This window comes from Streptomyces sp. NPDC046909 (assembly GCF_040644695.1).
Taxonomy (GTDB): domain Bacteria; phylum Actinomycetota; class Actinomycetes; order Streptomycetales; family Streptomycetaceae; genus Streptomyces.
The window spans coordinates 1-57,671 of the sequence record NZ_JBEYXC010000018.1 but is presented as its reverse complement, the minus strand read 5'-3'; the positions used below and the strand labels follow the sequence as shown (position 1 = coordinate 57,671).

Genomic DNA, 57,671 nt, shown 5'->3' with positions numbered 1-57,671 from the left:
TCGAGGCCTGCCACAGTGTCGCCGGCGACGAGAACTACATCCTCAAGGTCCGGGTGGCCACGCCGCACGAGCTGGAGGAGTTGCTGGCCCGGTTGCGGTCGTTGGCGGGGGTGTCGACGCGGACGACGGTTGTTCTGTCGACGCCTTACGAGGCCCGCCCACCGAGGATCTGAGGGGCGTTTCGTCGGCGGGTGCGGGTGTTTTGTGGCTGGTCGCGCAGTTCCCCGCGCCCCTAGGGGGTTGAAGGCGGCCCCTGTGCAAAGGGCCCGGCGCGAGGGGCGAGACTGGTGCCCATGAGTGAGCGCAGCGCCGAACCGAAAACCGTGCTTCTTCGCCGAGGCGAGGTTCACAGCCCCGCCGATCCCTTCGCCACCGCGATGGTCGTCGAGCGCGGGCAGGTCGCGTGGGTCGGTTCCGAAGGTGCCGCCGACGCCTTCGCGGACGGGGTCGACGAGGTCGTCGATCTCGATGGTGCTCTGGTCACGCCCGCGTTCACCGACGCCCATGTGCACACCACCGCCACCGGGCTGGCCCTGACCGGCCTCGACCTGTCCGACGCGCCGTCCCTGGAGGCGGCGCTCGCGCTCGTGCGGGACTTCGCCGCCGCCCGTCCGGACGACCGGGTCCTGCTCGGGCACGGCTGGGACGCGGCGCGCTGGCCCGGCGGGGAGGCGCCCACGCGCGCGGAGCTGGACGCGGCCACCGGGGGCCGTCCGCTCTATCTGTCCCGCATCGACGTGCACTCGGCGGTCGTGACCACCGCGCTGCTCGACATGACCTCTCTGGGGCGCCTGGACGGGCCGCTGACCGCCGACGCCCATCACGCCGTACGCGCGACCGCCCTGGCCGCCATCACGCCCGCTCAGCGCGTCGAGGCCCAGCGCACCGCCCTCGCCCGAGCCGCCTCCCTCGGGATCGGCTCGGTCCACGAGTGCGCGGGGCCGGAGATCTCCTCCGAGGACGACTTCACCGGCCTGCTGCGGCTCGCCGCCGAGGAGGCCGGACCTCGGGTCGTCGGGTACTGGGCGGAGCAGGATGTCGAGAAGGCGCGTGAGCTGGGCGCCCTGGGGGCGGCCGGTGACCTGTTCGTCGACGGTGCTCTCGGCTCGCACACCGCCTGTCTGCACCAGCCGTACTCGGACGCCGGGCACAGCGGCCTCGCCTACCTGGACACGGCCGCGGTGGCCGCGCATGTGGTCGCCTGCACCGAGGCGGGGCTCCAAGCCGGCTTCCACGCGATCGGCGACGCCGCCGTGACCTCCGTGGTGGAGGGGATGCGCGCCGCCGCCGAGAAGGTCGGCCTGGCCCGGATCCGCGCCGCCCGGCACCGCGTCGAGCATGCCGAGATGCTCACTGCCGAGACCGTCGCCGCCTTCGCCGACCTCGGGCTGACCGCCTCCGTGCAGCCCGCCTTCGACGCGCTGTGGGGCGGCGAGGAGGGCATGTACGCCCAGCGGCTGGGCGCCGAGCGGGCCCGCGCCCTGAACCCCTTCGCGGCGCTCCTGAAGGCCGGGGTGCCGCTCGCCTTCGGCTCCGACAGTCCGGTCACCCCGCTCGACCCGTGGGGCACCGTCCGCGCCGCCGCCTTCCACCGCACGCCCGAGCACCGCGTCTCCGTGCGCGCCGCGTTCACGGCCCACACGCGGGGCGGCTGGCGGGCGATCGGGCGGGACGACGCGGGCGTGCTGGTGCCGGGCGCGCCCGCCGACTACGCCGTGTGGCGCACCGACGAACTCGTCGTCCAGGCCCCCGACGACCGGGTCGCCCGCTGGTCCACCGACCCCCGCTCCGGCACCCCGGGACTGCCCGACCTGTCCCCGGGCGCGGAGCTGCCGGTCTGCCTGCGGACCGTGGTGGGCGGACGGACGGTGTTCGTACGGCCGGGCGAGTGATCTCCCGGGGTGGCGCGGCTCCGATCTGGCGCCGCGGCCCTGTCTCGCGACCTGCGCATCCTCCGCGCTGACCAGGGGATTGAGCGGATATCCGCAGGTCAAACGGCTGTTGACAGCCGACGGCAGGGGGCCGGTAGGTTCGGCCCAGTCCACCACCTGACGCCCGACCGGGGGACGTCCGTCAACTCGAGGCCGCGCCGCTGGGTCAGGGACGGTGTGCCGCACCGGGGCACCGCCACTGGGAGCCAGGCTCAGCGCCCGCGCCGCCGCGAGGGAACGTTCCGGCCGGTCGGGGAGGTGTGACCCGGGTGGGGCCCGGGCGCTCAGTAGACAACGGCTTTCGGTCGACCCGCAGCCAGCGGGTCCCAGGTCGGCCCGAAGGGTGCCGGGCCCCCATCCGCAGTACGCACAGCTGCCGAAAAGGGTGTTCTTACCCCGCTCTTGTTAAAACGACACCACCATACGAACGTCCTGTCACGTCGGTGCAGGCGGCGCCCACTATGGTGGACGCCTGCGTACGGACTGAAGGGGCAGCAGTGAACGACGGCGACGGGACCCTCGCGGCACACAGCCAGGGGAGGCAGTTCGGCCCGCTCGGCACGGCCTTGGTGATCATCCCGACCTACAACGAGTCGGAGAACATCAAGTCCATCGTCGGCCGGGTGCGCAAGGCCGTCCCCGACGCGCACGTCCTCGTCGCCGACGACAACAGCCCCGACGGCACCGGGAAGCTCGCCGACGAACTCGCCGCCGGCGACGACCAGGTCCAGGTCCTGCACCGCAAGGGCAAGGAGGGCCTCGGTGCCGCCTACCTCGCGGGCTTCGCCTGGGGCCTGGAGCACGGCTACGGCGTCCTGATCGAGATGGACGCCGACGGCTCCCACCAACCCGAGGAACTGCCCCGGCTGCTCACCGCCCTCAAGGGGGCCGACCTGGTCCTCGGCTCCCGCTGGGTGCCCGGCGGCCGGGTCGTGAACTGGCCCAAGTCCCGCGAGTTCATCTCCCGCGGCGGCAGCCTCTACTCGCGCGTCCTGCTCGACGTCCCCATCCGCGACGTCACCGGCGGCTACCGCGCCTTCCGCCGCGAGACCCTGGAAGGGCTCGGGCTCACCGAGGTCGCCTCCCAGGGCTACTGCTTCCAGGTCGACCTGGCCCGCCGCGCGATCAAGGCCGGCTACCACGTCGTCGAGGTCCCCATCACCTTCGTCGAGCGCGAGCACGGCGACTCCAAGATGAGCCGCGACATCCTCGTGGAGGCCCTGTGGCGGGTCACCACCTGGGGCGTCGGCGAGCGCGTCGGCAAGGTGCTCGGCCGCGGCACGAAGACCTGACAGCGGTCGTACGGCCGCACAGGCACCGCTGATCGTCTCCTTATCCCGACCTGAGCCGTGCCCAGGCACACTGGACGCATGACGACTGGCGCTCCGACCCCGACCTACCCCGCCCGGCCCCCGCGCTCCCGGCTGCGGACCTTCCTGCCGCTGGGGATCGCGGCGTGGCTGGTGCTGGAGATCTGGCTGCTGACCGTGGTGGCGGGTGCCACGAGCGGATTCGTGGTGTTCCTGCTGCTGCTCGCCGGGATCGTGCTCGGCGCGGTGGTCATCAAGCGAGCCGGCCGACGGGCCTTCCAGAACCTGAACCAGACACTTCAGCGCGGCACGGCCCCGGCCAGTGGCAGTGGCAGTGGTGGTGGCAACGGCCTGCTGATGCTGGGCGGCCTGCTCCTCATGCTCCCCGGCCTGATCTCGGACGCGGTGGGCCTGCTCCTGCTGATCCCGCCGGTCCAGAAGGCCATCGGCCGCCGCGCGGAGCGCACCTTCGAGCGCAAGCTCCGCGAGGCCGCCCCCGGCACCCTGGGCGACGCCTTCCAGCAGGCCCGTATGCACCGCCCGGACGGCAAGGTCGTCCAGGGCGAGGTCATCCGGGACGAGCCCGGGGACACGCCCCAGGAGCCGCGTCCTCCGCTGATGGGCTGAGTTCCGCTCGGCCCGCGCCGAACGCACGAGACCGCGGGCGCCGTACCTGAAGTACGGCGCCCGCGGTCTCGTTCTCGTGTTGTGTTCCGCCCAACCCGTGGAGGGGTTACGCAGACTTGCGGCTGTCCCGCGGGTGGATCGCGATGTTCATCGCCCCCGAGCGCAGAACGGCCAGGCGCTCCTCGAGGACCTCTTCGAGTTCCTCGCGGGTGCGCCGTTCCATCAGCATGTCCCAATGCGTACGCGCGGGCTTGGCCTTCTTTTCCTCAGGGCCGTCGCCGTCAACGAGGAGTGCCTGGGCCCCGCAGACCTTGCACTCCCACTCCGGCGGGATCTCCGCCTCGACCGAGAAGGGCATCTCAAAGCGATGTCCCTTCTCGCATGCGTACTCCACGGCCTGGCGCGGGGCCAGGTCGATGCCGCGGTCCGTCTCGTAGCTGGTCACCACGAGGCGCGTGCCGCGAAGAGCTCGCTCACTCATGAATCGTGCCTCCCGGGCTTGTCGCCCACAGGACAGGTGTCGCTGTCGTCGTCATCCGGTCAACGTCCGGTCGGCGGTAAAGATTCCCGTTCCGGGTCATGCGTCGCCGTCGTAGCCGCCCCTTGTTGTACCCACCGGCGCCCGGTTTGTCACATCTGCTAGCAGATGTCACCCAGCGTTTCGGCATCTTTGACGCGCAGTAACGGTACGCCAGGCAGGCCAAACGCGTACACTACCGCCCTTTCGCGTCGAACGCTAAATCTTCTGCGGAACGGGATTCCCCGCGTCGCCGATCGCCCGCCGCACCGGCACCCGGGCGAGCAGCACGAACCCCAGCACGAAGAAGGCGACCAGCGAGATGATCGCGTCCCGATAACTTCCGGTCAGCTGGTAGGTGATCCCGAACAGAAGCGGGCCCAGCCAGCTCATACCGCGGTCGCTCATCTCGTACGCCGAGAAGTACTCGGCCTCCTTGCCGGGCGGGACGAGATGGGAGAACAGGGAGCGAGACAAGGCCTGGCTGCCGCCGAGGACCAGGCCGATCCCGGCGGCGAGCACGAAGAACCAGACCGGTGCCCCGGCCGGCAGGAAGTATCCGGCCGCCAGCGTCAGCGTCCACGCCACCAGCGAACCGAGGATCGTGCGCTTCGCGCCGTACACGCGGGCCAGTCGGCCCATGCCCAGGGCGCCCGCCACCGCGAGCACCTGGACCAGCAGGACGGCGCCGATGAGGGTCGACTGGCCGAGGCCGAGTTCCTCGGAGCCGTAGACGGAGGCCTGGGAGATCACGGTCTGGATGCCGTCGTTGTAGACGAGGTACGCCAGGAGGAAGGAGAGCGTGAGCGGGTGGCGGCGCATGTCCCGGATCGTCGCCGCGAGCTGCCGGAAGCCGGGCGCGGTCGCTTCCTTCTGCGGCGTCCGGCGGTCGTGCAGCCTTCGGAGCGGTACGAGGGTGAAGGCGCCCCACCACAGCCCCGCCGACGCCAGACAGATCCTGACGGCCATGCCCTCCGAGAGGCCGAAGGAGTCATGGGCGGTGTAGAGGACGAGGTTCACCACCAGCACCAGTGAGCCCGCCGCATAGCCGAAGGCCCAGCCCCGGGAGGAGACCGCGTCGCGTTCCTCCGGCCCGGCGATCTGCGGCAGATACGAGTTGTAGAGCATCATCCCGACGGACATCGCCGCGTTGGCCACGATCAGCAGGGCGCCGCCGAGCAGATAGCGATGGCCGTCGAGGAAGAACAGGCCCGTCGTCGCCATGGCCCCCGTGTAGGCGGCCGCCGCCAGGAGCGGCTTCTTGCGGCCGCTGCGGTCGGCCGCCGCGCCCACCAGGGGCATCACCAGCACGGCCGCGATCACGGACAGGGACACCGAGTAGGCGAAGAAGGAACCGGCCCGCACCGGGATGCCCAGGGGATGGACATAGCCGTCCGCGTCGGCGGCGTCCTCGGCGACCGAGGTCAGATAGGGGCCGAGGAACACGGTGAGCACGCTCGTCGAATAGACCGAGCACGCCCAGTCGTAGAAGTACCAGCCGCGCTGCTCGCGCCGTCGCTCGGTGGCCTCCGCCACCATGGTGTCCGCGCCCATCCCGCCCCTTGCCGATCCCGCGCGCGGAGGGCGGCCCAGGGGTGCGGAAGGTCGGTCAGACCCAGACGCCCCGGTCCTCCATGACCTTGCGCAACGTGTCGATGTGATCGGTCATGATGCCATCGACTCCTAGGTCCAGGAGCCGGTGCATGCGCTCGGGTTCGTTGATCGTCCACACGTGCACCTGGAGCCCGTGCGCGTGGGCGGTGCGCACGAAGCGGTGGTCGACGACCTGGATGCCGTTCTGAGCCTCGGGCACCTGGGCGGCGACCGCCGAGCGGCGCAGCGCGGCGGGGACGCCCCAGGAGCGCAGCCGCAGATTGAGGACGCCTCGGGTGCCGTACGAGGTGGCCAGGCGGGGTCCCGCCAGCCGCTGGGCGCGGACGACCCGGGCCTCGGAGAAGGAGCCGACGCAGATCCGGTCCCAGGTGTTCGTGCGCTCGATCAGCTCCAGGAGCGGATGGAGGGCCGGCTCGGCCTTGATGTCGACGTTCCACCGGGCCTCGGGAAACGTCTCCAGGAGCTCCTCGAAGAGCGGCACCGGCTCCTTGCCCGCCACGCGCGCGTGCCTCACGTCGGACCAGGGCAGGTCGGAGATCCGGCCCGCCCCGTCGGTGACCCGGTCCAGGGTGGTGTCGTGGAAGGCGACCAGCTTCCCGTCGGCCGTCGCGTGGACGTCGGTCTCCAGGTACCGATAGCCCGTCTCGATCGCCTGCCGGAACTGGAGAAGGGTGTTCTCCAGACCGTCGGCCGCCCCGCCCCGGTGGGCGAACGCGATCGGGCCGGGGTGATCGAGGTAGGGATGGCGTATCCGGGTGCTCACCGAGGCAGTATGGCCCGTCGGGGTTGCCCGGTGGCAACGACCGTGCTGCCGTCCGATGCCGACGGGACGTCGAACACCCGCAGGAAGAGCTGGGCGAGCGGGCCGATGGACAGCGCGTAGAGGAGCGTGCCGACGCCGATGGTGCCGCCGAGCGCGAAGCCCGTCACGACGACCGCGATCTCGACGGCCGTCCGCATCAGCCGGATCGAACGCCCCGTGCGCTTGTGCAGCCCGGTCATCAGACCGTCGCGTGGCCCCGGTCCGAAGCGGGCGGCGATGTAGAGGCCGGTGGCCACACCGTTGAGCACGATGCCGGCCAGCATGAGGGGGATCTGCACGGCCAACGTGCGCGCCTCGGGAACCGCGGCCAACGTGCCGTCCATTGCGATGCCGACCACGAAGACATTGGAGACGGTCCCGAGCCCCGGCCGCTGGCGCAGCGGAATCCACAGCAGGAGCACCGCCGCGCCCACGATGATCGACACGACGCCGATCGTCAGGCCAGTCAGCTCGGCGAGGCCCTGGTGCAGCACGTTCCAGGGCTCCAGGCCCAGGCCCGCCTCGACGAGCAGTGCGGAACTCGCTCCGTACAGCGCGAGACCGACGTACAGCTGGATCAGCCGGCGCCCGAGCCGGCTCTTTGCGGACAAGTGATGCCCCCTGTGGTCGTGGTGGCCTGGTGCATGACACCCTGTGGCGTGGGTGGAGACATCATCCATGGCCAATTCGGGGAAGGTGGACTGATTTACATGGCGCAGTGGACCTCGGCGGTGGGAGCGGCGCAGCTCGCCCGGCTGCTCAACTCCCAGCAGGACCGTCCGGCGGGCCCCGGCACGCGCCGCCCGCCCGCCTACCGGGCGCTCGCCGACGGCGTACGCCTCCTGGTCCTCGAAGGCCGTGTCCCGGTGGCCGCCCGGCTCCCCGCCGAACGCGAACTGGCCCTGTCCCTGTCCGTCAGCCGTACGACGGTGGCGGCGGCCTACGAGGCCCTGCGCGCCGAGGGTTTCCTGGAGTCGCGGCGCGGCGCCGGCAGCTGGACCGCGGTCCCGGCCGGCAACCCCCTCCCGGCCCGTGGCCTGGAGCCGCTGCCCCCCGAGGCGCTCGGCTCCATGATCGACCTGGGCTGCGCAGCCCTCCCCGCTCCCGAGCCATGGCTGACCCGTGCCGTCCAGGGCGCCCTGGAGGAGCTGCCGCCGTACGCCCACACCCACGGCGACTACCCGGCCGGGCTGCCCGCGCTGCGCTCGATGATCGCCGAGCGGTACACCGCGCGCGGGATCCCGACCATGCCCGAGCAGATCATGGTGACGACCGGCGCGATGGGCGCCATCGACGCCATCTGCCATCTCTTCGGGGGCCGCGGCGAACGCATCGCCGTCGAGTCACCGTCGTACGCCAACATCCTCCAGCTCATGCGCGAGGCGGGCGCCCGGCTCGTGCCCGTCGCGATGGCCGAGGGGCTCAGCGGCTGGGACATGGACCGCTGGCGGCAGGTACTGCGGGACGCGGCGCCGCGCATCGCCTATATCGTCGCCGACTTCCACAACCCGACCGGTGCGCTCGCCGACGACGACCAGCGGCGGCAGTTGGTGGACGCGGCGCGGTCGGCGGGGACGGTGCTGGTCGCCGACGAGACGATGAGCGAGCTGTGGCTCGACGAGGGTGTCGAGATGCCGCGCCCGGTGTGCGGCTTCGACCCCGCCGGCTCCACGGTGATCACCGTCGGTTCCGCCAGCAAGGCGTTCTGGGCGGGCATGCGGATCGGCTGGGTCCGCGCCGCACCGGACGTCATCCGCAGCCTGGTCGCCGCACGGGCCTACGCCGATCTGGGCACGCCTGTGGTGGAACAGCTGGCGGTGAACTGGCTCTTCAGCACGGGCGGTTGGGAGCAGGCGGTGGACGTGCGGCGCGGACAGGCACGGGAGAACCGGGACGCCTTGGTCGCCGCGGTGCGGCGGGAGCTGCCGACGTGGGAGTTCGAGGTGCCCCGGGGCGGACTGACGTTGTGGGTACGGGCCGGGGGCTTGTCCGGGTCGCGCCTGGCGGAGGTGGGGGAGCGGGTCGGCGTGCGGGTGCCGTCGGGGCCCAGGTTCGGGGTCGACGGGGCCTTCGAGGGATACGTGCGGCTGCCATTCACAGTGGGGGGAGCGGTGGCAGAGGAGGCGGCGGTGCGACTGGCCACGGCGGCCCAGCTGGTGGAGAGCGGAGCGTCGGGGGGAGGGGAGTCGCCGCGCACCTTTGTGGCATGACGGTGACTGGATTCGCCTAAGGGGCGTGGGGAACTGCGCGATCAGCCCCCACGCACCCGCACTCGCATGACTGCCTACGGCGCTTCGGCGACTACGGCTTCGACAGGAACCGTTTCCGCGTCGGCTGGGGTGCTCCGCGGCGGTAGCAGAGCCAGCACCGCCTGCCGATCCGCATCACTCGTCGCGTCATCGTACGGATCGGGCGTGGACGGGACCTGAAGACGATGTACCGGCCCGGTGCCCAGGCGGGCGTAACCCCGGCCCGGCGCGGCATCGGAGATCAAAGTCGTCCGCGGAGGAGCCCCCAGAACCGCCTCCAGCTGCCCGGCCGTAGCCGGTCCCAGCACGACACGCGCGCGCGTGTGCTGCCGTACGGCATCGCTCAACGCGTCCGCGCAGTCGAACTGATCGGCCACCACCACCGTGACGTTCGCCGCACGCCCGTGCCGCAGCGGGACCTGGAGCAGGGACTGCGGGTCACGGTGGCCGTCGGCGGCGGCCAGGTGGGTGAACGCGCTCGGGCGGTCGAGGAGGATCCAGAGCGGGCGCTTGGTGTCGTCGGGGGGCTGGTGGCCGGCCTGGCGGGCCCGGTTCATGGCGATCAGGCGCCGTTCGGTCTCCGTGGCGGCCCACTCCAGGCTGGCCAGCGCGCCGGTGAGCCCGCACTCGACCGCGAGGACCCCGTCGCGGCCGGTGAGGCACGCGTACTCGCCGGTGCCGCCGCCCTCGACGATGACGACATCGCCGTACAGGAGGGCCTGGAGGGCGATGGAGCGCAGGAGGGTCGAGGTGCCGCTGCCCGGCTGGCCCATGACCAGCAGGTGGGGTTCGGTGGAGCGGATGCCGGTGCGCCAGACGACCGGGGGTACGTCGCGCTGCTCCTCGCCGTAGGTGAGCGGGAGGGTGCGCTGGACCTCGGTGGGGTCGGTGAAGCCGAGGACCGTCTCGCCGGGGGAGGTGACGAAGCGCTGGGCGGCGATGTCGGTGGGCAGCGGCGGCAGGACGGTGACGGAGAGCTGGTTGCCCTCCTCGTCCCAGGCGAAGCGGTACTCGCGGCCGCGGCCCGACTTGGCGTGCAGCAGCTGCTCGATACGCGCGCGTGAGTCGGCCTCGCCGTCCGTGAAGTACGCGGGGTAGCGGATCAGCAGCTGGGTGATGCGGCCCGTCCCGTCGAACTCGTACTCGGGGAACGCCTTCTCCCATTCGCCGCCGTGGGCGTAGAGGGGAGCCGGGTCCTCGGCGGCCGAGAAGTACGGCACGAGGGCCTCGTAGAGGGATCGCAGTCGCTGGGTCTGCGATTCGTCGGGGCCTTCCGGGGCCGGCGGGGTGCGGTCCCGGCCCTGCCAGGCTGCCGCCGCCATCAGGGTGATGACGGCGAGCAGCGGACCGTACGGCACGAGTGCCACGACCAGGACCACTGACGCCACCAGGAAAAGCAGCGGCCCGCGCTTGTCCTTGGGGGTGTCGGCCCACTTGCGCCGCCCGGCCGAGGCCAGCCGGCGCAGACCGCGTGTGATCGTGATCAGCGGGTGGAGGACGTCGGTGGCGCTGTCGGCCGCCGTCCGGGCCAGCTCCCGGCTCCGGGCGATCTGCGCGCTGCCTGTGCTCAGGATGCGGGGGAGGGGGCGCCGGGCCACTGCTGTCTCCTGATGGTGCGTACGGACGGGAGGGACGCCGCGTGGGGCGGCGTCAGAACTTGATTCCGCCGAGGAGGCTCGCGAGGCTCTCGCCGCCGGCTCTGATGCTCGGGGCGATGGCCGTGCTCGCCAGGTAGAACCCGAAGAGGGCGGCGACGAAGGCGTGGGACGCCTTGAGGCCGTCCTTGCGGAAGAAGAGGAAGACGATGATGCCGAGCAGGACCACGCCTGAGATGGACAGGATCATTTGGGATCTCCTGGTTCGCGGGGACAGTCACCATGAGTACTTCCAGGCTCACAGGATGTATCCATACGATAAAAGGTGCAACCGGGTGAATTTCGGAGGATTTCGCCCAGGTGGCTGAGTCGATTGAGGCCGGATGAGCAGGGGACTTGCGTCCGACCGGGTCAGTGGTGATCTTTACCTCCGGCACTTCGGGTCATGTGCCGCGCGAGCCAGTACCCTGGCGATTCACCTGAACGGATGTAGGAGAGGTGGTCCGGCCGATGACTGAAGCCCCCGACCCCGAGGTCGTGGAGCTGGCGACCAAGATCTTCGATCTGGCCCGGCAGGGGCAGACCGAGGCGCTCGTGGCGTACGTCGACGCGGGTGTTCCGGCCAACCTCACCAACGACCGCGGTGACTCGCTCGTGATGCTCGCCGCGTACCACGGCCACGCCGACGCGGTGCGCGCGCTGCTCGCCCGGGGCGCCGAGGCGGACCGGGTCAACGACCGAGGCCAGACCCCGCTCGCGGGGGCGGTCTTCAAGGGCGAGACGGATGTCATCAAGGCGCTTCTGGAGAGCGGTGCCGATCCGGCCGCGGGGACCCCGTCGGCGGTCGACACGGCTCGGATGTTCGCCAAGACGGAACTGCTCGAATTGTTCGGCGCACACTGAGTCGAACACTCTGACCAGCTAAAACACAGATAACGGGGGAGGCGGTACAGGGCCGCCGAAATTTCGGTCGCGGCAGATGTAAGTGCCGAGTCATCATGACGTCGTGATTCACGGACGCGATGGCTGGGCAGGTGTTGCCGCACCGCGCGGGCCGTGATGCGGTCCGCATGGGCCACCGACGAGAGGCAGAGGAAAATGGTCTACAGCAAGCAGGAAACGGCGGGCGCCCCGACGTGTTGTCACGCGGCCAGGTAATGCAAGATCCCGGTTGCGTCGACGCTTGATGTGAGGCTGTTTCCCATGTTCGAACCGGTCATAGCGCCCAGCGGTACGCTGCTCGGCCTCCTGCAGAGGGGTCGCGGCGACGGCACACTGCACGCGCTCACCGCCCCGCGCGCCGAAGCGCTCGCGGCCCTGAACCACTGTGTGCTGCGGGATCCCCGCCACGACTGGCAGGTGGAGAACCGCTCCCTCTACTACGCCCGTCTCTACCTCGACCTGAACGGCGAGCTGGACGAGATCGAGGCCCACCTCTTCGACGTCGAGGACCACTTCGACGACGAGGAGTCACGCACCGGGCTCGCCCTGGCGGTCCTCGGGCACCTCGCCTCCTACGGCAGGCGGGACGCGCTCGAACTGCTGCGCAGGTACGCCGCCTCGGGCACCAACTGGGCCTGGGCCCTGGACGAGCTGGCCCTCAGGGACGACGACGCCGGGCTGCGCGCCCTGGCCGCGCCCGTGCTGGCCCGCTTCGCCACCGACGCCGAGGGCGAGGCCGAACTGGCCGCCACCGTGCGCGACGCCTTCGAACCACGGCCCTGGCGGCTGTGGGCCGAGGATCCGCGCGAATCCATCGCCACACGCGTGCGTGCCGCTCAGGAGGCCGGCTGTTTCGACCGCTGGCAACGCCAGATGCGACCTACCGGGCCCCGTCCGGGGTGGAGCGTGCGGGCGGTCTTCGAGTGGGCCGAGCAGGGCGTCGAACGCGGCGCCGCGCTCCATGTGCCCGCCGCCCGCTGCCTCATGGCCGTCGCCGGACCCGAGGACCGGGCCGAGATCGTCGCCGCCGCCAAGGACGGCACCGAGGGCGCCCGCTGCACGGCGTTGCGCTACCTCGCCGACGGCAATGATCCCGACGCCCTCGATCTGATCGAGGCGGCTGTGATCACCGGATCGACGCCGGTCGTGGAGGCCGCCGTCGACGCCTTCGAACGTATGCGCAGTATCGCCGCCGTGGACCGCGCCCGCGGCTGGGTCCACCGGCCCGACCCGCTGGGTGCCGCCGCCGGACGGATGCTCGCCTGCCGCGGAGGAGCCGAGGACAAGGACCTCGTCCTCGCCGCCCTGCGCGAGGCCGTACGGGGCGAGGGGCCGGACGCACCGACCCTGTGGACCCTCGTCGACGGCACCGGACGGCTCGGCATCGCCTGCGCCGCCCCCGTGCTCCGCCACATCTACCGGGAGACGGCCTCGTCCCATCTCCGCGGCCGGGCCGCCCGCGCCCTCGCCGCCACCGACCCCTCCTACCCCACCGGCTTCGCCGTCGAATGCCTCTGGGACTGCGAGGAGACCACCCGCGAGATCGCCGCCCGGCACGCCGAGACCGGCGACGCCCGGGTCGTGGAGCAACTCCGACGCCTCGCCGCCGATCCGGCCGAGGAAGCGGAAGTCCAGACAGCCGTCCGCAGCCGCATCGGACCGGATGCGACCACCATGTGAAGGCATGCCCCCAGGGTGAACTCGGGGTGACCCGCGGGTCAGGCGCGCATGGACACGGCCTGACCTGCGCGGGTGCGGGGTGGAACGCTCATGGGACGTTCCCTCTGCGGAAAGATCCACTTTGACGCGAGCACGTCCAGCACGGCGACAACACCCCTATGCGTGTCGTCATCGTGACCGAATCCTTTCCCCCCGATGTGAACGGCGTGGCCCACTGCGCGCTCCAGACCGCCCGGCACCTCGTAGATCGCGGTCACTCTCCGCTCGTCGTCGCGCCGGCCACCGCGGCCGGTACCGGGCCGGGGGCCGACTCCCTCGCGCCGTGCCCTGTCGTCCGAGTCCCCTCTCTACCGCTTCCGGGCTACCCCGAGGTCCGGGTCGCCCTCCCCAGCCGGCGTGTCGCTGCGGCCATCACCGAACACCGCGCCGACATCGTCCACCTGGCCAGCCCCTTCGTCCTCGGCGTCCGCGGCATGGCCGCCGCCGCCCGGCTCGGCATCCCCGCCGTGGCCGTCTACCAGACCGACCTCGCGGGCTACGCCCGTACCTATGTGCACGCGGGCGAGGCGGCCGCGTGGCGCCGGATCCGCTCCGTCCACGCCGCCGCCGACCTCACCCTCGCCCCGTCCAGCGCCGCCCTGCACGACCTGGAGTCCCACGGCGTCCCGCGCGTGAAGCTGTGGGCGCGCGGCGTGGACACGGCCCGCTTCCGCCCCGCGCTGCGCGACGAGGCGCTCCGCCGTGAACTCGCCCCGAACGGCGAGCTGATCGTCGGCTACGTCGGACGCCTCGCCCCCGAGAAGCAGGTCGAACTCCTCGCCGGAGCGTGCGGCCTGGAGGGCGTCCGCGTCGTGGTGGTCGGCGACGGACCGAGCCGGCCCCAGCTGGCGGAGTCCCTGCCGGGCGCGGTCTTCCTGGGCCGCCGTACCGGCGACGAACTCGCCCGGATCTTCGCCTCCTTGGACGTCTTCGCGCACACCGGCCCCTTCGAGACGTTCTGCCAGACCGTGCAGGAGGCCATGGCCAGCGGGGTGCCCGTCGTCGCGCCCGCCGCCGGCGGCCCGCTGGACCTGGTCGCCCACGGGCACACCGGCTTGCTGGTCCCGCCGCGCGACGCGGCCGCCGTACGGGACGCCGTCTGGGCCCTGGCCGCCGACCCCGCACTGCGGAGCGCGTACGGCACCGCCGCGCGCGTGATGGTCGAGGGCCGCACCTGGGCGGCCGTCGGCGACCAGCTGATCGGCCACTACGCGAGCGTGCTCGCCGGGCGGCGGACGGCGGTGGCGGTGTGAGCGGGCTGCGGGTAGGGGGCGGGGGCGATGTGTCGCCGTTGCGCGTTGAGGGCGGTGAAGCCGTGAGGCCGTCGCGGACGGAGGGCGGTGAAGCCGCGACCCCGTCGCGGAAGCAGGGCGGTGGAGGCGCGACCCCGTTGCGCATAGTCCGGCTGGCGAACTTCGTCGCGCCCGCTTCAGGCGGCCTGCGCACGGCGCTGCGCGAGCTGGGCAAGGGCTTCAAGGCGGCCGGGCACGAACCGGTGCTCGTCGTCCCGGGCGAGCGCGTGACGGATGTCGAGACCGAGCAGGGCCGCGTGATCACCCTGCCCGGCCCGCTCCTGCCCGGCACCGGCGGGTACCGCGTGCTCGCCGACAAACGGCGGGTGGCCCGGCTCCTGGAACAGCTGGCCCCCGACCGGCTGGAGGTCTCCGACCGTACGACGCTCAGGTGGACCGGCAGGTGGGCGCGGCGGGCCCGGGTGCCGGCCGTGATGGTGTCCCACGAGACGGCCGACGGTGTGCTGCGCACCTGGGGCGTCCCGGAGGGCGCCGCTCGCAGAGCCGCCGACGCCCTCAACGTCCGTACGGCACACACGTACGCGCGCGTGGTGTGCACCACCGAGTTCGCCGAGCGCGAGTTCGTGCGGATCGGGGCGCGCAACGTCGTACGGGCGCCGCTGGGCGTCGATCTGGTCGAGCGGCACCCCGCGCTGGCCGACCCGGGTTTGCGTGCCCGGTACGCGCGCGTGGACGAGACGCTGCTCGTCACGTGCACCCGGCTCTCCGTGGAGAAGCGGCCCGGTACGGCGGTGGACGCCCTGGAGGAGCTCGTACGGCGGGGGCGGCGGGCGGTGCTGGTGGTGGCCGGGGACGGTCCGCTGCGGGCCCGGCTGGAGCAGCGGGCGCGCGGACTGCCCGTCGTCTTCCTCGGACATGTCTCCGACCGCGGGCTGCTCGGGGCGCTCCAGGCCTCCGCCGACGTGTGCCTGGCCCCGGGGCCTGCTGAAACGTTCGGGCTGGCCGCGCTGGAGGCGATGGCCTGCGGGACACCGGTGGTGGCGAGCGCCTCCTCGGCGCTGCCCGAGGTGATCGGATCCGCCGGGGCGGTCGCGGCGGATCACGGGGTCGCCTTCGCGGATGCCGTGGAGATGCTGCTGGAGCGGCCCTCGGGCGAACGCCGGGACGCCGCACGCGCGCGTGCCGAGTGCTTCGGATGGCGTACGGCGGTGGAGGCGTTCCTCGCCGCCCACGACGCGCCGGTCTCCGTTCCCGGGGGCGTCCGATGAGACCCGTTCGGTTCGTCGCCCTCGGTGACTCGCTGACCGAGGGCGTCGGGGATCCCGTCGGGGAGGGGTGGCGGGGGTGGGCCGCGCTGCTTGCCGGGGGGCTTGGTGGCGGGGCTGGAGACTGGGGTGGAGGCGGAGGTGATGTCGGCCGTGGTGACAGGGGTGGTGACGGGCCGGAAGGGTCCGTGGAGTTCACCAATCTCGCGGTGAGCGGGGCGCAGACGCGGGATGTGCTGGAGCGGCAGTTGCCGGCCGGGCTCGCGCTGCGGCCGGATGTCGTGTCCGTCGTGGTCGGTGTGAATGACACCCTTCGCTGCACCTTCGACATCCATGCGGTGGCCTCGCGGCTCGACGCCGTGTACTCGGCGTTCGCTGCGCAGGGGGCGGTGCTGCTCACGGCCTGTCTGCCGGATCCCGGGGCGATGCTCGGGCTGCCGGGGGCGTTGGCGCGGCCGCTGGCTCGGCGGCAGCGGGCGGTGAACACGGTCGTGCACGCGCTGTCCGAGCGGTACGGGGCCGTGCATCTGCATGCCGCCGAGGGGGCCTGGCTCATGGACCGGGGCATGTGGAGCGCGGACCGGTTGCATCCGGGTGAGCGGGGGCATCGGCAGCTGGCGGTGCGGTTTCACGCGTTGCTGGCGGAGGCGGGGCTCGCCCACGGGGTCGCGCCCTCGCCCGAGCCTGAGTTTCCGGTGCCCACCAAGTCGGCGAGTCTGTGGTGGTTGGCCACGGCGGGGACGGGGTGGGTGGCTCGGCGGTGTACGGATCTGTTGCCGCAGTTGATTCGGCTCGCGGTGGATGAGATGCGGCATCGGGCTCGGGGGACCAGTGCGGGGCTTGATCTGCGGGCGGCTGCTTCGGTTTCGGCGGCCTTGTCTGCTCTGTCGGTGACTGAGGCGGCGTAACCGTCTTTGTCTGCGGGTGCGTGGGGGCTGGTCGCGCCCACGCGGCGGTAGCCGCAAATTGGTACAGCCCCGCGCCCCTGGGCCTGTCAGTGCCTGCGCACCCCTATGAAGCGAACCGGCGTTCCTGGTACCGCCTGGGCTGCTGCCGGGAGGTCTTCTGCACGCACTACCGCGATCACTGGGTAACCGCCCGTCGTCGGGTGGTCCGCCAGGAACACCACCGGGCGGCCGTCCGGGGGCACCTGCACCGCGCCCAAAACCATGCCTTCGCTCGGGAGTTCACCAGGCACGGCCCGTTCCAGAGCGGGGCCCTCCGTGCGTAGGCCGATGCGGTTGCTTGCCGGGGACACCCGGTAAGTGCGGGACGTGAAGGCGTGGAGCGCTTCTCGCGTGAACCAGTCGTCGCGCGGGCCCATCGTCACCCGTAGGACGAGTTCCCCCGGGGGCGCCGGTTGCGGAGCGACGTCCACGCGTGTGTGGAGCTCTGTCGGCGTGCCCAGGGGGAGGACCGCGCCGTCTGTCAAGGGTGGCGGGCCGAGGCCCGACAGAAGGTCCGTGGAGCGGCTGCCCAGGATCGGGTCCACGGTGATGCCTCCGGAGACGGCCACGTAGGTGCGGAGGCCCGAGGTGGGTGTGCCGATGTTCAGGACGGCGCCGGCCGGGACCGGTACCGGGGCGCCCCAGGCGACCGGGCGGCCGTCGACCGTGACCGGGCAGGGGGCGCCGCCGACGGCCACGGTGAGTGCTGAACGAGGGCGTACGGCACAGCCGTTGAGGGTGGTCTCCAGGACGGCCGCGTCCGGAGGGTTGCCGACCAGGCGGTTGACGAGTGCGGCGGCGGGGCCGTCCAGGGTGCCGGAGCGGGGGACGCCCAGGTGGGCGTGGCCGGGGCGGCCCCGGTCCTGCACCGTCGTCAGCGCTCCGGCCCGGACGACGGCGAGGGCGCGGTCCGTCATGCCGCACCCACCGGAACGAACTTCACGCGCGTGCCCGGAGAGAGGAGGGCGGCCGGTACGCGCGCGTGGTCCCACAGCACCGTGTCCGTGGTGCCGATCAGCTGCCAGCCGCCCGGTGAGGAGCGGGGGTACACGCCCGTGTACGGGCCCGCGAGCGCCACCGAACCGGGTGGGACGGCCGTGCGTGGGGTGGCCCTGCGCGGGACGTCGTAGCGCTGGGGCAGTCCGGTGAGGTAGCCGAAGCCGGGGGCGAAGCCGCAGAAGGCGACGGTGAACTCGGTGGACGCGTGGATGCGGGCCACCTCGTGGGGGGCCACACCCCAGTGCGCGGCCACGTCGGCCAGGTCGGGGCCGTCGTAGCGCACGGGGAGTTCGACGACGTCACGCGCGCGTGGGGGAGCGGGGAGTACGGCGGTCGTGGTCAGCTCGGTGGCCAGGCGGGCCGGGTCGGTGAGGCCGTCGAGGAGGACCGTGCGGGCCGCCGGGACGATCTCGGTCACGGCCAGGGAGCCGTCCGCGCGGCGGCGCAGCAGCTCCGCGTGCAGCGCCTGGGCCTCCTCGCCGGAGGAGAGCTCGACGAGCAGCGCGCTGTCGCCGACGGGCAGTGCCCTCACGCTCATGCGAAGGCCTCCACGCGGATGCCCGACTCCGTCAGCCGCTCCCGGACCCGGCGGGCCAGGTCCACGGCGCCCGGCGTGTCCCCGTGCAGGCACAGCGAGCGCGCCCGTACCTCGATACGGGCGCCGGAGTGCGCGGTGACCGCGCCGTCCCGTGCCAGCCCCACCGAGCGCTCCACGACGGTCTCCGGATCGGTGACGACCGCGCCCTCCTCGCCGCGCGCCACCAGCGTGCCGCCCTCGGTGTACGCGCGGTCCGCGAACGCCTCGGTGACCGCCGGGAGGCCCGCCTTCCCGGCCAGCTCCAGCAGCCGTGAGCCGGGCAGGCCCAGCACGGGCAGGGCCGCGTCGGCGAGGAGCACGCCGTCGACGACCGCGCCGGCCTGCTCCTCGTCGTGCACGACCCGGTTGTAGAGCGCGCCGTGCGGTTTGACGTACGACACGCGCGTGCCCGCCGCGTGGGCGAAGACCTCCAGGGCGCCGATCTGGTACGCCACCTCGGCCGCCAGCTCGGCGGGCGGCACGTCCATCGCGCGCCGCCCGAAGCCGGCCAGGTCCCGGTAGGAGACCTGGGCCCCGATCCGTACGCCGCGCTCGGCCGCCTGCTCGCACACCCGCCGCATGGTGGCCGCGTCCCCGGCGTGGAAGCCGCAGGCCACGTTGGCGCTGGTGACGACGGACAGGAGCTGCTCGTCGTCGGTGAGCCGCCAGCGGCCGAAGCCCTCGCCGAGGTCGGCGTTGAGATCGATCGAGGTCATGGAACTTCCGTGTCTCCTTCCGGAACCGTCGCGTGGGCCGTCGTTCAGGCCACGCGGTACTTCTCGTCGCGGGCGTCGGTGAGGAACATCTGGCCCGGCGCGTGGGTGATGGCGAAGGGCGGGCGCGAGGCCATCACCGCGGCCTGCGGGGTCACTCCGCAGGCCCAGAACACCGGGATGTCGTCCGGCTGGAGGTCCACCGGATCGCCGTGGTCGGGGCGGCCGAGGTCCTCGATGCCGAGGGCCGACGGGTCGCCGCAGTGCACGGGGCCGCCGTGCACCGCCGGGAGCAGACTGCTCTCCCGGATCGCCGCGGACAGATGCTGCGGCGGCACCGGACGCATCGACACCACCATCGGGCCGTGCAGCCGTCCCGCCGGCCGGCACTGCCAACTGGTCTCGTACATCGGGACGTTGCGCCCCTGTTCCAGATGGCGGATCGGGACGCCCACCTCGGTCAGCGCCCACTCGAAGGTGAAGCTGCAACCGATCAGGAACGACACCAGGTCGTCGCGCCAGTGCGCCCGTACGTCGGTCGGCTCGTCCACCAGCTCGCCGTCCTGCCACACCCGGTAGCGCGGCAGATCGGTGCGCAGATCGGCGCCTTCGGCCAGGACCGTCGTGGGGGAACCGGCGTCCGTGACGTCCAGTACCGGGCAGGGCTTCGGGTTGCGCTGGCAGAACAGCAGCATGTCGTACGCCCAGTCCGCGGGCACCGAGATCAGATTGACCTGGGTGTGGCCCGCCGCGACCCCCGCGGTGGGGCCGGTCAGGCCGGCCCGGAAGCGGGTACGGGCGTTGTGCGGGCTCCACGCGTGCGCGTGCTCGTCGACGAGGGTCAGCGGGCGGTCGTCCGTACGGTTCACGCCAGCTCCTTCCCGCGCGTCTCCGGCAGGCCGAGGAGCGCCAGGGCGGCGATGCCGTAGCCGATCGCGCCGAAGACCAGCGCACCGCCCACACCCCAGCTGTCCGCCAGGAAGCCGACCGTGGTCGGGAAGACGGCGCCCACGGCGCGCCCGGCGTTGTAGGTGAAGCCCTGACCCGTGCCGCGCACCGCCGTCGGGTACAGCTCGGCCAGGAACGACCCGAAGCCGCTGAAGATCGCCGACATGCAGAACCCGAGCGGGAAGCCCAGCACCAGGAGCAGGGTGTTGGAGCCCTGGGGGATGTTGCCGTAGGCCAGGATGCACACGGCCGACAGGAGCGCGAAGAGCCAGATGTTGCGGCGGCGGCCGAGGCGGTCGGTGAGATAGCCGCCGGTGAGGTAGCCGAGGAAGGCGCCGGAGATCAGGAACGTCAGATAGCCGCCGGTGCCGACGACCGACAGGCCGCGGTCGCTCTTCAGATACGTCGGGACCCAGGTGGCGAGGGTGTAGTAGCCGCCCTGGACGCCCGTGGACAGCAGGCCCGCGAAGATCGTCGTACGCAGCAGGCCTGGCTTGAAGATCGTCGTGAAGGAGGTCTGTCCGGCGCTCTTCTCGCGGACCGCGATGGCCTCGGGCGCGTCCTGCACACGGCGGCGCATCCAGATGACGAGCAGTGCGGGCAGCGCGCCCGTCCAGAACATCACGCGCCAGGCCGTGCCGTCGTCGAAGACCGAGAAGACCACCGTGTACACGAGCGCGGCCAGGCCCCAGCCGACGGCCCATGAGCTCTGGATCGCGCCGAGCGTGCGGCCCCGGTGCTTCGCGCTCGCGTACTCGGCGACCAGGATCGCGCCGACCGCCCACTCGCCGCCGAAGCCGATCCCCTGGAGGGCGCGGAAGACCAGCAGCGACTCGAAGTTGGGTGCGAAGCCGCAGGCGACGGTGAAGACCGCGTAGGTGATCACCGTGATCATCAGGGCCCGGACCCGGCCGACCCGGTCGGCCAGCACGCCGGCGAGGGCGCCGCCGACGCCGGAGGCCAGCAGGGTGACGGTGGTGAACAGGCCGGTCTGGCCGCTGTCCAGGCCGAAGTACGCGGCCAGCGCGACCATGCTCAGCGGCAGCGTGAAGTAGTCGTACGAGTCGAGGGCGTAGCCGCCGAACGCGCCGGCGAAGGCACGGCGGCCGCGCGGGCCGAGGGCCCGGAACCAGCCCAACGCCCCGTCGTCGGCGGGGCGTTCGGTCTCTGTGGGGTGAGCGGTGAGGGCCTGGGTCGGTGGAGTCGTGCTCATTGTGCACCTCGCAGTGGGAGGACGGAGGGTGCGGGACTGAGCCGTGCGGTGGGTGCGGGCGGTTCGGTGGGGGGTGGGGGGTGCGGTGGGGTGCGGGGCCGTGCGGTTTCGTAGCAAGGTAGGGGATCGTTGAACGATCCTTCAATACCCCTGTTGTTTCGTTCTCGTGTCTGCGGTTGAATTCCGGGCATGGCAGAGCAGCTGACCGGACTGGCCGACGACCGCGCCCTCCTGGGCCGCACCAGCACCGCGGAACGGGTCTCGGACATCCTCAGGAGCCGCATCGCCGAGGGCTACTTCCCACCCGGGACCCGGCTGTCGGAGGACAGCATCGGAGGCGCGCTCGGCGTGTCCCGCAACACACTGCGCGAGGCGTTCCGGCTGCTCACGCATGAGCGCCTGCTCGTCCACGAGCTGAACCGGGGTGTCTTCGTGCGGGTCCTCACGGTGGAGGACGTCGAGGACATCTACCGCACCCGGCGCCTCGTCGAGTGCGCGGTGGTACGGGGGCTGGGGGAGCCGCCGTACGTCTTGGAAGGACCCGCCGAAGCCGTGGCCGAGGGGCAGCGGGCGGTGCGCGAAGGTGACTGGAAAGCGTTGGGTACGGCCAATATCCACTTCCACCGCGAGCTGGTGGCGCTGGCGGACAGCGAGCGCACGGACGAGCTGATGCGCAGCGTCTTCGCCGAACTGCGGCTGGCCTTCCACGTCGTGGACGATCCGCGGCGGCTGCACGAGCCGTACCTCGCCCGCAACCAGCAGATCCTTCAGGCGCTCCAGGCGGGAGACAAGGGCGAGGCCGAGCGGCTGCTCGCGGTGTACCTGGAGGACTCGCTGGAGCGGGTGGTCGAGGTGTACCAGCGACGGGTCGGCGAGGACGGCTAAGCGCTCCGCTGGCTGTGCCGATATGCGGCTCCGCCGCGGGGCGGCGATGGGCCGTCGATCGTCTGCGGCGCCGTCGTGGCTGGTCGCGCCCGCGCGGCGGAGCCGCATATCGATACAGCCCCGCGCCCCTTCAGGGCGCTGCCCAACCGCAGCGAACTTCACCGTGACCGCTTAGCGTCCTGGGCGCATCGGGGTGCCGACCGGGACGGCGCATCGGTGCCGACCGTGACGCGGGGTCGCTTCTGTGACGTTTGGGTCGTTGTCAGACCGAGGCTCTAGTCTGTGCAGCGTGACTTCGCCTGCAACGACGGACAGTGTTCCGCCCCAGCTCAGCGTGGGGCCGCGCCCGGCACCGGGCCCGGCCGCCGACGAGGGACTGGCGCGGCGGCTGCGCGCGCTCGCGTGCACCGCGCCGTTGCACGACCTGGACGCCCGCAAGGCGAACCTCGCGGGAGAGTACTCGGTGTACGGCATGGCGGAGGTGGCCCTCTCCGCCATCGACCTGGTCACCCTGAACATGGACTTCGACACCGGCGCCGACCACGACCAGATCGTCGCCCGCCTCATCCCGCGCATCGCCGCCCAGGCCCCGCAGCGCCCCGTCGTCGAGCACGAGCGCGTGGCCCGCTGGGTGCTGGAGAACCTGATCAACGTCGGCAGCGTGGACCGCGGATTCCGGGCGGTCTACGGCACTTTCGCGCAAGACGGCACATATGTCCGGCGTGACTACGACTTCAAGCTGATCGAAGAGGTCCCCGGCCCCGGTGGCTCGGTGTATCTCCGGACGACCGACGAGGCGGTCAACGTCCTCGTCGGCGCCCTCGACACGGACGTCACCAGCGCCCAGATCGCCGCCGAGGTCAAGCTGGAGGTGCTGATCAGCCGCGGCCGCCTCGCCGACGCGCAACTGGCCGCCGAACAGGCCCGGTACCGGACCGTGCAGTACTCCGAGACCCTGCGCCGGGCCCTGGACGCCACCCGGCGCAACGTCCGGGCGGTGGACTGGCTCAACGCCGTGCCCGACATGATCACCGAGGCGCTCGACCATGTCGCCGACCGGTACCGCCACGAGAACGCGATCCTCACCAACATCCGCAAGGCACGCGACGAGTCCGAGGACCCGGAGCAGAAGCGGCGGGCCGCCGAGCTGGTCGACATCGTGAAGGACTGCATCCGCCGCCACACCCAGCTCCAGTCCCGCCTCCTGGAGGCCGGCCCGCTGTTCCGGGCCGAACAGGACCGGCAGGCCTTCGCCACGCCGATGACCACGTCGGGGATAGACCTCTACGGGCATCTGGTGTCCCCGCTGCTGCCGCTGCCCCTGGAGCAGGCCGTCCGGGTCACCGACGCCTTCTTCGCGCGCGGGACCGGACTGCGCACGCCGGTGTCGGTGCGGGTGGGCGAGCTCGTCGACATACTGCTGACGCCGCCGGTGGAGCGCGAGCACCTCGGCGCGGAGATGCCGGAGCCGGACCTCATCGCGACCCCGGACGACAGCCGGTTCAGCGAGGAGCAGCTGGCCTCGGCGATGGAGCTGCTCGATCTGCCGGCGGACGCGCCGCGCCGGTTGTCCGGGCTGCTGGCGGAGGCGCGGCGACAGGACCCCGATCTGCCGTACCTGGTGGCCCTGTTGGCCGTGCACGCGGCCAGCCCGGCCGTCGGCACCGCCTATCGGCAGGGCGAGGAGAAGTTGTTGTTCGCCGTGGACGACGGGACCGAGCTGGACGATCCCGAGTTCGGCGGGGCCGACCTGATCGTGGGGACCGCTCTGCTGGACGCCGTCGGGATGGCGGCGGACAGGACGGAAGCGGCATGAGCCGAGTGACAGCGCAGCGAGGAGAACGACCGTGACCGAGCACGTCGAGTGGAGTGAGCCGGAAGCCGGACCCGCGCCGGTCTCCACGGCCGTCACGCCCGCCGACGCCGCCGACGCGGCCCGGCTCGTCGCCTTCGGCCTGCAGCCCAAGCTGCAGCCCGCGCGCGATCAGGAGTACACCGAGCTGCTGCGGCGCTACCGCGAGGACCCGCCGTTCGCGCGGCTCGCCGACGCGGTGGCCGCCGGGCTCGGCCTCGTCGTCCTGGAGGTGTCCCCGCGCGCGGGGATGGCGGTGACCGCCGCCGAGGACTCCGTGTTCGCGGTGCGGATGGGGGACTACGCGCGTCGTACCTCCGCCGACGGCTCGGACCGGTTCCTGCACGGGCTGGCGCATCTCGCGGTGGCCGCCATGGCGTTCCCGCGGCCCGAGGACCTCGCCGACGACGGCTACATCGGACGGGTCAGCGTCAACGGCGTCGACGCCTTCGTCCGGCAGGCCTGCCGGCGCCTGGAGGAGCGGGCCGACGAGCTGGGCGAGAACACCGACCCCGCCACCGACGCCCCCGGCCTGGAGGCCGCCTGGCGGATCTGGGTGAGACGCAGCGCCACCGGTGCCACCAAGGACGCCCGCAGACTCGCGGGCTCCACGACCGGCATCATCGGCAAGGCCGTCGCCTTCCTCACCGACTCCGGGTTCCTGCAGCGCACCGGCGACGACAACGGCGGTACCTACCGGACGACGGCCCGCTACCAGCTCCAGGTGCGGGACATGGCCGGCAGCGCCGCCATGGCCGAGCTGCTGGAACTGGGCGTCGTCCCGGTCACCGACGGGACGCCGACGCTGCTGCCCGCCGAGGACACCGCCGACGAGCTGGTGGCCGATGCCGGGCTGCCGTTCCACACGGTTTCCTCGAACTGAACTCCCCCCACCTGCCGAAGACTTACGAGAGTCCGCCATGTACGAGCTGTCCCGGGTCCGCCTCTACTCCATCGGCCCCGCCGGTGCGCGCTACGCCGACACCGTGCTGGACCTGCGCGGCGTGGGCGCGGAAGTGCCCGACCCCGCGCCCACCCAGGCGGAGTTCTTCGAGGAGGAGCCCGTCGGCCCGCCGCGCCGCCCCGCGCCCGCCGGCGTGCTCTTCCTGGAGAACGGCGGCGGCAAGTCCGTACTGCTGAAACTGATCTTCTCCGTGATGCTGCCGGGTCACCGCAACACCCTCGGCGGCGCCAGCTCCGGCGTGCTGCGGAAGTTCCTGCTCGCCGACGACTGCGGGCATGTCGCGCTGGAGTGGCAGCACACCCTCACCGGCGAGTGCGTCGTCGTCGGCAAGGTGAGCGAGTGGCGGGGACGGCAGGTCTCCAACGACCCGCGCAAGTTCGCCGAGGCCTGGTACTCCTTCCGGCCCGGGCCCGGGCTGTCCCTGGACAACCTGCCCGTCGCCGAGTCCACCGCCGTACGGCCGCCCGTGGAGGGCGCCTCCGGTGCGCAGGGACGCCGCCGGACCATGAAGGGCTTCCGGGACGCCATCACCGAGGCGAGCAAGGCGTATCCGCACCTGGAGGTGCACTGGGAGGAGATCCACGACCGGTGGATCGAGCACCTCGGCGACCTCGGCCTCGACCCCGAACTCTTCCGCTACCAGCGGGAGATGAACGCCGACGAGGGTGAGGCCGCCGGTCTCTTCGCGGTCAAGAAGGACTCCGACTTCACCGACCTGCTGCTGCGCGCCGTGACCGACACCCGGGACACCGACGGGCTCGCCGACCTGGTCAGCGGCTTCGGCAACAAACTGGGCCGACGCGCCGAACTGATCGCCGAACGCGACTTCACCGCCGGCTCCGTGGACCTGCTCGGGCGGATCGTCGAGGCCGCCGAGGCCCGCTCACGCGCGCGTGACATCCACGCCGGGGCCGAGCGCCGTACCCGGACCCTGGCCCGGCGGCTCTCCGCGCGCGGCGCCCAGGAGCGGGTACGCGCCGCCGACCTCGCCCAGCGGGTCACGGCCGCCGCGTACGCGGTCACCCATGCCGAGGGCTCGCGGGAGCGCAGCGCGCTGATCGCCGCCGAACTCGCCTTCCGGCACGCCTCGTTGGCGCTCGCCGCCGCCGAGAAGTCCGCCGCGGCGCAGAAGCGCGAGCTCGCCGACGCCCGTACCCTGCACTCGGCCTGGCAGGCCGCCGAGGCCGTACTGCGCCACCGCGCCGCCGCCGACCGTGTCGCGCGCGTGTCCGCCGCGATCCAGGAGGCCGAGCGGGACGCCGCCCCCGCGCTCGCCGCCCGCGCCAAGGCCGCCGTCGATCTCGTACGGGCCCTGCACTCGGCCGCGGAGAGCGCCGAGGCTCTCGCCAACGAGGGGGAGGAGCGCTCCGCCGCCTTGCAGGAGGTCGGCGAGGCCGCGTACCAGGACTCCACCGCCGCGGCCACGGAGGCGCAGCGCGCCCGCAGTGAGGTCGGGCATCTGCGGCAGCGGCTGACCGAGGTCGAGCAGGAGACCGCCGAGGCGGTACGGGCCGGCTGGCTCGACGACAGCGCCCCCGACGCCGACCCCGCGCGGGCGGCCCTCGCGGCCAGCGACGCCGAGAAGACGGCCGTCGCCGCCTGGGACACCGCGCGCGAGGTGTCCCGGCGGGCCACCGAGCACGCGCGTGAGGCGGGCTCCGCGGAGTCCCGCGCCGAGCTGACGGCGGCGCGTGCGGCGGACGCGGCCACGGCGGCCGAGCGGTCGTACGAGGCCGAGAAGCGGCTCGCGGAGGCGTTGGCGGCGGAGCCGCGACTGGCGGAGCTGCTGAGTCTGACGGGCGGGTCGGGCGCTGCCGGTGCCGGGAACGGGGGAGTGCCGGTGCCCAGGGCGGGCGCCGACGGTGCCTCCGGCGGGCACGACAGGGCTCCGGGCGGGCGCGACGGGGCGAGGAAGGACGGCACGGCCGGGCGCGACGGCGCCGATGACGCGGCCGACAGCACCCTCACCCCCGAGGAACTCGACCGCTTCGCCGACGAGTTGCGCGAGCTGCTCGACGACGCCGTCTCCAGTGCCGAGCGGCATCTCTTCGAGCTGCGCACCGCCGCCGCCGACGACTCCCGGATCCTCGGCGCCCTCGGTGACGGCGGGCTGCTGCCGCCGGGCCCCGACGTGCTGGCCACCGTGGAGTACCTCGGCGAGCACGGCATCCCGGCGCTCCCCGGCTGGCGCTATCTCGCCCAGGCCGTCGACCCCGCTGACCACGCACGCGTGCTGGCCGCCCGGCCCGAGCTGGTCGACGGCGTCATCATCACCGACCCCGACACGCACGCACGGGCCCGCGAGGCGCTGAGCGAGGCGGCACTGCTCCCGCGGTCCGCCGTGGCCGTCGGTACGGCCGCCGCCCTGCTCGCCCCGACTCCGGCGGACGGCTCGGGGAGCGAGGCCGTCTTCCTCGTACCGCCGAACCCCGCCATGCACGACGAGCACGCCGCCGACGAGGAGCGGCAGACGCTGCGCGCGAGGGCGACCGAGCGCGACGAGGAGATCCGCTCGCTCGCGGCCCGGCTCGGCAAGGACCGGGAGCTGGCCGCGCGGCTCGCCTCCTGGCGTACCGGCTGTCCGGCCGGGCGGCTGGTGGAGCTGTCCCAGGCCGCGCACGACGCGCGCGCGTTCGCCGAGGAGTCGGAGGCCGAGCTGGCCGAGGCGCGGACCGTGCGGGCCGAGGCCGACGAGGCCGCCGCCGAGGCCCTACAGGTCCGCGATGAACGGCAGGAGGCCGCGCAGAAGGCCCGGCGCGCCGCTGACGCCCTCGCCGGGCTCGCCTTCCGGCTGCGCGAGCGGGCCGGCTGGCAGGTCAAGCTGCGCGAACTCGCCGACGAGGCCACCGAGTCCGAGGCCCGCGCCCAGACCTGCCTGGAGCGCGCCCGCGCCGCCGACGAGGACCGGCGCGCCGCCCAGCGGGCCGCGGACGACGCCCGCCGCACCGCGCGTGCCCTGCGCGCCGAGCGCTCGGAGATCGCGGGCGCCCCCGACGACGTACCGGAGAGCGGCGGCGACGATCCGAAGGCGTCGCTGCCCGCCCTCCGGGAGGCCTATCGGGCCGCCTCGCAGGTGTACGAGAAGGTCGGCGTCGGCGCCGACCTGCGCGCCGAGCAGGCGCGGGCGGAGAGCGAGTCCAGCGCGGCCCTCGCCGAGCTGGACCGGCTGAGCAACAAGGTCCGCACGCGCGCGGAGCAGCTGCTCCAGTCGCCCGACGGCTCCGACGGGCCGTCCCGGCAGGCCGCCGCCGCCCGTGCCGAGGAGCTCGTGCAGCTCCTGGAGACGCGGATGTCCAGCGCGAGCGAGCAGCTCGGCCGGCTGCGCGGTGAGGCCGAGCGGCACGCGCCCGAGGACGGCGAGGCGCACACCGAGCTGTCGGAGGAGCTCCAGCCCCGCGACGCCGAGCACGCGCAGGCGCTGCTGCGCACGGCGACCACCGAACTCGCCTCCCGCACCGAGGCGTTGACGCAGGCCCGGGAGGCGCACGCCGAGCTCCTCGACGCCCACCGCGCCGCCGAGGACGCGGCCGGAGGCTTCGACGAGATCGCCGCGATGCTCCGGGACCTGCTGCGCGAGCACACCTCGGACGAGGACCAGGAAGAAATCGAGGCGTACCCCGGCAGCCCGGAGGAGGCCCGGCAGTCCGCCGCCGAGGCCCGCCGTTCGCTGCGCGGCTGCGCCGCCGACCTCTCCGCGGCCGAGGGCGGCGTACGGGAGGCCAGCGACGTCCTCGTACGGCACGCCAACTCCACGCGCTACGAGCAGGTCCGCACCCCGGCGCGGCAGCAGATCCGCGAACTGCCCGCGTCGGCGCTGCCCGAGCACGCGCAGAAGTGGGCGGACGCCTTCGCGCCCCGACTCCGGGTGCTCACCGACGAGTTGGCGCAGCTGGAGCGGAACCGGGACTCGATCGTCGACCGGCTGCGCGGGCTTGTCGAGTCGGCGCTGGCGACCCTGCGGTCGGCCCAGCGGCTGTCCCGGCTGCCCGAGGGGCTCGGCGAGTGGTCCGGGCAGGAGTTCCTGCGGATCCGGTTCGAGGAGCCCGACCAGGCGACGCTGACCGAGCGGCTCGGCGAGGTCATCGACGAGGCGACCAGGGCGGCCGTGAAGAAGAACTCCGACCTGCGCCGCGACGGAATGTCCCTGCTGCTGCGGGGCGTCGGGGCCGCGCTGGAGCCCCGGGGTGTCGCGGTGGAGATCCTCAAGCCGGACGCGGTCCTGCGCGCCGAGCGGGTGCCGGTCGGGCAGATGGGCGACGTGTTCTCGGGCGGACAGCTGCTCACGGCGGCCATCGCGTTGTACTGCACGATGGCCGCGCTGCGCAGCAACGACCGGGGACGCGACAAGCACCGGCACGCGGGGACCCTGTTCCTCGACAACCCCATCGGCCGCGCCAACGCGACGTATCTGCTGGAGCTCCAGCGGGCCGTCTCGGACGCGCTGGGCGTCCAGCTCCTCTACACCACGGGCCTGTTCGACACGACGGCGCTCGCGGAGTTCCCGCTGGTCATCCGGCTGCGGAACGACGCGGACCTCCGAGCCGGGCTGAAGTACATCAGCGTGGAGGAGCACCTCCGCCCCGGGCTGCCGCAGCAGCCGCAGGCGGAGGAGGCGGTGCACAGCGAGATCACGGCGACGCGCATGTTCAAACGCCCGGCGCCGGCGACGCCCTGACGGGACCTTCGGACCGACGGCATCCTCAGTCGGACACCGCCGCTGGAGGCGCCCCCTCGGCGCTCTCCACGCGGTGGTCCGCGAGCACCCCCGTCCGGTGCCGCTGCACGAACCAGTAGTAGGCGAAACCGCCCCCTGCGATCACGCCCACGAACAGCACCGCGCCCCAGCGCAGGTACCAGTGGAACGGGGCGCTCGCGTTGTAGACCGCGGCCCGCGGCCAGATCAGATTGAGGGTCATCGCCGCGCCCCACACCACGGCTCCGATGTTCACGACGAGCCCCCAGCGGCCCAGCGAGAACCTGCCGTCGCCCGCCGGCCGCCACTTCCCGCGCAGCCGCGCGACCAGCATCGGCACGGTGACGCCCAGGTAGGCGAGATAGATCATGATGATGCCGATGCTGGTGACGACGGTGAAGATCTGCGGCTGGCGGATGTTGACCACCAGGATCGCCAGCGCCAGGATCCCGATGATCACGGTCGGCAGCACCGGCGTCCGGAACCGCGGATGGCACTTGGCGAGCTTCGCGGACGCGGGCAGGTTGTTGTCCCGGGCCATCGCGAACGCCAGCCGGATCGCGGCCGTGTGGACCGCCAGCGCGCACACCGTGACCGCGATCAGCACACACCACAGCATCGCCTTGCCGGCCGTCGGCCCGAGCACATCCAACACGATGTACTGCAGACCGTCCGTGGACAGCTTCTCGCCCTTCAGGCTGGAGACGCTCATCAGCGCCAGCAGCAGGATCAGACCGCCGAGGACGAAGGAGGCGACGATCGCCCGGATGATCGCCCGCGGCGCGTTCCGGGTCGGGTCCAGGGACTCCTCACCGAGCGAGGCGGCGGTGTCGAAGCCGTACATGACGTACGCGGACGCCAGCGAGGCCACGAGGAACGCGCCGAGATAGCCGGTGCCGTACCCCGCCCCGGTGCCGTTCGTCTCCATGACGACCTGCGGGCCGCGCGTGATGTGCACCGCGAACAGGACGATCAGTACGACGGTGGCGATCAGCTCGATGAACACGCCGGCCGTGTTGATCGTGGCCATCAGTTTGACGCCGAAGGCGTTCACCAGCGTGGTGAACAGGATCAGCACCGCGGCCAGGACGACCGCGTTGGTCGCCACGTCGTACTTGCCGGTGCCGTCCCCGATGATCTGGAACACGTCGGAGATCTGGGGGAGCGTCAGCTGGTAGGCGAGTGCCACCGCCGCGATCGACACGATCGAGGCGATCAGCATCATCCAGCCGGCGAGCCAGCCCAGATGCGGATTGCCGATCTTCTTCGACCAGTTGTAGACCGAGCCCGCGACCGGATAGCGGGCGGCCAGCTCGGCGAAGCAGAGAGCCACCATGAACTGGCCGACGAAGACCATCGGCCACGACCACCAGTAGGCGGGCCCGCCGCTGCCGTAGCCGAAGTAGAACAGCTGGAAGGTGCCCGTCAGGATCGAGATGTAGCTGATGCCCGCGGCGAAGGTGTGGAAGTTGCCGAGGGTGCGCTTGAGTTCGGGTCGGTAGCCGAACTCGGCGAGTTCGGCGTCGTCCTCTCCATGGGGCGGTCGGGCCGTGGTCGTCATGAGCGGACTCCTGCCTCGGGTCAGGTGAACTACCCACGGGGTGGGGGGTGTCAGTCGAACCATCCCTGCGGAGCCGGAGCCGTGTTGCGCCAGATGTGCTTCGTCTCGCGATATTCGGCGAGCCCGGCGGGGCCGAGTTCCCGGCCGAAGCCGGACTGTTTGTAACCGCCCCACTCCGCCTGCGGCACATAGGGGTGGTAGTCGTTGATCCAGACCGTGCCCAGCCGCAGCCGTCCCGCGACCCGGGCGGCCTTGGCCTCGTCGCTCGTGAAGACGGCGCCCGCGAGACCGTAGACGGTGTCGTTGGCGAGTCGTACGGCCTCGTCCTCGCTCGTGAAGCGCTCGACCGTGAGCACCGGGCCGAAGGACTCCTCCCGCACCACCGACATCGCCGAGCTGCACTCGTCCAGGACGGTCGGCGGATAGTAGAAGCCCTCGTCGAACCCGGGCCCGGTGGGGCGCGCGCCGCCGCAGCGCAGTACGGCGCCCTCGGCCAGGCCCGCCGCGACATACGCCTCGACCTTCGCGCGGTGGGCCGCCGAGATCAGCGGGCCGGTCTGCGCGCGCTCGTCGAACGGGCCGCCGAGCCGGATCGCCGACGCCCGGCGGACGACCTCGTCGACGAACCGGTCGTGCAGCGAGTCCTCCACCAGCAGCCGCGCCCCCGCCGAGCAGACCTGCCCGGAGTGCAGGAACACGGCGGTCAGCGCCATGTCGACGGCCGTGTCGAAGTCGGCGTCGGCGAAGACGACATTCGGATTCTTGCCGCCTAGCTCCAGCGCGACCTTCTTCACCGACCCGGCCGCGGCCGCCATCAGCCGACGGCCCGTCTGCAGGCCGCCCGTGAAGGAGACCAGATCCACGTCCGGATGCTCGGCGAGCGGCGCGCCCGCCTCCGGACCCGCTCCCAGGACCAGATTGCCGACGCCCGGCGGAAGCCCGGCCTCCGCCAGGAGCCGCAGGAGGTGGATCGCGGTGTGCGGGGTCAGCTCGCTCGGCTTGAGGACGAAGGTGTTGCCGGCCGCGAGGGCCGGGGCGACCTTCCAGGCCGTCTGGAGCAGCGGGTAGTTCCATGGGGTGATGAGCGCGCAGACACCGACCGGTTCGTGCACCACCCGGCTGTCGACACCCTCCCGGCCGGTGTCGATCACCCGCCCGGCCTCGCTCGCCACCAGCCGCCCGAAGTAGCGGAAGCAGTTCACGATGTCGTCGATGTCGTACTCGCTCTCGACGAGCCGCTTCCCCGTGTCCAGCGACTCGGCCCGCGCGAGGGCCGCCTTGTCGCGTACGAGGAGGTCGGCGACCCGCAGCAGCAGGTCACCCCGCTCCTCGGCGGAGGTGTGCGGCCAGGGGCCCTCGTCGAAGGCGCGGCGGGCGGCGCCGATCGCCTCCACCGTGTCCTTGCCGCCCGCCTCGTCCACCACGGCCACCAGCGACCCGTCGGCGGGACAGCGGATCTCGCGCGTGCCTCCGTCCATCGCGCCCCGCCACGCGCCGTCGACGAACAGATCCGGCATGGCAGCCTCCGCGCCTCTCGATCAGCCACCCGTGGAAGATCCCGGTGGGGTGCTCACCGGGAACACCGGTACCAGCCTTCCACGGGTGTGACGTGATCGCGGGGCGAGCCGGCCCTCAGGAGTGCGACAACTGCCCCGCCCCGCCGCGCCGCCGTATCCGCTCCTGCGCCCGCTCCGCGGACCGGGCCTGGCGTCGGGCCTTGCGCCGTTCGCGGCGCAGGGCCCGGGCGGTGCTGCTCGGGACCGACACGACGCCGTTGCGCTGGTTCCAGACCTGGCGGGTCACCCAGACGTCCAGGGCGCCCCACGTCGCCACCACGGTGCTCGCCACACTGCTGATGACCATCGGGAACGCCAGCCACGATCCGGCCAGTGTGCACAGGAACGCCACCATCGCCTGGACCAGCGTCACGGCGATGATCAGCACCGCCCGCACCGCCGAGGTGCGCACGGGATCGGGCATCCGGCGCCGCCGCGCGGGCTCATCGATCCACAACTGCCGGTAGTACGACTGCTCTTCGGCCGCGGCCTGCCCGGCGGCCCCGAGGCCGCCGCTGTCCCCGCGCTCCGGAATGTCGCGATCCAGTGCCTCGGGCCGCCGCTGTGCCGTCAGCCGTGCCGTCGCGTCGTCCGTGGGCGCCTCTTGGCGCTCCGCCGTGCCCATCAACGTGTCACTCCCCACCGCCAGCAGACCGCTCGCCCCGTGCTCGAACACACGGCTCCCCAGTGGCTGCCCGGCTTGCGCTGTTTTACGCCGCCAGGTTGCGGGATGCGGCACGTGTGGCCGATTCCGCCCCCATTTCCCGAAGAGTAGGACGAACGGCGCACCCCGAAGATTCCCTGGAATCGAAAAATTCTGGCCAACTGCCCAGCCATACCGACCGGATCCGTACGGGCACCGGTCGTGCGAAAGCGGGCGGCAATCTCCCGCAATGCCCGGACACCTCCCCATCTCGCGCCGCCGGTACGGAAGTTCGGCCTCCGGACGGGTCTTCGAGTTAACTGTGCGACGGTAGTAGGCTCGCGCCGTTTGTTGACGTACATGTGTACCCCCGGTCGGTGGGGTCCAGCTGGGGGAGGCCATGCGCTTTCGCGGGAAGTCGATCCGCCGGAAGATCGTGGCGCTGCTTCTCGTGCCGCTGGTGTCCCTGGCAGCGATCTGGGGCTTCGCCACGGTACTCACGGGACGGGCAGTGGCTCAGCTGTTCACCGTGTCGACGACCGTCGAGGATCTCGGCTACCCCACCGAGGACACCGTCCGCGTCCTGCAGCAGGAACGCCGTCAGACCCTCGTCTATCTGGCCGACCCGAGAGCCTCCGACGCGCTCGCCGCGCTCCGTGAGACCCGCACCGGCACGGACGACGCCATCGCCAAGCTCCGCGCGAACGCGAAGGATCCCGATGTCCGCGACGGGCTCGACCAGGACGACGAGGAACGCCTCATCGCCGTCCTGGACGCCTTCGACGGCGTCGACTCCCTGCGCCGCAGCGTGGAGGAGGGCGCCGTGAACCGGTTCCAGGCCCTCGACCGCTACAACCACCTGGTGGACCCCTGCTACGCCCTGCTGGCCGCCCTCGACGGGGTCGACAGTGTGGAGATGGACAAGCAGGCCCGCGCCCTCGTCAACGTGACCCGCGCCCGCGAACTCCTCTCCCGCGAGGACGCCCTGCTCGGCTCGGCCCTGGTGGTCGGCACCCTCACGCACGACGAGATCCGCGACGTCTCCGAACTGATCGCCCAGCGCACCCTGATGTACGACATCAGCCTGCCGGTGCTGCCCGCGGCGGAACGCGAACGCTACGACCGGTTCTGGAAGAACGCCTCCACCGCCGCACTGCGCTCCGCCGAGAAGACCGTCGTCGACTCCGAACCCGGCAAGCCGCGTTACATCAGCGCCAAGAGCTGGGACGCCACCGCCGGCAGCGTGCTCGACGAGCTCGCCACCCTCAACGACCAGGCGGGCGACCGTTATCAGGACCGGGTGCAGCCGGTCGCGATGGACGTCATCGTCAAGGCGGCCGTCGCCGGAGTCCTCGGTCTCGTCGCACTCCTCTTCTCGATCTTCCTCTCCGTGCGCATCGGCCGCGGCCTCATCCGCGATCTGCGCCAGCTGCGCCTGGAGGCCCACGAGGCGTCCGGCGTACGGCTGCCCAGCGTCATGCGCCGGCTCTCCGCGGGCGAACAGGTCGACGTCGAGACCGAGGTCCCGCGCCTGGAGTTCGACAAGAACGAGATGGGCGAGGTCGGCCAGGCCCTCAACACCCTGCAGCGCGCCGCCGTCGAGGCCGCCGTCAAACAGGCCGAACTGCGCGCCGGGGTCTCCGAGGTCTTCGTGAACCTCGCCCGCCGCAGCCAGGTGCTGCTGCACAAGCAGCTCACCCTGCTCGACACCATGGAACGCCGGACCGAGGACACCGACGAACTCGCCGACCTGTTCCGCCTCGACCACCTGACCACCCGTATGCGCCGGCACGCCGAGGGCCTGGTGATCCTCTCCGGCGCCGCCCCCTCCCGGCAGTGGCGCAAGCCCGTCCAGCTCATGGACGTCGTACGCGCCGCCGTCGCCGAGGTCGAGGACTACGAGCGCATCGAGGTCCGCCGCCTGCCGAGGGTCGCCGTCACCGGACCGGCCGTCGCCGACCTCACCCACCTCGTCGCCGAACTCCTGGAGAACGCCACGGTGTTCTCCCCGCCGCACACCGCCGTCCAGGTCCTCGGGGAGCGGGTCGCCAACGGCTTCACCCTGGAGATCCACGACCGCGGCCTCGGCATGGCGGCCGACGCCCTGCTCGACGCCAACCTCCGGCTCGCCGAGACACCGGAGTTCGAGCTCTCCGACACCGACCGGCTGGGCCTGTTCGTGGTCAGCCGGCTCGCCCAGCGGCAGAACGTCAGGGTCTCGCTCCAGCCGTCGCCGTACGGCGGCACCACGGCCGTCGTCTTCATCCCGGTCACGCTGCTCACCGACGACATCCCGGACACCAACGGCATCGGCTTCCGCCTCGACCGCCCCCAGCCCTCCAAGGAGGCCGAGCTGGAGGAGGCCCGGCGGTCTCAACTCGCCCAGGTGCCGGTGCAGTTGCCCGGTCTCTCGGGGGGACTCCTGGACGGTCCCGTCGAGTTGGAGGCCCCGGTCGACCTCGACGCGATCGAGGACTTCCCCGGCGCCCTCGACGACGAGGACAGCGAACGCGGCGGACTGTTCCGCCCGCGCCGTTCCCTGGCCCGCACCGACGACACCCGGGGCGACGAGCACCGCGAGGCCTCCGAGGACGATCTGAACGCTCCGGTGCCGCTGCCCCGCCGCCAGACCCCCAAGCTGGTCAGCTCGCACGGCCGTCCGGTCACCGAGCGGCGCGAGGAGACCGACGAGGAGTTCCCCGCTGGCCCGAACCGCTCGCTCTCCCCGACTCCGCCGCCCCTGCCCGCACGCAGACGCGCCACGGGTCCCCAGCGCCGCGCCACAGGCGTCGCCGACCGCCTCGACGAGCCGCGCTCCGAGCACCCGGCACCCGCGGGCCGCGAACTCGGCGGGACCCCGCCCGGCGCCCCCGCCCTTCCCCGGCGCACCCGGCGCGCCGAGATCGCGTCGAGCGGCGCCGGGGAAGCGACCGGGACGGCCCCCGGCGGCATCGCCTCCCGGCAGGGCGGCTCCGGGCCCGCACGGCCGGAGACCGGACCGGCCCCGGCTTCCGGCACCGCCCCGCTGCCCAAGCGCGTACGCCAGGCCAATCTGGCCCCGCAGCTGAAACAGAGCCCCACCGACCGACGTACCGAGGACAGCACGGGGTTCGAAGAGCGCGACGCCGACCAGGTACGCAGCCGCATGTCCTCGCTCCAGCGGGGCTGGCAGCGCGGCCGCGCCGAGAACGACGCCGCGGGCGACGACACGCACAGCGGCACAGCACCACGAGGAACTAAGGGGGACGGTCGATGACCGCACCGAAGACGACCGGCCACATCGCGACCAACAAGTCCGGCGAGCTCAACTGGCTCCTGGACGACCTGGTGGACCGCGTCGCAAGCATCCGCAAGGCCGTCGTGCTCTCCGGCGACGGGCTGGCCACGGGGGCGTCCAAGGACCTCACCCGGGAGGACAGCGAGCACTTGGCCGCCGTGGCCTCCGGGTTCCACAGCCTCGCCAAGGGCGTGGGCCGGCACTTCGAGGCGGGCAACGTCCGGCAGACGGTCGTCGAACTCGACGATGCCTTCCTGTTCGTGACCGCCGCGGGCGACGGCAGCTGCCTCGCCGTCCTCGCGGACGCGGACTCCGACGTCGGCCTGGTCGCGTACGAGATGACGCTCCTCGTCAAGCGGGTCGGCGTACATCTGGCCTCCGCTCCACGCACCGATCTGCCTCAGGGCGGGTAGTGGGATGACATGAGCACAGACGGTCAGGGAAGAAGCCACTGGTTCGACGACGAGGCCGGACCGGTCGTCCGTCCGTACGCCATGACGCGCGGCCGTACCACCAGTACGGCCCAGCACCGCCTGGACCTCATCGCGGTGGTCGTCACCGAGCCCGCGGCGGAGGACGCGGAAGGCGACCACACGCTGTCCCCCGAGCACGTGGACATCGTCGACCTGTGCCGGGACGCCCCGCAGTCGGTCGCCGAGCTGTCCTCCGAACTCGACCTGCCCGTCGGCGTGGTGCGCGTCCTCGTGGGCGACCTCGTGGACGCGGAGTTCGTCCATGTGAACCGGCCCGTGCCGCCCGCGGAGCTGCCGGACGAGAGCATCCTGCGGGACGTGATCAACGGCCTCAGGGCGCTGTGACCGGGTGCCCGCCGCCCCGAGCGGGCCGGGCGCCGCGACAGCCCTCCCGATATGATCTGACTGATCGTCGACCACCATCCGCGGACGGTCTCCCACCACTCTGCGGATACGGTGCCGAACAGCGCGATCGGGGAGACGGACGTGACGACTGGCTGGCAGTTCTGGGTCGACCGGGGCGGCACCTTCACGGACATCGTCGCCCGCCGCCCGGACGGCCGGCTGCTCACGCACAAGCTGCTCTCCGACAACCCGGCCCGCTACCGCGACGCAGCGGTCACCGGCGTCCGTGAACTCCTCGACGGCTCCCAGGACCCCGTGGAAGCCGTCCGCATGGGCACCACCGTCGCCACCAACGCCCTCCTGGAACGCAAGGGCGAGCGCACCCTCCTGATCGTGACCCGCGGCTTCCGCGACGCCCTGCGCATCGCCTACCAGAACCGCCCCCGCATCTTCGCCCGCCGCATCGAACTGCCCGAACTGCTCCACGAGCGGGTCGTGGAGGTCGACGAGCGCATTGCCGCAGACGGCACAGTCCTGCGCGCCCCCGACCTGGACAGCCTCACCGGCCCACTCCGGGAGGCGTACGACGACGGGATCCGCGCGGTCGCCGTCGTCTGTATGCACAGCCACCTGCACCCCGCGCACGAACAGGCCGTCGGGCGGCTCGCCGCCCGCATCGGCTTTCCGCAGATCTCGCTGTCCAGCGAGGTCAGCCCGCTGATGAAGCTCGTCCCGCGCGGGGACACCGCCGTCGTCGACGCCTACCTCTCGCCCGTGCTGCGCCGCTACGTCCAGCACGTCGCCGACGAACTCCAAGGCGTACGGCTGATGTTCATGCAGTCCAACGGAGGTCTCGCCGAGGCCGGGCAGTTCCGCGGCAAGGACGCCATCCTGTCCGGGCCCGCCGGCGGCATCGTCGGCATGGCCCGCATGTCGCAGCTCGCCGGCTTCGACCGCGTCATCGGCTTCGACATGGGCGGCACCTCCACCGACGTCTCCCACTTCGCCGGCGAGTACGAACGCGTCTTCACCACACAGATCGCCGGTGTCCGGCTGCGCGCACCGATGCTCGACATCCACACCGTCGCGGCCGGCGGCGGCTCGGTCCTCCACTTCGACGGCTCCCGCTACCGCGTAGGGCCTGACTCGGCGGGCGCGGACCCGGGCCCCGCCTGCTACCGCGGGGGCGGCCCGCTCGCCGTCACCGACGCCAACGTCATGCTCGGCCGCATCCAACCCGCCCACTTCCCCAAGGTGTTCGGCCCCGACGGCGACCAGCCCCTCGACGCGGAACTCGTCCGGGACCGCTTCACCGCCCTCACGCGCGAGATCCGCGAGCGGACCGGCGACGACCGCACCCCCGAACAGGTCGCCGAGGGATACCTCCAGATCGCGGTCGCCAACATCGCCAACGCCGTGAAGCGGATCTCCGTGCAGAAGGGGCACGACGTCACCCGGTACGCCCTCACCACCTTCGGTGGCGCCGGTGGCCAGCACGCGTGCATGGTCGCCGACTCGCTGGGCATCCGCACCGTCCTGGTGCCGCCCATGGCGGGTGTCCTCTCGGCGCTCGGCATCGGCCTCGCCGACACCACCGCCATGCGCGAACAGTCCGTCGAGGCACCCCTGGAGACCCCCTCGATGCCGGGCGTCCTCAAGACCGCCGACGACCTGGAGAGCGCCGCCCGCGCCGAACTCCTCGCCGAGGACGTCCCCGAGGACCGCGTCCGGATCACCCGGCGCGCCCAGCTCCGCTACGACGGCACCGACACCACCCTCACCGTGGAGCTGACCGAGCCCGGCGAGATGCGGCACGTCTTCGAAGAACGTCATCGCGCCACGTACTCCTTCACCCTCGACCGCCCGATCGTCGTCGAGGCCCTCTCCGTCGAAGCCACCGGCATCACACAACCCCCCGATCTCTCGGCCCTCGCCCCTTACGAAGGCCGCTTCGCCGCCCCGGACACCGTCCGCCTCCACACCGGCGGCACCTGGCGCGACGTCCCCCTCCATCGCCGCGAGGACCTCCCTCCCGGCGAAACCGTCACGGGCCCGGCGATCATCACCGAGGCCAGTGCGACGACCGTCGTCGACGACGGCTGGCAGGCCGTGGCGCGGGACGACGGGCATCTGGTCATGGAACGCACGGTGATTACGGAGAGTTCCCATATCGCCACAGAAGCCGACCCGGTTCTTCTCGAGGTCTTCAACAACCTCTTCATGTCCATCGCCGAACAGATGGGCGCCCGCCTGGAGTCCACGGCCCAGTCCGTGAACATCAAGGAGCGCCTCGACTTCTCCTGCGCCTTGTTCGACCCGGACGGAAACCTGGTGGCCAACGCCCCGCATATCCCCGTCCACCTGGGCTCGATGGGCACCAGCGTCAAGGAGGTCATCCGCCGGCGCGGCAGCGGGATGCGGCCGGGGGACACGTACGCGGTCAACGACCCGTACCACGGCGGTACCCATCTGCCGGACGTCACGGTGATCACCCCGGTGTTCGGCACGGAGCGCGCAGAGGACACGGAGAGTGACCGCAAGATCCTCTTCTACGTCGCCTCCCGCGGCCACCACGCCGAGATCGGCGGCATCGCCCCCGGCTCCATGCCCGCCAACAGCCGCACCATCGAGGAGGAGGGCATCCTCTTCGACAACTGGCTGCTCGCCGAGAACGGCTGCTTCCGCGAGGACGAGACCCTCCGCCTCCTCACCGAGGCGCCCTACCCCTCCCGCAACCCGAGGACCAACCTCGCCGACCTGCGCGCCCAGATCGCCGCCAACCAGAAGGGCGTCGACGAAGTCGCCCGCATGATCGAGCACTTCGGACTCGACGTCGTCCAGGCCTACATGCGCCACGTCCAGGACAACGCCGAGGAAGCCGTCCGCCGGGTCGTCGACGCCCTCGACGACGGCGAGTACGCCTACGAGACCGACTCCGGCGCCGTCATCCGGGTACGCGTACGCGTGGACCGCGACAACCGCTGCGCGACCGTCGACTTCACCGGCACGTCGGCCCAGCTGGACAGCAACTTCAACGCCCCGTTCGCGGTGGTCAACGCGGCCGTCCTGTACGTCTTCCGCACCCTCGTCGCCGACGACATCCCCCTCAACGACGGCTGTCTGCGCCCCCTGCGCATCATCGTGCCGCCCGGCTCCATGCTCGCCCCCGAACCCCCGGCCGCGGTCGTCGCCGGCAACGTCGAGACCTCGCAGGCCATCACCGGCGCCCTCTACGCGGCGCTCGGCGTCCAGGCCGAGGGCTCCGGCACGATGAACAACGTCACCTTCGGCAACGCCCGCCACCAGTACTACGAGACCGTCGCCTCCGGGTCCGGCGCGGGCGACGGCTTCCCCGGAGCGCCCGTCGTCCAGACTCACATGACCAACTCGCGGCTCACCGACCCCGAGGTCCTGGAGTGGCGACTGCCCGTCCGGCTCGACGAGTTCGCCGTACGACGGGACAGCGGCGGCAACGGGCGGTGGCGCGGCGGGGACGGAGCGGTGCGCCGCATCCGGTTCCTGGAGCCCATGACCGTCTCCACGCTCTCCCAGCACCGCCGGGTCCCGCCGTACGGCATGGCGGGCGGCGAACCGGGTGCGCCGGGCGCCAACCGTGTGGAGCGCGCGGACGGTACGGTCGTCCCACTCGGCGGAAGCGACGCGACCGACGTCGGCCCCGGCGACGTACTCGTCATCGAAACCCCCGGCGGCGGAGGCTACGGCCCACCGTCGCCCCACCCCCACCAAGCAGGAGAAGAGAGCGATGATCTTCGGGCGTTCTGAGCGCGGCAAGCCCCCGGTCGAGCCCGTCACGTTCAAGATCCTCGTGGCCGGCGGCTTCGGCGTGGGCAAGACCACGCTCGTGGGCGCGGTCAGCGAGATCCGGCCGCTGCGCACCGAGGAACTGCTCACCGAGGCAGGGCGCCCGGTCGACGACACCCGCGGCGTGGAGGGCAAGAACACCACCACGGTGGCCATGGACTTCGGCCGCATCACGCTCCGCGAGGACCTGGTGCTGTACCTCTTCGGGACGCCCGGCCAGGAGCGGTTCTGGTTCATGTGGGACGAGCTGTCCGAGGGCGCCCTGGGCGCCGTCGTACTGGCCGACACCCGCCGCCTGGAGGACTGTTTCGCCGCCGTCGACTACTTCGAGCGGCGCTCCATACCTTTCGTGGTCGGCGTCAACTGCTTCGAGGGATCGGCCCGTTACCCGGTCGAGGACGTCCGCCAGGCCCTCGACCTCGACCAGGACGTACCGCTGCTGCTGTGCGACGCCCGCGACCGCGAGTCGGTCAAGGAGGTCCTGATCGGTGTGGTCCGGCACGCGATGGCACACGCGGCGGAGCGCCGCAAGGCCGCCGTCACGACCTGACACGGGGCACGGCCCGTACCCCCGCCGACCGGGGTACGGGCCGCGTTTCGCAGCGCCACGCGTGCGTGCGGTTCACGGGAACGCACGCACGCGTGCCGCTAGTTCTCCCCGTCCTCCTGCCAGCCGAAGCTCTTCTCCACGGCCTTGCGCCAGTTGTGGTACTCACGGTCGCGCACCGAGGACTCCATGGCGGGGGTCCACTCGACGTCCTTCTGCCAGTGCGACTTCAGCTCGTCGAGGTCGTTCCACACACCCGTGGCGAGACCGGCCGCGTAGGCGGCGCCCAGGCAGGTCGTCTCGGAGACCTTGGGGCGGACCACCGGCACGTCGAGGACATCGGCCTGGTGCTGCATCAGCAGGTTGTTCTTGGTCATGCCGCCGTCCACCTTCAGGGTGGTGATGTGCACCCCGGAGTCCTGGAACATCGCGTCCACGACCTCGCGCGTCTGCCAGCTCGTCGCCTCCAGCACCGCGCGCGCGAGATGCGCCTTCGTGACGTACCGCGTGAGCCCGGTGACGACACCGCGCGCGTCGGAACGCCAATAGGGCGCGAACAGACCGGAGAACGCGGGCACGATGTAGGCGCCGCCGTTGTCGTCGACGCTCGCCGCCAGGGACTCGATCTCGTCGGCGGTGCGGATGATGCCGAGCTGATCGCGGAACCACTGGACGAGCGCGCCCGTTATGGCAATTGACCCCTCCAGGCAGTAGACCGGCGCCTCACTCCCGATCTTGTAGCCCATCGTCGTCAGCAGTCCGCTCTTCGAAGGCACCGGCCGGTTTCCAGTGTTGAGCAGCAGGAAACTGCCCGTCCCGTACGTGTTCTTCGCGGTGCCCACGTCGTAGCAGGCCTGCCCGAACACGGCCGCCTGCTGGTCGCCCAGCGCCGACGCGACCGGCACACCGGCGAGTTGACCGACGGCGGTGCCGTACACCTCGGCCGATGACCTGATCTCCGGGAGCACGGTGTCGGGGATGTTCATCGCGGAGAGGATGGACTGATCCCACTGGAGGGTCTCCAGGTTCATCAGCATGGTGCGGCCGGCGTTCGTCACATCCGTGACGTGCTGTCCGCCGTCCGTGCCGCCGGTGAGGTTCCAGATCAGCCAGGAGTCGATCGTGCCGAAGGCGATCTCGCCGTTCTCGGCACGCGCACGCAATCCCGGCACGTTGTCGAGCAGCCAGGTCGCCTTCGGACCGGAGAAGTACGTGGCCAGCGGCAGCCCCGTCTGCTCACGGAAACGATCCTGCCCGTCCGAGCCGCCGAGCTGGTTGGTCAGTGCCGCGGTCCGGGTGTCCTGCCACACGATCGCGTTGTGCACGGGCTTGCCCGTGGCGCGGTCCCACAGGACGGTCGTCTCGCGCTGATTGGTGATGCCGAGCGCGCTCAACTGGTCGGCGCGCAGCCCGGCCTTGGCGATCGCCCCGGCCACCACCGCCTGCACCTTGGACCAGATCTCGGTGGCGTCGTGCTCCACCCAGCCGGGCTTGGGGAAGATCTGCCGGTGCTCACGCTGGTCGACGGCGACGATCGCGCCGTCCTGGTTGAAGATGATGCAACGGCTGGAGGTGGTGCCCTGGTCAATCGCGGCGACGAACTTGTCCGTCATGACGTCCCCTTCGTCGGATGCTTCAGAACGCTGCGTTGAAGATGAGCCCGGACAGCGCTCCGCCGATCAGCGGCCCCACCACCGGGATCCACGCGTAACCCCAGTCCGACGTGCCCTTGTTGGGGATCGGGAGCAAGGCGTGGGTGATGCGCGGGCCCAGGTCACGGGCCGGGTTGATGGCGTATCCCGTGGGACCGCCGAGCGACAGACCGATGCCGACCACCAGGAACGAGACGATCAGGACCGTGGTGCCCGACGTACCGAGGCCCTCGGTCAGACCGAAGGCGAGGATCGGCAGCACCAGTCCGACAGTCGCGATGATCTCCGTGATGAGGTTCGCCACCGGATTGCGGATCGCGGGCGCGGTCGAGAAGATCCCCAGCGTCGGCTGCGCCTTGTCCTCCTCGGCGTTGGCCTGGAACTGGGCGAAGTAGACCAGCCAGCACAGCACCGCGCCGAGGATCGCGCCCACCATCTGTCCGGCGAGGTAGTAGGGAACCTGGTCCCAGTCACCCGTGTCGATGGCGATCCCGATCGTGACCGCGGGGTTGAGATGGCCCCCGGACAGCGGTGCTGCGGTGTAGGCCCCGGCCAGTACGCCGAAGCCCCATCCGAACGCGATGACGACCCAGCCCGCGTCCTTGGCCTTCGAGTAGTTCAGTACGACGGCGGCGACCACTCCCGCGCCGAAGAGGATCAGAATCGCGGTACCGATGATCTCACCGAGAAATACGTCTCCGTTGCTCATGGCGGCTCCTTGGCCCCGGCCCGGGGTGATCGACCCCGGTCCTCCGTGCAGGGTGCGTTTCCCATGGCGACTTCAGCCGAGGACAGGGAGGTCCCGCGCCCCGCCCGGCGTCCGTGACGAGCGTTGCCGTAGCAGCCGAATCGCCCGTGGGGGAACGGACCTTGACTCCGGTGGGCCCGCGCGGCGCAGTGCGTGGATACGCCGTGAATGTACGACGATGTCGACTGACACCGGAAGTGTTCACCGGTGTCCAGGGGGCGTCAAGGACGCGGACGGCAACGGTTGGCGGCACGTAGAAGCGCCTCAGGTCGGCCGGGTACCGAGCCGTACGGCGAACAGGCGCAGCGGGCGGCGGTGCCCCCGTGGGCGAACCGCTCAGCTCCGCCCCGGCTCCACCACCCCGCACCCGGCCGGGGCGGCGGAGGTCTCCGTACCGCGGCGCACCTCGTGTCCGGGCAGCCCCGCACGGCCGAGCACCCAACTCGCCCCGCCGATCGACTTCGCGGCCTTCTTCAGCGGCGCCAGACAGGCGGCAGCCTGCCGGTGGTTCGTGACGCTGCCGGGCAGGCACACAATCGTGGCCAGGGACAGCGACACCGGACGCCCGCCCGCCGACCAGGACGCGTCCAGCACCGAGGCGGCCAACGGATCGAGCCCCTCCGGATCGGCCAGGACCAGGAAGTCGTCCCCGCCGATGTGGCCCACCCGGGTGTTCCCGGACGCCGATTGCTGCAACGCCCGCCCCACCGACCGGATCAGCTCGTCGCCCGCGGCGAAACCGGCCCCGTCGTTGACCTGCTTGAAGTGGTCCACGTCCAGCCAACTCAGCGCGAACGTCCACCCGTCGGCGATCCGCCGGTCCACCTCACCGGTGATCGAGTCCGAACCGGGCAGCCGCGTCAGCGGATTGAGCCCCGCGGCCTCCTCGACCCGGGTCTCGGCGAGCGCCCGTACGAGGTCCGCGAGGCGTACGACGCCCACGCACCGCCCGTACCGGTCGACGACGGCCACGTCGTCCGACGTACGGTCCCGGCCGCCGACCGCGACCACGTCCAGGACCTGCCAGGCAGTGGCGTCGACGCCCACAGTGCGCGGTGGATCGCCCAGCTTGGCGGCGGGCCGGTCGGCGTAGAGGGCGTGGCCGTAGCGGCCGGACATCGACAGCAGGAAGCGGGAGCGGTGCACCGAGCGGACCGGTACTCCGTGCGCGTCCACGAGCAGCACGCCCGACACCTCCGGCGATCCGGTGAGCAGCGCCCGCACCTGGCCCGCGGAGGCGGTGGCGGGCAGGAGTGCGGCGGGCCGTACGAACTCCCGTACCGAGGGCCCCGACCACGGTGGTGCGGCGGCACCGGGGGAGCGGGGCGGAAGGTATACGTCCGCGGCGGGCAGCCGGGCCGGCGGGGCGAACAGCATGCCCTGTGCCAGCTGCGCGCCCGCCGACTCCGCGGCCGCGCACTGCAGTTCCGTCTCCACGCCCTCGACCGACAGCAGCGCCCCCAGCTGGTCGCAGAGCGTCCGCATCGCCCGCACCGCCGAGGGCCGGGTCAGCAGCGACGCGTCGAGTTTCACCAGGTCGGGTGCCATGTCGGTGAGCAGCCGCAGCGGTGCGTCGCCGTCGCCCACGCCGTCCGCGCTGATCCGGAACCCCTGGGCCCGCAGCGCACCCACCGCCTCCAGCAAGGCCTGCTGCGGCACATGCGTGTAGGGCGGCCCGATGTCGATCGTCACCTCCCACGGCAGCCGGCCCGCCTCGCGCACCGCGGCGTGCAGCGGGGTGAGCCCGCCGAGATCGGCGAGGGTGCCGGCGAACACATTGACGTGCAGCGGCAGCAGCGTCTCCTTGCGGGCCGCCGCCCGGACCGCCAACACGGCCAGCCTGCCGTCGAGTTCGGGATCGCGACGGGCCTCGGCCAGGATGTCACCGGCCTCCGGTCGGGCGAGTATCTCCAGCGCGGCGACCCCTCCGGTCGTCAGATTGACCACCGGTTGGAAGGCGAAGCGGAGAGTATCCGTCCAGGAGTGCACGGGAGCATGATGGCGCCGCTGGCGCACGCCGGAGCGCAGTTCATGAGACGTTCACGCAGGATTCCGGGGTGATCACGGAGCGTACGGGAAAGCCCTTGCCCCCTCCCGCGTGCCCGACGCCGCTCACCGCACGGCGACCACCGCCGACCCGTGCCCGAACAGCCCCTGGTTCGCCGAGATCCCCACGCGCGCGCCGGCCACCTGCCGGTCGCCGGCGCCACCCCGCAACTGCCAGGTCAGCTCGCACACCTGGGCGATGGCCTGCGCCGGCACGGCTTCCCCGAAGGACGCCAGCCCGCCGCTCACGTTCACCGGTATGCGCCCGCCGAGGCCCGTCGCACCCTCCCGCAGCAGCTTCGCCCCCTCGCCTTCCCCGCACAGCCCCAGATCCTCGTACCACTGCAACTCCAGCGCGGTGGACAGGTCGTAGACCTCGGCGAGGGAGAGATCCTCGGGACCGACCCCGGCCTCCTCGTAGGCGGCCCGGGCTATCGACTCCCGGAACGTCTCGTCGCCGGGCCCGGCCGCCACCGCGGAGTCGGTGGCGATGTCGGGCAGATCCAGCACCGTGTTGGGGTAGCAGGGCGTCACCGTCGACACCGCCCGGATCCGCACCGGCTCCGGCGCCCCGTGCCGCCGCGCGAACTCCATGCTGGACAGCACCAGGGCGGCTCCGCCGTCCGAGGTCGCGCAGATGTCGAGCAGCCGCAGCGGATCGGCGACCACTGCCGAGGCGGCGACCTCCTCGACGGTGACCCGCCTGCGGTAGCGCGCATGGGGATTCAGCGCGCCCATGGCGGAGTTCTTCACCTTGACCTGCGCGAAGTCCTCAGGAGTGTCCCCGTGCACGGCCATGCGCCTACGTGCGTACAGCCCGAAGTACGTCGGATTGGTCGCCCCCAGCACCCGGAACCGCTGCCAGTCCGGATCGTCCGGCCGATCGCCCCCTGCCGGCCGGAAGAACCCCTTGGGCGCCGCGTCGGCCCCCACCACGAGCACCACGTCCGCGAGCCCCGACAGTATCTGCGCCCGCGCGGTGCTGACGGCCTGCGCCCCCGACGCGCACGCCGCGTACACGCTGCTGACCCGGGCCCCCTGCCAGCCCAGTGCCTTTGCGAACGCCGCCCCGGCCACATACCCCGGATAGCCGCCACGCACCGTGTCCGCCCCGACGATCGAACCGACCTCCCGCCACTCGACGCCCGCGTCCGCGAGCGCCGCGCGAGCCGCCGCCACCCCGTACTCGACGAAACCGCGCCCCCATTTGCCCCACGGGTGCATGCCCGCACCGAGCACCGCCACCTCACCCGTCATGCCGTCACCCCCGTCGTCGGCCGCCACCGCCAGGTCGTCCACACCGTCTCCGCGTCCTCATGGAGCACACCGGGAACGACCTCCACCTCCATACCCACCGCCAGATCCGCGACGGTGAGCCCCGGAGCCCCCTGCCCCAGCACGACGATCCGCTCGGACTCCAGCTCCACAGCGATCAACGTGTACGGCTCCCACGGAAGTTCCGGATCGGTCACATAGGGTGACGGAGGTTTGTACCGGCTGTCGGTGTACGACCACACCCGGCCGCGCCGCGACAGCGCTACCTCCTCCAGTTCGTCACCGGGACACCCGGGATTGCGGCAGTGGAAGTCCTCACGGGGGAAGAAGACCGAGGCGCAGGCCGAACAGCGGGTGCCGAGGAGATGGAAGCCGTCCCCGTCACCGGCGAACCAACCTGCCACCACGGGCGTACGCGCGCGTGACACAGTTCCTCCCGGACATAGGATCTGACGGAACGTCAGAAGTGTGTCACGGGAGGCGGAAGATGGGCAGAGGCAGAGGCATGACACGACTCTCCAGCGCGGTACGAGCCTTGGTCACCACCCTTGCCGCCATGCTCACCGTGACCGCGGCCGCCACCACCGCCCGGGCGACACCGGATCCCACCGCGCCGAACGACTTCGTGGCGCTGAGAACCGTGGACCCCACGATCATCCAGGAGATGCGCTACTTCACCCCGCACAACTTCGTCGGCGAGCGCATCGACGGCTACGCGCAGCCCCTGTGCATCCTCACCCGCCCCGCCGCCGAAGCGCTCCACGAGGCCCAGACACAGCTGCTGCGACAGGGCTACACCCTCAAGGTCTACGACTGTTACCGCCCCCAGCGCGCCGTGGACCACTTCGTCCGCTGGGCCGAGGACCTCGACGACCAGACCATGAAGGGCGAGTTCTACCCGAACGTCGACAAGACCCGCCTCTTCGCGGACGGTTACATCGCGGAGAAATCCGGCCACAGCCGCGGCTCGACGATGGACCTCACCATCGTGAAGCTCCCCGCACGGCCCACGCGCCCGTACCACCCCGGAGAGACCCTCGTACCCTGCTACGAACCGCAGAGCGTCCGCTTCCCCGACAACTCCGTCGACATGGGCACCGGATTCGACTGCTTCGACACCCTCGCGCACACCCTCGACCCCCGCATCCAGGGCGAACAGCGCGCCAACCGGCTCCTCCTCAAGGGCACCCTGGAGGACCTCGGCTTCGTGAACCTGGCCGAGGAATGGTGGCACTACACCTTCAAGCCCGAGCCCTACCCGGACACCTACTTCGACTTCCCGGTGTCCTGGAAGTCCCTCAGGAGCTAACACCGGGCAACCCCCGGAAGACGCCCCTCCGTTGATCGGATACAGTCCGCCGCGTGTCCGAAACTCAAGCCTCCACCCCCAACTCCGCGCCCGACTCCCACTGTTCGAGCTGCGGAGCGCCCTACGGAGAGGGCGTCTCCGGCTGGCCCCGCACCTGCCGCACCTGCGGCGGCGTGGCCTACCGCAACCCGCTGCCCGTCGCGGTGGCACTCCAGCCGGTGTACGACACCAAGGGCACCGCCCTCGTCGTCATCACCCGAACCGTGGCCCCCGCGCGCGGGGGCGTCGCGTTGCCCGGCGGTTACATCGACGACCGCGAGGACTGGCGCCAGGCCGTCGTCCGTGAACTCAAGGAGGAGACGGGCATCGACGCGGAGGCCCGCGACGTACGCCTCGTCGACGCCATGAGCTCCCCCGACGGCCACCTCCTGCTCTTCGGCTCCCTGCCGGAACGCCCCGCCGACGGCCTGCCCACCTCCGCCGCGACGGACGAGACGGAGGGCTGGCACCTCCTGCGCAGGCCCGAGGAACTCGCCTTCCCCCTGCACACACGCGCCGTGAAGGCATGGTTCGAGGGCCGGTACGTCTGAGCTAGCGCTCCCCGAGTCCCCGTACCCGCACCGGGTGAGGCGGCGTGCTCACGCCGTCCTCACCCTCCTGCTCCACGACCACCCGCGCGCCCCGCCAACGCGCCACGTAACGCTCGATCTCGGGCTCGTCCCACCCGTCACCCGCGTCCGGCACGACCAGCCCCCCGCCGGTCCGCCCCCGAGCCGGCGCCCACACCTCCAGCTCCAGCCCGCCGTCCGCCCCGCGCACGGGAACGACCGCACCCGCGCGCGCGAGCACCGGAATCCGCGACAGAGGGGCGTCCACGAGGATCTGCCCCGGCCCCTGGTACGTCCGCTCCGTCACCGTGTCGTACCAGCGCCCCCGCGGCAGCTGCACCGCACGCCGGTCCGCCCCCGGATCCAGCACCGGCGCCACCAACAACCCGTCACCCAGCAGAAACGCGTCCTCACAGTCACGCAGCGCCCGGTCCTCCGGCGCCCCCCACCACAACGGCCGCACATACGGCGCTCCGGTACGCCGCGCCAGATGCGCCAGCGTCATGAAGTACGGCGCGAGCCGCCGACGTTCCACGAGCGCCACGCGCGCGTGCTCCAGTACGTCGGCCCCGAACTCCCAGGGCTCCCGGCGCCCCGCCCGCAGACTCGCGTGCGTACGGAACAGCGGCAGATACGCCCCCAGCTGGAACCAGCGCAGATACAGCTCGGGCGACGGACTCCCGTCGAAACCGCCCACGTCAGGCCCCGAATAGGGGACCCCGCACAACCCGAGCCCCATCACCAGCGACAACGACGCCCGAAGCCCCGGCCAGCCTGTGGCGACGTCACCGGACCACGTGCCCCCGTAGCGCTGCATACCGGCCCACCCGGAGCGCGAGAACACGAACGGCCGCTCCCGGGGAGCCAGTTCCCGCACCCCCTCGTAGGCCGCCCGGGCCATGCCCAGCGCATACACGTTGTGCACCTCGCGATGGTCGCCGCCACGCCCCTCCAGGGAGTGCCGTGCCGAACGCGGCAACGTCGACTCCCCGAACGCGGCGAACGACGTCGGCTCGTTCATGTCGTGCCAGAAACCCGCGAACCCCTGAGCGAGCCGTTCCTCGTAGAGCCGGCCCCACCACTCCCGTACGCGCGCGTGCGTGAAGTCCGGGAAGACCGACTCACCGGGCCAGGCCACCCCCCGGACCTGCCGCCCCGAGCCGTCCCGCACGAACGCGTCCTCGGCGGCCCCGCTGTCGTACACGGCATTGCCCGGCGCGGCCTTGACGGCGGGGTCGACGATCGACACCAGCCGGATCCCGTCCCGCCTCAGATCTTCGGCCAGCTGGGGCAGCTTGGGGAAGCGCTCCTGGTCGACGGTGAACACCTGGTGCTCGTCATAGTGGTCGATGTCCAGATGGACGGCGTCGAGCGGCAGACCGCGCTCCTGGTACCCCGAGACGATCCGCCGCACCTCCTGCTCGCTCCCGAAACCCCACCGCGCGTGATGGTGCCCCAGAGCCCATGCGGGAGGCAGCGCGGGCGCACCGGTGAGCGAGGCCCAGGCGAGCAGCACGCGCGCGGGGGTGCCCACCACCACCCAGCAGCGCAACGGACCACCGGACATCCGCAGCTCGCACGTACCGGCCCGGTCATGCCCGGAACCGGCCCCCTCCTCACCCTCCCGCAACGTCACCGTGCCGTCCCACGAGGTGTCGTGGAACGCCAGATGCGTGGCCGCGTCGGCCACCACGAGCTGCAGCGGCATCGTGATGTACAGCGGATCGTCGCCAGGACCGAAGGAACGGCGCGGATCCGTGTTCCACAGCCGGTACGTCCCCTCACGCAGCCGGGGGCCCGAAGCGCGCCCGCCGAGCCCGAAGAACCGCGCGTCCGCGGACACTTCCGAACGCTGCATCCAGCGCGCCGTCCCGCCCCCCGTCGGCTCCCACCACCGCGGCGGCAGATCCCGCCGCACGGTCACCCCACCCGGCGTCCGCACCTCGATCGCGCCGTGCCGCGAGACGACGATCGTCGCCCGCTCGGCCACCACCCGCCAGCCGCCGTCCTTGTCCGGCTCCAGCACCGCCCGGGGATCCGGCTCGGGGCAACGCCCCGCCAGCGCGTACGACGGCTCGGGACCTGCACCGTCCCAGCCCCAGAACACCGCCCCGTTCACGGCAACGGTGATCCGCAGCTCGGAACGGCTGAAGCGGACGATCCCACCACCGGGCCCCGGCTCAGCCCCCTGCACCGGCCCGGGCACCCGAGCCCGCTCGGGCACCCGCGGCGGCAGCCCGGCGGCATCGACACGCCGCATCCGCCACGAAGCCCGTACGGTACGCAACCCCTGGGCCGCCCCCGTCGAACCGACCACCTTTATCGAACGCACCAGGTCACGACCGTTCATGCTGCTCACCCTGCCACTGACCGCCCCACACGCGCGTGTCGTTCAACTGCCGTTCACCCGTGCCGGGACCACATCTTCACGACACGGACTATGTGGGGCGCACCCTGGTGTGGAAGTCGATCACATGGCATCGTCCGTGTCATCCGCGTCGCGCGCACACCCCAGCCCGTGCGCGGAAGACGCACACGACGCGCACAGTCCGGGAGCCGCCCCATGTCGACCGTGAACCCCCAGCCGCTCTGGCAGCCAGATCCGGAACGCATCGCCCAGGCGCAGGTCACCAGGTTCCAGACCTGGGCCGCCGAGCACCACGGCGCTCCGTCCGAAGGCGGCTACCCCGCCCTGCACCGCTGGTCCGTCGATGAGCTGGACACCTTCTGGAAAGCCGTCACGGAATGGTTCGACGTACGCTTCTCGACCCCCTACGCGCGCGTACTCGGCGACCGCTCCATGCCCGGCGCCCAGTGGTTCCCCGGAGCGACCCTGAACTACGCCGAACACGCCCTGCGCGCGGCCACCACCCGCGCGGACGAGCCGGCCCTCCTGTACGTCGACGAGACCCACGAGCCCCGCCCCGTCACCTGGTCCGAACTCCGCCGCCAGGTCGGCTCCCTCGCCGCCGAACTCCGCACCCTCGGCGTACGCCCCGGCGACCGCGTCAGCGGCTACCTCCCCAACATCCCGCAAGCCGTCGTCGCCCTCCTCGCCACCGCCGCGGTGGGCGGCGTATGGACCTCCTGCGCCCCCGACTTCGGCGCCCGCAGCGTCCTCGACCGCTTCCAGCAGGTCGAACCCGTCCTCCTGTTCACCGTCGACGGCTACCGCTACGGCGGCAAGGAACACGACCGCCGCGACACGGTCGCCGAACTCCGCCGCGAACTGCCCACCCTGCGCGCCGTCGTCCACATCCCGCTCCTCGGCACCGAGGCCCCGGAAGGCGCCCTGGAATGGGCGGCCCTGACGAGCGCCGACGTGACACCCACCTTCGAACAGGTGCCCTTCGACCACCCCCTCTGGGTGCTCTACTCCTCCGGCACCACCGGCCTCCCCAAGGCCATCGTCCAGTCCCAGGGCGGCATCCTCGTCGAGCACCTCAAGCAACTCGGCCTGCACTGCGACCTCGGCCCCGAGGACCGCTTCTTCTGGTATACGTCGACCGGCTGGATGATGTGGAACTTCCTCGTCTCCGGCCTCCTGACCGGCACCACGATCGTCCTCTACGACGGCAGCCCCGGCTATCCGGACACCGGCGCCCAATGGCGCATCGCCGAACGCACCCGGGCCACCCTCTACGGCACCTCGGCCGCGTACGTCATGGCGTGCCGCAAAGCAGGCGTGCACCCAGGCCGCGACTTCGACCTCAGCTCGGTCCAGTGCGTGGCCACCACCGGCTCACCCCTGCCACCCGACGGATTCCGCTGGCTGCACGACGAGGTCCGCGACAACCTCTGGATCGCCTCCGTCAGCGGCGGCACCGACGTCTGCTCCTGCTTCGCCGGCGCCGTACCCACCCTCCCGGTCCACATCGGCGAACTCCAGGCCCCAGGCCTCGGCACCGATCTCCAGTCCTGGGACCCCAGCGGCAAGCCCCTCATCGACGAGGTCGGCGAACTCGTGGTCACCAACCCCATGCCGTCGATGCCGATCCACTTCTGGAACGACCCCGACGGCAGCCGCTACCACGACAGCTACTTCGACACCTACCCCGGCGTATGGCGCCACGGCGACTGGATCACCGTCACCTCCCGCGGCTCCGTCGTCATCCACGGCCGCTCCGACTCGACGCTCAACCGGCAGGGCGTACGCATGGGCTCGGCCGACATCTACGAAGCCGTCGAGCGCCTCCCCGAGATTCAGGAATCCCTCGTCATCGGCATCGAACAGCCCGACGGCGGCTACTGGATGCCCCTCTTCGTGCACCTGGTCCCAGGAGCCACGCTGGACGAGGCCCTCCTCGGCCGCATCAAGCAGACCATCCGCGAACAGCTCTCCCCACGGCACATCCCTGACGAGATCATCGAAGTACCCGGCATCCCTCACACCCTCACCGGCAAGCGCATCGAGGTCCCCGTCAAGCGCCTCCTCCAGGGCACCCCGCTGGACAAGGCCGTCAACCCGGGCTCCATCGACAACCTCGACCTCCTCCACTTCTACGAGGACCTCGCCCGCAAACGCGCCTGACCGACACCGCCGCCGACTCATCGGGTCGGCGGCGGCGCCCGCCTCCCACCCCCGTTGTCAGTGCCGCCGGTTACTGTGAGTGAGCATTGATCGACTGCGCACAGGGGGAAAACATGGCGCACACCGACGACCAGACGATGCGACGCGTCCTGCGCCGCGAAATCGCCGGAACCATCGGCCTGCTCACCGACGAGCACGACTTCCGGACCATGCGGCGCTACCGCAGCTTCACCTTCGACGACCACACCCTGTATCTCCAACAGGTGGAGGCACTCCTCAAAACACGCGCCTCCCAGGGCACCCACACCGCGGTCGCCCTCTTCGACCCACAGGAGTACGCCGACTACTGCGCGGACACCGGCCTGGACCCCGACATTCCGTCCAGCCGCACCCGCTTCACCGCCGAACTCGCGACCACGGGCCCGTCCCTTCCCTACGACGGGCGCCCCTTGGCGGAACTCGTCCCCGACCTGATCGACGAAGCCGTCCGCCAAGCCACCTGGGAGTACGCCTCCACACTCCTGGCCCGCCTCGGCGCCTGCGCCTCCTGCGGTGAGGACATCGGCCGAGCAGCCTTCACCCGTGCCTCGGACTTCCTGGTCCGCATCCTCGATACGTCCCATCCGGGCGATCGACACCTCGTCTGCAGCGTCACGGTGACGCCGGAACCACTCACATCCGTGCTGCACGCCGACATCGGCGCCGACGGCGCCACACAACTCGACGAGGCGGAAGCCCTCGAATTCACCACGGTCCTGGCCCTCGGCCTCGCGACCCACAGCCCCGGCGGGCTCGTCATGCGGACCAGCACTCCAGGAACCACTGACCGCATCTACGGCTGGCGGCTCCGCGGAGAAGGACTCGAACCCCTCACCGCCGGCGAGGTCTTCGACGCCTACTGCACCGACATCGAATCCGGAGACCTCATCTCACCGGAATCGGACGTCGACTACTGCGTCCCGCCCGACCTCGGACCGACCGGCCCCACCCACGGTCACCGCCACTGAGCACGGAAAGGGGCGCCCCACCCGAAGGTGGAGCGCCCCTCAAGAAGCACCGACGACCGAAGCGGCCCGACTACTCGCCGGACAGCACCGCCTGAGCGGCACTGCGCGCCTCATCGGCACTGTCCGCCGCCCGGGCGGCCGCAGCGGCACGCTCGCACTGCGCCAGCGTGTACTTCGCCAGCGTCGCCCGCACATAAGGAATCGACGCCGCGCCCATGGACAGGGAGGTGACACCCAGACCGGTCAGCACACACGCCAGAACGGGATCGGACGCGGCCTCACCACAGACACCGCAGCTCTTGCCCTCGGCCTTCGCCGCCTCGGCGGACAGCGCGACCAGGTCGAGCAGCGCCGGCTGCCAAGGATCCTGCAGACGGGACACCGCACCCACCTGACGGTCCGCGGCGAAGGTGTACTGCGCGAGATCGTTCGTCCCCAGCGACAGGAACTCGACCTCCTGCAGAATCGAGCGCGCCCGCAGCGCGGCCGACGGAATCTCCACCATCGCGCCGAACTTCGCCCGCAGCCCAGCCTCACGGCACGCGTCGGCGAACGCCTTGGCATCCGTACGGTCCGCCACCATCGGCGCCATGACCTCAAGGTAGACCGGCAGCCCCTCAGCGGCCTTCGCCAGAGCGGTCAGCTGCGTACGCAGCACCTCAGGGTGGTCGAGCAACGTCCGCAGACCCCGCACACCCAGTGCCGGGTTCGGCTCGTCACCCGGCGTCAGGAAGTCGAGCGGCTTGTCCGCACCCGCGTCCAGCACACGTACGACGACACGACCCTCGGGGAACGCCTCAAGAACCTGACGATAGGCCTCGATCTGCTTCTCCTCGGAAGGAGCGTTCTTGCTGTCGTCGAGGAAGAGGAACTCGGTACGGAACAGCCCGACACCCTCGGCACCGGCCTCGACAGCGGCCGGAACGTCCGCGGGACCTCCGACGTTGGCGAGCAGCGGCACCTTGTGGCCGTCCGCCGTGGCACCCGGTCCGGTCGACGCCGAGAGCGCGGCCTTGCGCTCCGCGGCGGCGGCCTCCAGCTGCGTCTTCTTCTCCTCGCTCGGATTCACGAAGATGTCGCCGGTGCTGCCGTCGACAGCGATCACAGTGCCCTCGGCCAGCTCACCGGCACCGGGCAGCGCCACCACGGCAGGAACGCCGAGCGCCCGCGCCAGAATCGCGCTGTGGCTGGTCGGCCCGCCCTCCTCGGTGACGAAGCCGAGCACCAGAGTGGGATCCAGCAGAGCCGTGTCGGCGGGAGCGAGGTCACGCGCCACCAGGACATAGGGCTCGTCACTGTCCGGCACACCCGGCATGGGCACCCCGAGCAGACGAGCGACGATACGGTTCCGCACATCGTCCAGGTCGGCCACGCGCCCGGCGAGATACTCGCCGGCACCCGCCAGCAGCTCGCGATACGCGGCGAACGCGTCGTACACCGCACGCTCGGCCGTGCTGCCCACGGCGATACGCCGATCCACGTCCGCCATCAGCTCGGGGTCCTGGGCCATCAATGCCTGCGCCTCGAGTACGGCCTGGGCCTCGCCCCCCGCCAGATTGCCGCGCGCAATCAGGTCGGCCGCCACAGCCTCCACGGCCTGACGGGCGCGCCCCTGCTCACGCTCCGCGTCCTCGGCCGGAATCTGCTTGGCCGGCGGCTCGAGGACCGCCGTTCCCATGTGCCGAACCTCGCCGATCGCCACACCGTGGCTCACGCCGACGCCTCGCAGCGTTGTCTCCATCTCACCCGTCTCCGATAGTGCGGCGGGTGACGCCGCCGCGTTGGTTGCCACTACTTGCCGTCATACGACGGACTCGATGTCACTTCCAGAGGAAGAGACTGTCGCCGGCCTTCACGTCGCCGTCGTCACGCAGTTCGGAGAGCGCCTCGGCGGTGGCTTCGAGCGCCACGATCGGGCAGACGGGGGACTTGCCGGCGGCCTCCACGGCGGCCGGGTCCCAGCGCACGATGCCCTGACCGCGCGTCACGGTGTCGCCCTTGTTCACGAGCAGCTCGAAGCCTTCGCCGTTGAGCTGGACGGTGTCGATACCGAGGTGGGTGAGCACGCCGTGACCCTGGTCGTCGACGACGACGAAGGCGTGCGGGTGGAGCGAGACGATGACTCCGTCCACGGGTGCGACGGCCTCGGAGGCCTCACGCACGGGGTCGATCGCTGTACCCGGGCCGACCATGGCCCCGGAGAAGACCGGATCGGGCACGGACGCCAGTCCGATGGCGCGTCCTGCGAGCGGGGACGTCACGGTGGTCATGGGAAGCCTCCCAGGGGTGGAGATCGGTATGCGCCGTCACTACCTGTCCCGGAGGGCGCACTGTGAGCAGCGTATGTCATATGAACTGACGGTTCCGCATGGAAGATACCGCGTAGTGGTCTAGACCACCAGTCCAATCGATTTGCACGCCCTTCGAGGCCGCGTGTACAGTCGTACTCCTGCTTGAGGCCGAGCGGCGCTCCCAAGCGTCCTTTGCTCAGCAGCAACCAAACTTGTCAGATCCTATCTCGGGGTCACCTTCTGTGTGCCTGCGGGAGAGTGGTCAGAGGGCCGGAAACGGTCTGATAGAGTCGGAAACGCAAGACCGAAGGGAAAAGCCCGGAGGAAAGCCCGAGAGGGTGAGTACAAAGGAAGCGTCCGTTCCT

The 57,671-nt window shown here is 71.7% G+C and carries 45 protein-coding genes (1 of these 45 running past the window's edge); 23 read left to right on the top strand and 22 right to left on the bottom strand.

All coding sequences use genetic code 11. The features are described 5' to 3' along the window. The 4 genes from ABZ928_RS42195 to fxsA all read left to right on the top strand — a co-directional run. Nucleotides 1-173, top strand: partial view of an Lrp/AsnC family transcriptional regulator gene (locus tag ABZ928_RS42195; RefSeq protein WP_030677853.1) — the final stretch only. It extends 268 nt beyond the left edge of the window; only the last 173 of its 441 coding nucleotides appear in the window; its start codon lies beyond the left edge, outside the window; its stop codon occupies nucleotides 171-173. A gap of 120 nt (nucleotides 174-293) precedes the next feature. Continuing rightward, nucleotides 294-1,892, top strand: coding sequence for an amidohydrolase (locus tag ABZ928_RS42190; protein WP_361531384.1), 1,599 nt, complete (start codon nucleotides 294-296; stop codon nucleotides 1,890-1,892). A gap of 536 nt (nucleotides 1,893-2,428) precedes the next feature. Beyond that, complete coding sequence (locus ABZ928_RS42185) at nucleotides 2,429-3,223, top strand: polyprenol monophosphomannose synthase (RefSeq protein WP_361531381.1); 795 nt, start codon at nucleotides 2,429-2,431, stop codon at nucleotides 3,221-3,223. Nucleotides 3,224-3,301: 78 nt separating this feature from the next. Beyond that, nucleotides 3,302-3,868: an FxsA family membrane protein gene (gene fxsA, locus ABZ928_RS42180; RefSeq protein WP_361531378.1), complete on the top strand. Its 567-nt coding sequence runs from the start codon at nucleotides 3,302-3,304 to the stop codon at nucleotides 3,866-3,868. 106 nt (nucleotides 3,869-3,974) lie between these two features. Here the strand turns inward: fxsA and ABZ928_RS42175 are convergent, their stop codons facing one another. From ABZ928_RS42175 to ABZ928_RS42160, 4 genes are all read right to left on the bottom strand, one after another. Continuing rightward, entirely contained in the window at nucleotides 3,975-4,349 is a 375-nt protein-coding gene (locus ABZ928_RS42175; protein WP_010046329.1) for an RNA polymerase-binding protein RbpA, read from the bottom strand. A gap of 255 nt (nucleotides 4,350-4,604) precedes the next feature. Then, on the bottom strand, nucleotides 4,605-5,939 hold the full coding sequence (locus ABZ928_RS42170) for an MFS transporter (RefSeq protein WP_361531375.1): 1,335 nt from the start codon (nucleotides 5,937-5,939) through the stop codon (nucleotides 4,605-4,607). A 55-nt stretch (nucleotides 5,940-5,994) separates the two neighbouring features. Beyond that, nucleotides 5,995-6,762 (bottom strand): glycerophosphodiester phosphodiesterase, encoded by a 768-nt coding sequence (locus ABZ928_RS42165; RefSeq protein ID WP_361531372.1) that lies wholly within the window; start codon nucleotides 6,760-6,762, stop codon nucleotides 5,995-5,997. Beyond that, nucleotides 6,759-7,412, bottom strand: a complete 654-nt coding sequence (locus tag ABZ928_RS42160; protein WP_361531369.1) for a hypothetical protein — start codon at nucleotides 7,410-7,412, stop codon at nucleotides 6,759-6,761. The genes ABZ928_RS42165 and ABZ928_RS42160 overlap by 4 nt, the downstream gene beginning before the upstream one ends. A 99-nt stretch (nucleotides 7,413-7,511) precedes the next feature. Between ABZ928_RS42160 and ABZ928_RS42155 the strand changes: the two genes are divergently transcribed. Beyond that, nucleotides 7,512-9,011 (top strand): PLP-dependent aminotransferase family protein, encoded by a 1,500-nt coding sequence (locus ABZ928_RS42155; protein ID WP_361531366.1) that lies wholly within the window; start codon nucleotides 7,512-7,514, stop codon nucleotides 9,009-9,011. 74 nt (nucleotides 9,012-9,085) lie between these two features. Here ABZ928_RS42155 and ABZ928_RS42150 read toward each other — a convergent pair whose 3' ends face one another. Further along, complete coding sequence (locus ABZ928_RS42150; protein WP_361531363.1) at nucleotides 9,086-10,648, bottom strand: ABC transporter ATP-binding protein; 1,563 nt, start codon at nucleotides 10,646-10,648, stop codon at nucleotides 9,086-9,088. A 52-nt stretch (nucleotides 10,649-10,700) separates the two neighbouring features. Further along, a complete protein-coding gene (locus ABZ928_RS42145; RefSeq protein ID WP_059196315.1) occupies nucleotides 10,701-10,895 on the bottom strand; it encodes a hypothetical protein in 195 nt (64 codons plus the stop codon). A 260-nt stretch (nucleotides 10,896-11,155) separates the two neighbouring features. Between ABZ928_RS42145 and ABZ928_RS42140 the strand changes: the two genes are divergently transcribed. The 5 genes from ABZ928_RS42140 (at nucleotide 11,156) to ABZ928_RS42120 (ending at nucleotide 16,732) form a co-directional block, all read left to right on the top strand. Next, entirely contained in the window at nucleotides 11,156-11,548 is a 393-nt protein-coding gene (locus tag ABZ928_RS42140; protein ID WP_361531360.1) for an ankyrin repeat domain-containing protein, read from the top strand. Between the two features lie 300 nt (nucleotides 11,549-11,848). Continuing rightward, entirely contained in the window at nucleotides 11,849-13,267 is a 1,419-nt protein-coding gene (locus ABZ928_RS42135; protein WP_361531357.1) for a HEAT repeat domain-containing protein, read from the top strand. Between the two features lie 158 nt (nucleotides 13,268-13,425). Further along, nucleotides 13,426-14,559, top strand: coding sequence for a glycosyltransferase family 1 protein (locus tag ABZ928_RS42130; protein ID WP_361531354.1), 1,134 nt, complete (start codon nucleotides 13,426-13,428; stop codon nucleotides 14,557-14,559). Between the two features lie 137 nt (nucleotides 14,560-14,696). Further along, on the top strand, nucleotides 14,697-15,827 hold the full coding sequence (locus tag ABZ928_RS42125; protein WP_361531351.1) for a glycosyltransferase: 1,131 nt from the start codon (nucleotides 14,697-14,699) through the stop codon (nucleotides 15,825-15,827). Continuing rightward, nucleotides 15,824-16,732 carry an SGNH/GDSL hydrolase family protein gene (locus tag ABZ928_RS42120; RefSeq protein ID WP_361531348.1) on the top strand — a complete coding sequence of 303 codons (909 nt, stop codon included), beginning with the start codon at nucleotides 15,824-15,826 and terminating at the stop codon, nucleotides 16,730-16,732. The genes ABZ928_RS42125 and ABZ928_RS42120 overlap by 4 nt, the downstream gene beginning before the upstream one ends. A gap of 86 nt (nucleotides 16,733-16,818) precedes the next feature. Here ABZ928_RS42120 and ABZ928_RS42115 read toward each other — a convergent pair whose 3' ends face one another. From ABZ928_RS42115 to ABZ928_RS42095, 5 genes are read right to left on the bottom strand one after another with little or no spacing between them, the layout of a single operon-like run. Further along, nucleotides 16,819-17,688, bottom strand: coding sequence for a biotin-dependent carboxyltransferase family protein (locus tag ABZ928_RS42115; RefSeq protein WP_361531345.1), 870 nt, complete (start codon nucleotides 17,686-17,688; stop codon nucleotides 16,819-16,821). Continuing rightward, on the bottom strand, nucleotides 17,685-18,302 hold the full coding sequence (pxpB, locus tag ABZ928_RS42110) for a 5-oxoprolinase subunit PxpB (protein WP_361531924.1): 618 nt from the start codon (nucleotides 18,300-18,302) through the stop codon (nucleotides 17,685-17,687). The genes ABZ928_RS42115 and pxpB overlap by 4 nt, the downstream gene beginning before the upstream one ends. A gap of 2 nt (nucleotides 18,303-18,304) precedes the next feature. Beyond that, entirely contained in the window at nucleotides 18,305-19,063 is a 759-nt protein-coding gene (locus ABZ928_RS42105) for a 5-oxoprolinase subunit PxpA (protein ID WP_361531342.1), read from the bottom strand. 44 nt (nucleotides 19,064-19,107) lie between these two features. Continuing rightward, the gene (locus ABZ928_RS42100) at nucleotides 19,108-19,929 is read right to left on the bottom strand and encodes a putative hydro-lyase (protein ID WP_361531339.1); all 822 of its coding nucleotides are present in this window, start codon (nucleotides 19,927-19,929) and stop codon (nucleotides 19,108-19,110) included. After that, nucleotides 19,926-21,221, bottom strand: a complete 1,296-nt coding sequence (locus tag ABZ928_RS42095) for an MFS transporter (RefSeq protein WP_361531336.1) — start codon at nucleotides 21,219-21,221, stop codon at nucleotides 19,926-19,928. Before ABZ928_RS42095 ends, ABZ928_RS42100 begins: the two co-directional genes overlap by 4 nt. Before the next feature lie 189 nt (nucleotides 21,222-21,410). Here ABZ928_RS42095 and ABZ928_RS42090 point away from each other — a divergent pair, with 189 nt between their 5' ends. The 4 genes from ABZ928_RS42090 to ABZ928_RS42075 all read left to right on the top strand — a co-directional run bounded on the left by ABZ928_RS42090 (nucleotide 21,411) and on the right by ABZ928_RS42075 (nucleotide 29,597). Continuing rightward, nucleotides 21,411-22,106: a GntR family transcriptional regulator gene (locus ABZ928_RS42090; RefSeq protein ID WP_361531333.1), complete on the top strand. Its 696-nt coding sequence runs from the start codon at nucleotides 21,411-21,413 to the stop codon at nucleotides 22,104-22,106. A gap of 289 nt (nucleotides 22,107-22,395) precedes the next feature. Further along, complete coding sequence (locus ABZ928_RS42085) at nucleotides 22,396-23,922, top strand: hypothetical protein (RefSeq protein ID WP_361531330.1); 1,527 nt, start codon at nucleotides 22,396-22,398, stop codon at nucleotides 23,920-23,922. Nucleotides 23,923-23,953: 31 nt separating this feature from the next. Further along, nucleotides 23,954-24,841 carry a hypothetical protein gene (locus ABZ928_RS42080; RefSeq protein ID WP_361531327.1) on the top strand — a complete coding sequence of 296 codons (888 nt, stop codon included), beginning with the start codon at nucleotides 23,954-23,956 and terminating at the stop codon, nucleotides 24,839-24,841. Between the two features lie 37 nt (nucleotides 24,842-24,878). Next, on the top strand, nucleotides 24,879-29,597 hold the full coding sequence (locus tag ABZ928_RS42075; RefSeq protein WP_361531324.1) for a hypothetical protein: 4,719 nt from the start codon (nucleotides 24,879-24,881) through the stop codon (nucleotides 29,595-29,597). Between the two features lie 25 nt (nucleotides 29,598-29,622). Here ABZ928_RS42075 and ABZ928_RS42070 read toward each other — a convergent pair whose 3' ends face one another. The 3 genes from ABZ928_RS42070 to ABZ928_RS42060 form a co-directional block, all read right to left on the bottom strand. After that, the gene (locus tag ABZ928_RS42070; RefSeq protein ID WP_361531321.1) at nucleotides 29,623-31,176 is read right to left on the bottom strand and encodes an amino acid permease; all 1,554 of its coding nucleotides are present in this window, start codon (nucleotides 31,174-31,176) and stop codon (nucleotides 29,623-29,625) included. A gap of 50 nt (nucleotides 31,177-31,226) precedes the next feature. Continuing rightward, a complete protein-coding gene (locus tag ABZ928_RS42065) occupies nucleotides 31,227-32,693 on the bottom strand; it encodes an aldehyde dehydrogenase family protein (protein ID WP_361531318.1) in 1,467 nt (488 codons plus the stop codon). Between the two features lie 115 nt (nucleotides 32,694-32,808). After that, nucleotides 32,809-33,357: a hypothetical protein gene (locus ABZ928_RS42060; protein ID WP_361531921.1), complete on the bottom strand. Its 549-nt coding sequence runs from the start codon at nucleotides 33,355-33,357 to the stop codon at nucleotides 32,809-32,811. A gap of 418 nt (nucleotides 33,358-33,775) precedes the next feature. On the opposite strand from ABZ928_RS42060, the gene ABZ928_RS42055 reads away from it, so the two are divergent. The 5 genes from ABZ928_RS42055 to ABZ928_RS42035 all read left to right on the top strand — a co-directional run bounded on the left by ABZ928_RS42055 (nucleotide 33,776) and on the right by ABZ928_RS42035 (nucleotide 41,842). Further along, nucleotides 33,776-36,631: a nitrate- and nitrite sensing domain-containing protein gene (locus tag ABZ928_RS42055; protein ID WP_361531315.1), complete on the top strand. Its 2,856-nt coding sequence runs from the start codon at nucleotides 33,776-33,778 to the stop codon at nucleotides 36,629-36,631. Beyond that, nucleotides 36,628-37,065, top strand: a complete 438-nt coding sequence (locus ABZ928_RS42050) for a roadblock/LC7 domain-containing protein (RefSeq protein WP_361531312.1) — start codon at nucleotides 36,628-36,630, stop codon at nucleotides 37,063-37,065. The genes ABZ928_RS42055 and ABZ928_RS42050 overlap by 4 nt, the downstream gene beginning before the upstream one ends. A gap of 9 nt (nucleotides 37,066-37,074) precedes the next feature. Then, nucleotides 37,075-37,470: a DUF742 domain-containing protein gene (locus tag ABZ928_RS42045; RefSeq protein ID WP_361531309.1), complete on the top strand. Its 396-nt coding sequence runs from the start codon at nucleotides 37,075-37,077 to the stop codon at nucleotides 37,468-37,470. A gap of 141 nt (nucleotides 37,471-37,611) precedes the next feature. After that, complete coding sequence (locus ABZ928_RS42040) at nucleotides 37,612-41,253, top strand: hydantoinase B/oxoprolinase family protein (RefSeq protein WP_361531306.1); 3,642 nt, start codon at nucleotides 37,612-37,614, stop codon at nucleotides 41,251-41,253. Next, complete coding sequence (locus ABZ928_RS42035; RefSeq protein ID WP_361531303.1) at nucleotides 41,234-41,842, top strand: ATP/GTP-binding protein; 609 nt, start codon at nucleotides 41,234-41,236, stop codon at nucleotides 41,840-41,842. Before ABZ928_RS42040 ends, ABZ928_RS42035 begins: the two co-directional genes overlap by 20 nt. A gap of 98 nt (nucleotides 41,843-41,940) precedes the next feature. Here the strand turns inward: ABZ928_RS42035 and glpK are convergent, their stop codons facing one another. From glpK to ABZ928_RS42010, 5 genes are all read right to left on the bottom strand, one after another. Beyond that, a complete protein-coding gene (gene glpK, locus ABZ928_RS42030) occupies nucleotides 41,941-43,452 on the bottom strand; it encodes a glycerol kinase GlpK (protein WP_361531300.1) in 1,512 nt (503 codons plus the stop codon). A gap of 22 nt (nucleotides 43,453-43,474) precedes the next feature. Further along, complete coding sequence (locus ABZ928_RS42025; RefSeq protein ID WP_361531297.1) at nucleotides 43,475-44,200, bottom strand: MIP/aquaporin family protein; 726 nt, start codon at nucleotides 44,198-44,200, stop codon at nucleotides 43,475-43,477. Between the two features lie 375 nt (nucleotides 44,201-44,575). Continuing rightward, entirely contained in the window at nucleotides 44,576-46,228 is a 1,653-nt protein-coding gene (locus tag ABZ928_RS42020; protein WP_361531294.1) for a GGDEF domain-containing protein, read from the bottom strand. A 123-nt stretch (nucleotides 46,229-46,351) separates the two neighbouring features. Further along, nucleotides 46,352-47,542: a lipid-transfer protein gene (locus ABZ928_RS42015; RefSeq protein ID WP_361531918.1), complete on the bottom strand. Its 1,191-nt coding sequence runs from the start codon at nucleotides 47,540-47,542 to the stop codon at nucleotides 46,352-46,354. Continuing rightward, complete coding sequence (locus ABZ928_RS42010) at nucleotides 47,539-47,967, bottom strand: zinc ribbon domain-containing protein (protein ID WP_361531915.1); 429 nt, start codon at nucleotides 47,965-47,967, stop codon at nucleotides 47,539-47,541. Before ABZ928_RS42010 ends, ABZ928_RS42015 begins: the two co-directional genes overlap by 4 nt. Before the next feature lie 98 nt (nucleotides 47,968-48,065). Between ABZ928_RS42010 and ABZ928_RS42005 the strand changes: the two genes are divergently transcribed. Beyond that, the gene (locus ABZ928_RS42005) at nucleotides 48,066-48,869 is read left to right on the top strand and encodes a M15 family metallopeptidase (RefSeq protein WP_361531291.1); all 804 of its coding nucleotides are present in this window, start codon (nucleotides 48,066-48,068) and stop codon (nucleotides 48,867-48,869) included. Between the two features lie 53 nt (nucleotides 48,870-48,922). After that, nucleotides 48,923-49,459, top strand: coding sequence for an NUDIX domain-containing protein (locus ABZ928_RS42000; RefSeq protein ID WP_361531288.1), 537 nt, complete (start codon nucleotides 48,923-48,925; stop codon nucleotides 49,457-49,459). Between the two features lies 1 nt (nucleotide 49,460). On the opposite strand, the gene ABZ928_RS41995 is transcribed toward ABZ928_RS42000, so the two are convergent. Continuing rightward, the gene (locus ABZ928_RS41995) at nucleotides 49,461-51,827 is read right to left on the bottom strand and encodes a glycoside hydrolase family 31 protein (protein WP_361531285.1); all 2,367 of its coding nucleotides are present in this window, start codon (nucleotides 51,825-51,827) and stop codon (nucleotides 49,461-49,463) included. Between the two features lie 213 nt (nucleotides 51,828-52,040). Here ABZ928_RS41995 and ABZ928_RS41990 point away from each other — a divergent pair, with 213 nt between their 5' ends. Together ABZ928_RS41990 and ABZ928_RS41985 are read left to right on the top strand one after the other, a co-directional pair. Further along, nucleotides 52,041-54,008, top strand: coding sequence for an acetoacetate--CoA ligase (locus ABZ928_RS41990; protein WP_361531282.1), 1,968 nt, complete (start codon nucleotides 52,041-52,043; stop codon nucleotides 54,006-54,008). Nucleotides 54,009-54,121: 113 nt separating this feature from the next. Then, a complete protein-coding gene (locus ABZ928_RS41985) occupies nucleotides 54,122-55,015 on the top strand; it encodes a hypothetical protein (RefSeq protein WP_361531279.1) in 894 nt (297 codons plus the stop codon). Between the two features lie 70 nt (nucleotides 55,016-55,085). Here ABZ928_RS41985 and ptsP read toward each other — a convergent pair whose 3' ends face one another. Both ptsP and ABZ928_RS41975 read right to left on the bottom strand, forming a co-directional pair. Continuing rightward, nucleotides 55,086-56,756 carry a phosphoenolpyruvate--protein phosphotransferase gene (ptsP, locus tag ABZ928_RS41980; RefSeq protein WP_361531276.1) on the bottom strand — a complete coding sequence of 557 codons (1,671 nt, stop codon included), beginning with the start codon at nucleotides 56,754-56,756 and terminating at the stop codon, nucleotides 55,086-55,088. A gap of 79 nt (nucleotides 56,757-56,835) precedes the next feature. Continuing rightward, entirely contained in the window at nucleotides 56,836-57,285 is a 450-nt protein-coding gene (locus ABZ928_RS41975; RefSeq protein WP_361531273.1) for a PTS glucose transporter subunit IIA, read from the bottom strand. Nucleotides 57,286-57,671 lie beyond the last annotated feature (386 nt).

What these genes read in the sequence shown, in the direction of transcription:
- ABZ928_RS42170 (WP_361531375.1), bottom strand. Translation starts at nt 5,939, where the DNA reads ATGGGCGCGGACACCATGGTGGCGGAGGCCACCGAGCGACGGCGCGAG.
- ABZ928_RS42075 (WP_361531324.1), top strand. Translation starts at nt 24,879, where the DNA reads ATGTACGAGCTGTCCCGGGTCCGCCTCTACTCCATCGGCCCCGCCGGT.
- ABZ928_RS42015 (WP_361531918.1), bottom strand. Translation starts at nt 47,542, where the DNA reads ATGACGGGTGAGGTGGCGGTGCTCGGTGCGGGCATGCACCCGTGGGGC.
- ABZ928_RS42140 (WP_361531360.1), top strand. Translation starts at nt 11,156, where the DNA reads ATGACTGAAGCCCCCGACCCCGAGGTCGTGGAGCTGGCGACCAAGATC.
- ABZ928_RS42190 (WP_361531384.1), top strand. Translation starts at nt 294, where the DNA reads ATGAGTGAGCGCAGCGCCGAACCGAAAACCGTGCTTCTTCGCCGAGGC.
- ABZ928_RS42105 (WP_361531342.1), bottom strand. Translation starts at nt 19,063, where the DNA reads ATGACCTCGATCGATCTCAACGCCGACCTCGGCGAGGGCTTCGGCCGC.
- ABZ928_RS42035 (WP_361531303.1), top strand. Translation starts at nt 41,234, where the DNA reads ATGATCTTCGGGCGTTCTGAGCGCGGCAAGCCCCCGGTCGAGCCCGTC.
- ABZ928_RS41975 (WP_361531273.1), bottom strand. Translation starts at nt 57,285, where the DNA reads ATGACCACCGTGACGTCCCCGCTCGCAGGACGCGCCATCGGACTGGCG.
- ABZ928_RS42090 (WP_361531333.1), top strand. Translation starts at nt 21,411, where the DNA reads ATGGCAGAGCAGCTGACCGGACTGGCCGACGACCGCGCCCTCCTGGGC.
- ABZ928_RS42175 (WP_010046329.1), bottom strand. Translation starts at nt 4,349, where the DNA reads ATGAGTGAGCGAGCTCTTCGCGGCACGCGCCTCGTGGTGACCAGCTAC.
- ABZ928_RS42120 (WP_361531348.1), top strand. Translation starts at nt 15,824, where the DNA reads ATGAGACCCGTTCGGTTCGTCGCCCTCGGTGACTCGCTGACCGAGGGC.
- fxsA (WP_361531378.1), top strand. Translation starts at nt 3,302, where the DNA reads ATGACGACTGGCGCTCCGACCCCGACCTACCCCGCCCGGCCCCCGCGC.
- ptsP (WP_361531276.1), bottom strand. Translation starts at nt 56,756, where the DNA reads ATGGAGACAACGCTGCGAGGCGTCGGCGTGAGCCACGGTGTGGCGATC.
- ABZ928_RS42130 (WP_361531354.1), top strand. Translation starts at nt 13,426, where the DNA reads ATGCGTGTCGTCATCGTGACCGAATCCTTTCCCCCCGATGTGAACGGC.
- ABZ928_RS42065 (WP_361531318.1), bottom strand. Translation starts at nt 32,693, where the DNA reads ATGCCGGATCTGTTCGTCGACGGCGCGTGGCGGGGCGCGATGGACGGA.
- ABZ928_RS42005 (WP_361531291.1), top strand. Translation starts at nt 48,066, where the DNA reads ATGACACGACTCTCCAGCGCGGTACGAGCCTTGGTCACCACCCTTGCC.
- ABZ928_RS42115 (WP_361531345.1), bottom strand. Translation starts at nt 17,688, where the DNA reads ATGACGGACCGCGCCCTCGCCGTCGTCCGGGCCGGAGCGCTGACGACG.
- ABZ928_RS42135 (WP_361531357.1), top strand. Translation starts at nt 11,849, where the DNA reads ATGTTCGAACCGGTCATAGCGCCCAGCGGTACGCTGCTCGGCCTCCTG.
- ABZ928_RS41990 (WP_361531282.1), top strand. Translation starts at nt 52,041, where the DNA reads ATGTCGACCGTGAACCCCCAGCCGCTCTGGCAGCCAGATCCGGAACGC.
- ABZ928_RS41985 (WP_361531279.1), top strand. Translation starts at nt 54,122, where the DNA reads ATGGCGCACACCGACGACCAGACGATGCGACGCGTCCTGCGCCGCGAA.
- ABZ928_RS42050 (WP_361531312.1), top strand. Translation starts at nt 36,628, where the DNA reads ATGACCGCACCGAAGACGACCGGCCACATCGCGACCAACAAGTCCGGC.
- ABZ928_RS42045 (WP_361531309.1), top strand. Translation starts at nt 37,075, where the DNA reads ATGAGCACAGACGGTCAGGGAAGAAGCCACTGGTTCGACGACGAGGCC.
- ABZ928_RS42060 (WP_361531921.1), bottom strand. Translation starts at nt 33,357, where the DNA reads ATGGGCACGGCGGAGCGCCAAGAGGCGCCCACGGACGACGCGACGGCA.
- ABZ928_RS42095 (WP_361531336.1), bottom strand. Translation starts at nt 21,221, where the DNA reads ATGAGCACGACTCCACCGACCCAGGCCCTCACCGCTCACCCCACAGAG.
- ABZ928_RS42070 (WP_361531321.1), bottom strand. Translation starts at nt 31,176, where the DNA reads ATGACGACCACGGCCCGACCGCCCCATGGAGAGGACGACGCCGAACTC.
- ABZ928_RS42155 (WP_361531366.1), top strand. Translation starts at nt 7,512, where the DNA reads ATGGCGCAGTGGACCTCGGCGGTGGGAGCGGCGCAGCTCGCCCGGCTG.
- ABZ928_RS42145 (WP_059196315.1), bottom strand. Translation starts at nt 10,895, where the DNA reads ATGATCCTGTCCATCTCAGGCGTGGTCCTGCTCGGCATCATCGTCTTC.
- ABZ928_RS42025 (WP_361531297.1), bottom strand. Translation starts at nt 44,200, where the DNA reads ATGAGCAACGGAGACGTATTTCTCGGTGAGATCATCGGTACCGCGATT.
- ABZ928_RS42055 (WP_361531315.1), top strand. Translation starts at nt 33,776, where the DNA reads ATGCGCTTTCGCGGGAAGTCGATCCGCCGGAAGATCGTGGCGCTGCTT.
- ABZ928_RS41995 (WP_361531285.1), bottom strand. Translation starts at nt 51,827, where the DNA reads ATGAACGGTCGTGACCTGGTGCGTTCGATAAAGGTGGTCGGTTCGACG.
- glpK (WP_361531300.1), bottom strand. Translation starts at nt 43,452, where the DNA reads ATGACGGACAAGTTCGTCGCCGCGATTGACCAGGGCACCACCTCCAGC.